This is a genomic window from Saccharopolyspora kobensis (assembly GCF_900108315.1).
GTDB classification, from domain to species: domain Bacteria; phylum Actinomycetota; class Actinomycetes; order Mycobacteriales; family Pseudonocardiaceae; genus Saccharopolyspora; species Saccharopolyspora kobensis.
The window spans coordinates 1-56549 of sequence record NZ_FNVB01000018.1 but is presented as its reverse complement, the minus strand read 5'-3'; the positions used below and the strand labels follow the sequence as shown (position 1 = coordinate 56549).

The 56549-nt window shown below is 69.3% G+C and carries 58 protein-coding genes and 1 tRNA gene; 40 read left to right on the top strand and 19 right to left on the bottom strand.

Going from position 1 to position 56549, the window contains the following annotated elements; all coding sequences use genetic code 11:
* Positions 1–28 precede the first annotated feature (28 nt).
* Positions 29–463, top strand: coding sequence for an alternative ribosome rescue aminoacyl-tRNA hydrolase ArfB (gene arfB, locus C4T78_RS35010; RefSeq protein WP_093357184.1), 435 nt, complete (start codon positions 29–31; stop codon positions 461–463).
* 62 nt (positions 464–525) lie between these two features.
* Positions 526–1470 carry a patatin-like phospholipase family protein gene (locus C4T78_RS35005; protein WP_093357047.1) on the top strand — a complete coding sequence of 315 codons (945 nt, stop codon included), beginning with the start codon at positions 526–528 and terminating at the stop codon, positions 1468–1470.
* 57 nt (positions 1471–1527) lie between these two features.
* Here the strand turns inward: C4T78_RS35005 and C4T78_RS35000 are convergent, their stop codons facing one another.
* From C4T78_RS35000 to C4T78_RS36230, 3 genes are all read right to left on the bottom strand, one after another.
* Positions 1528–2976 (bottom strand): sodium:solute symporter family protein, encoded by a 1449-nt coding sequence (locus C4T78_RS35000; RefSeq protein ID WP_258958400.1) that lies wholly within the window; start codon positions 2974–2976, stop codon positions 1528–1530.
* A gap of 26 nt (positions 2977–3002) precedes the next feature.
* The gene (locus C4T78_RS34995; protein WP_093357108.1) at positions 3003–3230 is read right to left on the bottom strand and encodes a DUF3311 domain-containing protein; all 228 of its coding nucleotides are present in this window, start codon (positions 3228–3230) and stop codon (positions 3003–3005) included.
* A gap of 369 nt (positions 3231–3599) precedes the next feature.
* Positions 3600–4256, bottom strand: a complete 657-nt coding sequence (locus C4T78_RS36230; RefSeq protein WP_143186006.1) for a hypothetical protein — start codon at positions 4254–4256, stop codon at positions 3600–3602.
* A 426-nt stretch (positions 4257–4682) separates the two neighbouring features.
* Between C4T78_RS36230 and C4T78_RS34990 the strand changes: the two genes are divergently transcribed.
* Positions 4683–5789 carry a S1C family serine protease gene (locus tag C4T78_RS34990; RefSeq protein WP_235863790.1) on the top strand — a complete coding sequence of 369 codons (1107 nt, stop codon included), beginning with the start codon at positions 4683–4685 and terminating at the stop codon, positions 5787–5789.
* A 61-nt stretch (positions 5790–5850) separates the two neighbouring features.
* Here the strand turns inward: C4T78_RS34990 and C4T78_RS34985 are convergent, their stop codons facing one another.
* From C4T78_RS34985 to C4T78_RS34970, 4 genes are all read right to left on the bottom strand, one after another.
* Positions 5851–6456, bottom strand: coding sequence for a GTP-binding protein (locus C4T78_RS34985; RefSeq protein ID WP_093357111.1), 606 nt, complete (start codon positions 6454–6456; stop codon positions 5851–5853).
* A 69-nt stretch (positions 6457–6525) separates the two neighbouring features.
* Positions 6526–7107: a DUF742 domain-containing protein gene (locus C4T78_RS37480; RefSeq protein ID WP_093357112.1), complete on the bottom strand. Its 582-nt coding sequence runs from the start codon at positions 7105–7107 to the stop codon at positions 6526–6528.
* Positions 7108–7114: 7 nt separating this feature from the next.
* On the bottom strand, positions 7115–7555 hold the full coding sequence (locus C4T78_RS34975; protein WP_093160007.1) for a roadblock/LC7 domain-containing protein: 441 nt from the start codon (positions 7553–7555) through the stop codon (positions 7115–7117).
* Between the two features lie 34 nt (positions 7556–7589).
* Positions 7590–10499, bottom strand: a complete 2910-nt coding sequence (locus C4T78_RS34970) for a sensor histidine kinase (RefSeq protein ID WP_093357113.1) — start codon at positions 10497–10499, stop codon at positions 7590–7592.
* 793 nt (positions 10500–11292) lie between these two features.
* On the opposite strand from C4T78_RS34970, the gene C4T78_RS34965 reads away from it, so the two are divergent.
* The 4 genes from C4T78_RS34965 to C4T78_RS34950 all read left to right on the top strand — a co-directional run bounded on the left by C4T78_RS34965 (position 11293) and on the right by C4T78_RS34950 (position 14782).
* Positions 11293–11703, top strand: coding sequence for a DUF485 domain-containing protein (locus tag C4T78_RS34965; protein ID WP_093357115.1), 411 nt, complete (start codon positions 11293–11295; stop codon positions 11701–11703).
* Entirely contained in the window at positions 11700–13268 is a 1569-nt protein-coding gene (locus tag C4T78_RS34960) for a monocarboxylic acid transporter (protein WP_093357116.1), read from the top strand. Before C4T78_RS34965 ends, C4T78_RS34960 begins: the two co-directional genes overlap by 4 nt.
* A 179-nt stretch (positions 13269–13447) precedes the next feature.
* Positions 13448–14071, top strand: a complete 624-nt coding sequence (locus C4T78_RS34955) for a TetR/AcrR family transcriptional regulator (RefSeq protein ID WP_235863792.1) — start codon at positions 13448–13450, stop codon at positions 14069–14071.
* Between the two features lie 78 nt (positions 14072–14149).
* The gene (locus tag C4T78_RS34950; RefSeq protein WP_235863793.1) at positions 14150–14782 is read left to right on the top strand and encodes a hypothetical protein; all 633 of its coding nucleotides are present in this window, start codon (positions 14150–14152) and stop codon (positions 14780–14782) included.
* Here the strand turns inward: C4T78_RS34950 and C4T78_RS34945 are convergent.
* A complete protein-coding gene (locus tag C4T78_RS34945; RefSeq protein ID WP_093357120.1) occupies positions 14779–15321 on the bottom strand; it encodes a MarR family winged helix-turn-helix transcriptional regulator in 543 nt (180 codons plus the stop codon). The two genes, C4T78_RS34950 and C4T78_RS34945, sit on opposite strands and share 4 nt — an antisense overlap.
* Before the next feature lie 57 nt (positions 15322–15378).
* On the opposite strand from C4T78_RS34945, the gene C4T78_RS34940 reads away from it, so the two are divergent.
* On the top strand, positions 15379–16098 hold the full coding sequence (locus C4T78_RS34940) for an SDR family NAD(P)-dependent oxidoreductase (RefSeq protein WP_093357121.1): 720 nt from the start codon (positions 15379–15381) through the stop codon (positions 16096–16098).
* A 64-nt stretch (positions 16099–16162) separates the two neighbouring features.
* Here C4T78_RS34940 and C4T78_RS34935 read toward each other — a convergent pair.
* Positions 16163–16235 (bottom strand) — tRNA-Arg (locus C4T78_RS34935).
* A 201-nt stretch (positions 16236–16436) separates the two neighbouring features.
* Here C4T78_RS34935 and C4T78_RS34930 point away from each other — a divergent pair.
* The gene (locus tag C4T78_RS34930) at positions 16437–17354 is read left to right on the top strand and encodes a cation diffusion facilitator family transporter (protein ID WP_093357123.1); all 918 of its coding nucleotides are present in this window, start codon (positions 16437–16439) and stop codon (positions 17352–17354) included.
* Between the two features lie 39 nt (positions 17355–17393).
* Here C4T78_RS34930 and C4T78_RS34925 read toward each other — a convergent pair whose 3' ends face one another.
* Together C4T78_RS34925 and C4T78_RS34920 are read right to left on the bottom strand one after the other, a co-directional pair.
* The gene (locus C4T78_RS34925) at positions 17394–18047 is read right to left on the bottom strand and encodes a DUF305 domain-containing protein (RefSeq protein WP_093357125.1); all 654 of its coding nucleotides are present in this window, start codon (positions 18045–18047) and stop codon (positions 17394–17396) included.
* Positions 18044–18832, bottom strand: a complete 789-nt coding sequence (locus tag C4T78_RS34920) for a thioredoxin-like domain-containing protein (protein ID WP_093357127.1) — start codon at positions 18830–18832, stop codon at positions 18044–18046. Before C4T78_RS34920 ends, C4T78_RS34925 begins: the two co-directional genes overlap by 4 nt.
* Before the next feature lie 210 nt (positions 18833–19042).
* Between C4T78_RS34920 and argS the strand changes: the two genes are divergently transcribed.
* From argS to rho, 6 genes are all read left to right on the top strand, one after another.
* Complete coding sequence (argS, locus tag C4T78_RS34915) at positions 19043–20704, top strand: arginine--tRNA ligase (RefSeq protein ID WP_093357129.1); 1662 nt, start codon at positions 19043–19045, stop codon at positions 20702–20704.
* A 257-nt stretch (positions 20705–20961) separates the two neighbouring features.
* The gene (lysA, locus tag C4T78_RS34910) at positions 20962–22380 is read left to right on the top strand and encodes a diaminopimelate decarboxylase (protein ID WP_093357130.1); all 1419 of its coding nucleotides are present in this window, start codon (positions 20962–20964) and stop codon (positions 22378–22380) included.
* Positions 22381–23685 (top strand): homoserine dehydrogenase, encoded by a 1305-nt coding sequence (locus C4T78_RS34905; protein ID WP_093357132.1) that lies wholly within the window; start codon positions 22381–22383, stop codon positions 23683–23685.
* Positions 23682–24764, top strand: coding sequence for a threonine synthase (thrC, locus tag C4T78_RS34900; protein ID WP_177247756.1), 1083 nt, complete (start codon positions 23682–23684; stop codon positions 24762–24764). Before C4T78_RS34905 ends, thrC begins: the two co-directional genes overlap by 4 nt.
* On the top strand, positions 24761–25675 hold the full coding sequence (gene thrB / locus C4T78_RS34895; protein ID WP_093357133.1) for a homoserine kinase: 915 nt from the start codon (positions 24761–24763) through the stop codon (positions 25673–25675). The genes thrC and thrB overlap by 4 nt, the downstream gene beginning before the upstream one ends.
* A 733-nt stretch (positions 25676–26408) precedes the next feature.
* Positions 26409–28271, top strand: a complete 1863-nt coding sequence (gene rho / locus C4T78_RS34890) for a transcription termination factor Rho (protein WP_093357134.1) — start codon at positions 26409–26411, stop codon at positions 28269–28271.
* Positions 28272–28381: 110 nt separating this feature from the next.
* On the opposite strand, the gene C4T78_RS34885 is transcribed toward rho, so the two are convergent.
* Positions 28382–28783 (bottom strand): hypothetical protein, encoded by a 402-nt coding sequence (locus tag C4T78_RS34885; protein WP_093357136.1) that lies wholly within the window; start codon positions 28781–28783, stop codon positions 28382–28384.
* Between the two features lie 267 nt (positions 28784–29050).
* Here C4T78_RS34885 and rpmE point away from each other — a divergent pair, with 267 nt between their 5' ends.
* From rpmE to prmC, 3 genes are all read left to right on the top strand, one after another.
* The gene (gene rpmE / locus C4T78_RS34880; RefSeq protein ID WP_093159964.1) at positions 29051–29263 is read left to right on the top strand and encodes a 50S ribosomal protein L31; all 213 of its coding nucleotides are present in this window, start codon (positions 29051–29053) and stop codon (positions 29261–29263) included.
* A gap of 96 nt (positions 29264–29359) precedes the next feature.
* Entirely contained in the window at positions 29360–30427 is a 1068-nt protein-coding gene (prfA, locus tag C4T78_RS34875; RefSeq protein WP_093357137.1) for a peptide chain release factor 1, read from the top strand.
* A gap of 226 nt (positions 30428–30653) precedes the next feature.
* Entirely contained in the window at positions 30654–31526 is an 873-nt protein-coding gene (gene prmC / locus C4T78_RS34870; RefSeq protein WP_093357138.1) for a peptide chain release factor N(5)-glutamine methyltransferase, read from the top strand.
* 63 nt (positions 31527–31589) lie between these two features.
* Here prmC and C4T78_RS34865 read toward each other — a convergent pair whose 3' ends face one another.
* On the bottom strand, positions 31590–32459 hold the full coding sequence (locus C4T78_RS34865; protein ID WP_093357140.1) for an alpha/beta fold hydrolase: 870 nt from the start codon (positions 32457–32459) through the stop codon (positions 31590–31592).
* Between the two features lie 197 nt (positions 32460–32656).
* Between C4T78_RS34865 and C4T78_RS34860 the strand changes: the two genes are divergently transcribed.
* From C4T78_RS34860 to C4T78_RS34805, 12 genes are all read left to right on the top strand, one after another.
* Entirely contained in the window at positions 32657–33307 is a 651-nt protein-coding gene (locus C4T78_RS34860; protein ID WP_093357141.1) for an L-threonylcarbamoyladenylate synthase, read from the top strand.
* A 155-nt stretch (positions 33308–33462) separates the two neighbouring features.
* Entirely contained in the window at positions 33463–34632 is a 1170-nt protein-coding gene (locus C4T78_RS34855; protein WP_093159952.1) for a glycosyltransferase family 4 protein, read from the top strand.
* Entirely contained in the window at positions 34632–35066 is a 435-nt protein-coding gene (locus C4T78_RS34850; protein WP_093357143.1) for a Cg1360 family ATP-synthase-associated protein, read from the top strand. The genes C4T78_RS34855 and C4T78_RS34850 overlap by 1 nt, the downstream gene beginning before the upstream one ends.
* A 303-nt stretch (positions 35067–35369) precedes the next feature.
* On the top strand, positions 35370–36149 hold the full coding sequence (gene atpB, locus C4T78_RS34845; RefSeq protein ID WP_093357144.1) for a F0F1 ATP synthase subunit A: 780 nt from the start codon (positions 35370–35372) through the stop codon (positions 36147–36149).
* Between the two features lie 59 nt (positions 36150–36208).
* The gene (locus C4T78_RS34840) at positions 36209–36460 is read left to right on the top strand and encodes an ATP synthase subunit C-like protein (protein WP_093159944.1); all 252 of its coding nucleotides are present in this window, start codon (positions 36209–36211) and stop codon (positions 36458–36460) included.
* Between the two features lie 31 nt (positions 36461–36491).
* Complete coding sequence (locus C4T78_RS34835) at positions 36492–37046, top strand: F0F1 ATP synthase subunit B (RefSeq protein ID WP_093357191.1); 555 nt, start codon at positions 36492–36494, stop codon at positions 37044–37046.
* A gap of 21 nt (positions 37047–37067) precedes the next feature.
* Entirely contained in the window at positions 37068–37898 is an 831-nt protein-coding gene (locus C4T78_RS34830) for a F0F1 ATP synthase subunit delta (protein ID WP_093159941.1), read from the top strand.
* 72 nt (positions 37899–37970) lie between these two features.
* Entirely contained in the window at positions 37971–39617 is a 1647-nt protein-coding gene (gene atpA, locus C4T78_RS34825; protein ID WP_093357146.1) for a F0F1 ATP synthase subunit alpha, read from the top strand.
* Positions 39618–39621: 4 nt separating this feature from the next.
* The gene (locus tag C4T78_RS34820) at positions 39622–40551 is read left to right on the top strand and encodes a F0F1 ATP synthase subunit gamma (protein WP_093357147.1); all 930 of its coding nucleotides are present in this window, start codon (positions 39622–39624) and stop codon (positions 40549–40551) included.
* A gap of 1 nt (position 40552) precedes the next feature.
* Positions 40553–41983 carry a F0F1 ATP synthase subunit beta gene (gene atpD / locus C4T78_RS34815; protein ID WP_093159933.1) on the top strand — a complete coding sequence of 477 codons (1431 nt, stop codon included), beginning with the start codon at positions 40553–40555 and terminating at the stop codon, positions 41981–41983.
* Positions 41984–42144: 161 nt separating this feature from the next.
* A complete protein-coding gene (locus C4T78_RS34810) occupies positions 42145–42510 on the top strand; it encodes a F0F1 ATP synthase subunit epsilon (RefSeq protein WP_093159932.1) in 366 nt (121 codons plus the stop codon).
* A gap of 12 nt (positions 42511–42522) precedes the next feature.
* The gene (locus C4T78_RS34805; RefSeq protein WP_093357148.1) at positions 42523–42957 is read left to right on the top strand and encodes a DUF2550 domain-containing protein; all 435 of its coding nucleotides are present in this window, start codon (positions 42523–42525) and stop codon (positions 42955–42957) included.
* A gap of 91 nt (positions 42958–43048) precedes the next feature.
* Here C4T78_RS34805 and C4T78_RS34800 read toward each other — a convergent pair whose 3' ends face one another.
* Positions 43049–43948, bottom strand: coding sequence for a LysR family transcriptional regulator (locus C4T78_RS34800; protein ID WP_093357150.1), 900 nt, complete (start codon positions 43946–43948; stop codon positions 43049–43051).
* 71 nt (positions 43949–44019) lie between these two features.
* Between C4T78_RS34800 and C4T78_RS34795 the strand changes: the two genes are divergently transcribed.
* Positions 44020–44496 (top strand): GNAT family N-acetyltransferase, encoded by a 477-nt coding sequence (locus C4T78_RS34795; RefSeq protein WP_093357151.1) that lies wholly within the window; start codon positions 44020–44022, stop codon positions 44494–44496.
* A gap of 29 nt (positions 44497–44525) precedes the next feature.
* Positions 44526–44996, top strand: a complete 471-nt coding sequence (locus tag C4T78_RS34790; protein WP_093357193.1) for a GNAT family N-acetyltransferase — start codon at positions 44526–44528, stop codon at positions 44994–44996.
* A 100-nt stretch (positions 44997–45096) separates the two neighbouring features.
* Here the strand turns inward: C4T78_RS34790 and C4T78_RS34785 are convergent, their stop codons facing one another.
* Entirely contained in the window at positions 45097–45669 is a 573-nt protein-coding gene (locus tag C4T78_RS34785; protein WP_093357152.1) for a cob(I)yrinic acid a,c-diamide adenosyltransferase, read from the bottom strand.
* A gap of 127 nt (positions 45670–45796) precedes the next feature.
* Here C4T78_RS34785 and murA point away from each other — a divergent pair, with 127 nt between their 5' ends.
* The 5 genes from murA (at position 45797) to ehuA (ending at position 50203) form a co-directional block, all read left to right on the top strand.
* A complete protein-coding gene (murA, locus tag C4T78_RS34780; RefSeq protein ID WP_093357194.1) occupies positions 45797–47053 on the top strand; it encodes a UDP-N-acetylglucosamine 1-carboxyvinyltransferase in 1257 nt (418 codons plus the stop codon).
* 107 nt (positions 47054–47160) lie between these two features.
* On the top strand, positions 47161–48060 hold the full coding sequence (ehuB, locus tag C4T78_RS34775) for an ectoine/hydroxyectoine ABC transporter substrate-binding protein EhuB (protein ID WP_093357195.1): 900 nt from the start codon (positions 47161–47163) through the stop codon (positions 48058–48060).
* 12 nt (positions 48061–48072) lie between these two features.
* Entirely contained in the window at positions 48073–48783 is a 711-nt protein-coding gene (gene ehuC, locus C4T78_RS34770) for an ectoine/hydroxyectoine ABC transporter permease subunit EhuC (protein WP_093357154.1), read from the top strand.
* Positions 48784–49434 (top strand): ectoine/hydroxyectoine ABC transporter permease subunit EhuD, encoded by a 651-nt coding sequence (ehuD, locus tag C4T78_RS34765; protein WP_093357155.1) that lies wholly within the window; start codon positions 48784–48786, stop codon positions 49432–49434.
* Between the two features lie 4 nt (positions 49435–49438).
* Positions 49439–50203, top strand: a complete 765-nt coding sequence (gene ehuA, locus C4T78_RS34760) for an ectoine/hydroxyectoine ABC transporter ATP-binding protein EhuA (RefSeq protein WP_093357156.1) — start codon at positions 49439–49441, stop codon at positions 50201–50203.
* 10 nt (positions 50204–50213) lie between these two features.
* Here ehuA and C4T78_RS34755 read toward each other — a convergent pair whose 3' ends face one another.
* The gene (locus C4T78_RS34755) at positions 50214–50753 is read right to left on the bottom strand and encodes an NUDIX domain-containing protein (protein WP_093159916.1); all 540 of its coding nucleotides are present in this window, start codon (positions 50751–50753) and stop codon (positions 50214–50216) included.
* A gap of 342 nt (positions 50754–51095) precedes the next feature.
* Positions 51096–52505 carry an amino acid permease gene (locus C4T78_RS34750; RefSeq protein WP_093357197.1) on the bottom strand — a complete coding sequence of 470 codons (1410 nt, stop codon included), beginning with the start codon at positions 52503–52505 and terminating at the stop codon, positions 51096–51098.
* Positions 52506–52616: 111 nt separating this feature from the next.
* Between C4T78_RS34750 and nucS the strand changes: the two genes are divergently transcribed.
* Together nucS and C4T78_RS34740 are read left to right on the top strand one after the other, a co-directional pair.
* Positions 52617–53276: an endonuclease NucS gene (nucS, locus tag C4T78_RS34745; protein WP_093357198.1), complete on the top strand. Its 660-nt coding sequence runs from the start codon at positions 52617–52619 to the stop codon at positions 53274–53276.
* A gap of 90 nt (positions 53277–53366) precedes the next feature.
* Positions 53367–54413, top strand: coding sequence for an alpha/beta hydrolase family protein (locus tag C4T78_RS34740; RefSeq protein ID WP_093357158.1), 1047 nt, complete (start codon positions 53367–53369; stop codon positions 54411–54413).
* A gap of 92 nt (positions 54414–54505) precedes the next feature.
* Here the strand turns inward: C4T78_RS34740 and C4T78_RS34735 are convergent, their stop codons facing one another.
* On the bottom strand, positions 54506–55288 hold the full coding sequence (locus tag C4T78_RS34735; RefSeq protein ID WP_093357159.1) for an SDR family NAD(P)-dependent oxidoreductase: 783 nt from the start codon (positions 55286–55288) through the stop codon (positions 54506–54508).
* Positions 55289–55393: 105 nt separating this feature from the next.
* Between C4T78_RS34735 and C4T78_RS34730 the strand changes: the two genes are divergently transcribed.
* Positions 55394–55945 (top strand): TetR/AcrR family transcriptional regulator, encoded by a 552-nt coding sequence (locus tag C4T78_RS34730; protein WP_309599299.1) that lies wholly within the window; start codon positions 55394–55396, stop codon positions 55943–55945.
* Positions 55946–55948: 3 nt separating this feature from the next.
* On the opposite strand, the gene C4T78_RS34725 is transcribed toward C4T78_RS34730, so the two are convergent.
* A complete protein-coding gene (locus C4T78_RS34725) occupies positions 55949–56137 on the bottom strand; it encodes a hypothetical protein (RefSeq protein ID WP_093357162.1) in 189 nt (62 codons plus the stop codon).
* Positions 56138–56549 lie beyond the last annotated feature (412 nt).

Below are 56549 nucleotides of genomic sequence, written 5' to 3'. Positions count from 1 at the left end.
GGCTGCGGTGTGAGGCATGCTGTTTGGTATGTCCGGAGACCTCCCCGTCACCAGCCGCTGGCACATTCCTGCGGCCGAGCTCTCCGAGCGCTTTTCGCGATCATCAGGGCCCGGTGGGCAGGGCGTGAACACAACCGACTCGCGGGTCGAACTGTCCTTCGATCTCGCTAGGTCGACGTCAATGCCCGAATTCCTCCGACAGCGCGCCGCGGACCGACTTGCGAAGCGGCTCGTCGATGGTGTGATCACAGTCGTGGCGTCGGAGAACCGTGCGCAGCTGGCCAATCGTCAGGCAGCCCGGCAGAGGCTGGCCGCATTGCTGGCGGACGCGGTCGCTCCGCCTGGGCCCAAACGGCGACGCACGAAGCCGACGAAGGGATCCCAGCAGCGGCGGCTGACCAGCAAGAAGCAGCGTTCCGAGGTGAAGCGCCAGCGTCGTCGGGGTGATCCAGGCGACGGATGAGCTGCCGACGCGCCACTAACGACTAGCCTCAACAGCAGAACGAGAGCGGAAGGGCACTGCTGATGCGCACAGCGTGGGTTTTGCCGGGTGGTTCCACTTTCGGAGCGATCCAGGCCGGACTGGTCTCCGCGCTTTTCGAAGCAGGCGTTGAACCAGACCTGCTCGTCGGCACGTCGGCGGGTTCGCTCAACGCTGCCTGGCTGGCGGGCAACCCCACGCTGAACGGTGCGGAGAAGCTGCGCGAAATATGGACTTCGATGCGGCGAACGGATGTGTTCCCCATCCAGCCGTCGCGCATCCTCGCGGGGAAGCTCGGCTTGTCCAACCATGTGATGGGCAATCACGGTCTGGCCCGCTGGCTGCACAACAACCTCCCATTCCGGCGGTTGGAGGACGCGCAGATCCCGGTGACCGTCACGGCGACCGACATCGACAGCGGTGACCCCGTGTACTACGAGTCGGGCCCTGCGCTGCCTCCACTGGTCGCGTCGTGCTCGATCCCGGGGATGTTCCCGCCGGTCAAGATCGGTGATCGTTGGCTGGTCGATGGTGGCCCGGCGGTTTTCATGCCGATCAGCCGCGCCGTGGAGCGAGGAGCGGAGCGCGTCTTCGTGCTGCCTTGCGGTGGGACGGAGCGCTTCGAGTACAACCAGTCCAAGCGCGGTATCGGTGCGATAGCGACCTGGCCGACGCCGAGGGTCCCACCGCGATCGGTGGGTGGAGTGAACGGTGCCGCACTGGGCGCGGCGATGCTGTCCGCGGCGAGGCTGGACATGCAGTTGAACGCAACGCGCTGCGAGCTCTACATCGTCCCCGCTCCGTCCGTGGTTGGTCTTTCGCCATACTCGTTCGCGCACGCCAGCGCGCTGATCGAGGCAGCTTGGGAGATCGCCCGCCGGTGGTACCCGTCCGCGAAGCCAGTTCCGGAAGGGCCAGTCGACATCGGCGGGCATCCGCTCGAGAGCGGTCAGTTCGGGGTCTCCGACGTCGCCCCGGCAATGCCGTGACCTGATGCGAGCATGGGAACCTTCCTGTCATCTGTCTGACCGGAAGGTTCCCGTGCTTCAGCTTCTGCTGGCCCGCACCTCGGCGAGTTCGTCCACGGCCAGCCGGTCGGCAGGAGCCGTTGCCGGGCGAGCCAGGCTGACCAGCACGTTCACCGCGATGTTCACCGCGAGCCCGATCAAGCCGGCGTTGATGCCGAGCAGTGGATCGTTCCCGGTGCTGACGAGCACCGCCACGACGACCACGCCCACCGCGAGTCCGCTCGCTGCTCCTGCGACCGTCATGCGCTTCCACAGCAGGCTGATCAGCACCACCGGCAGCAGCTGAGCCAATCCCTGGTAGGAGAGCACCGACAGCTGCACCAGTGTGCTCGGCGAGACGAAGGTGAACAGCAAGGCGACCAACCCGACGAGGAAGGTGACCAGCTGTGAGAGTCGCTTCTGGTGAGGTGCTGTCCGCGGGTGCACTCCCAGCACCGAGCGCCCCCACATCGTGCCGATTACGAGCATGAAGACAGCCATCGGGACGATCGATGAGAGAGCCCCGGCAACACCGACGAGCCCGACCATCCACGCCGGCATGGAATCGACGACGAGCTCGAACATGGCGAGATTCGAATCGCTCAATCCCGGAACCACGAACACCGCGGCAAGCCCCAGGAGGATGGGGACGAACAGCAAGACCTGGTAGAAGGGCATGATGATGGCGTTGCGCCTCAGCACGCCGGGATTCTTCGCGCCGAGGTAGCCGGCGACGGTGGTTGGGAAGATCGTGTAGACGACGCCGTTGAGCAGCCCTGTGGTGGCGAACCACAGCATTCCCAGGGATTCCTTGCCCTGTCCCGGCAGAACGAGCCATTGTGGACGCTCAGCGACCAGGCGGTCCAGCATCGGGCCGATCCCGCCGAAGTAGTGCACGGGCACGTAGACGAAGACCGCCAGCAGCGTGATGATCACCAGGCTGTCCTTGAGGATCGACACCCATGCGCTGCCACGCAGCCCGGAGAAGATGATGAACGCTTCGGTCACCACGAACGCGATGAGGTAGCCGGTGCCCAGGTTGATCGTTCCGTAGCTGATCGTGGAAACGACTACGCCCATCCCAGTGATCTGGAGCTGGATGTACGGCAGCAGGAAGACGGTGGTCAGGATCGCCACAGCTGCGCCGAACCACGGTGAATCGAAGCGGAAGGAAGTGATGTCGGTGATGTTGTGCAGGTTGTTTCGATGGGCGTAGTGCCACAGGACCGGGCCGATGATGTAGCCGACGGCGAAGCCGATCGCCAGGTAGGCGGGCAAGTAGAAGACCGGCATGCCGTAGTCGTATGACCAACCCGCCGCGCCGAGGTAGCTGAAACTCGTGTAGGTCTCACCGGCCATGAGCACGAAGATCAGCACCACGCCGAGGCTCCGGCCACCGACCGACCATTCGGCCAGATTCGCCCGGTCCCGCCCGCGCAGCGAGAGAAGACCCAGAACGATCGTGCCGATCATGAACACGCCGAACATGCCGATGGAGACCGCAGCGTTCGAGCTCATTCGGAATCACCCCGTTCGCGCTCCCGGTCAGCCCGCCACAGCGGGTCTTTACGAGCTGCGAGCCAGATGCAGGCAGGGGTGAGCAAGGTTGCGACCAGCATCCAGAACATGAAGAAGGGCAGGCCGAGAACTACCGGGTCGACCCGGTTGTACAGCGGAAGGGCCACCAGGTAGAGCAGTACCGGCCCGGTGAGCCACCACAGCGATTTGCGTTTCTTCAGCACTAGTCCCTCCGAGGGCCGCACCCAACACGGCAAGGAAGCTTCGACGGGTGACAGGAAGGTTCCCTTGCGCGCACCGCCTCACGCCAGGGCGTTGGACGTCGGGTTCGTCACGGAGTCTGCAACTCCGCTGATCAGCGGCGAAGCCGGTCAAACCTGTTTTGGGCATGCGGCGGCTGAGGTCACCGACGTCGACCATGCCCGTGACCTGAGCAGCTGGGGCAGATCGTGGGTGATCGGCCAGCGTCCGCCCAGCTGTGACCGGCAAGGGCCATTGTCTGGTGGTATCCACGGCACCTCCAGCGACTGCTGTCGATGCATGGCATCGTGCCTGCTGCTACCGCCGGGCACCAGACCGTGGAGCTCGGACCCTCAAGCAGCAGTGCGTTGGGCTGTGCTGGCTGGTCGTGCTGGGCTGGCTGCGAGCCCACGCAGCGGTGTCGTGCCGCCCTGGAAGGAGCGCAGGATCGCGCGTGGCACTGCTGTGCCTCGCCGGCTGCCGAGCTCCATTTCAGTGATCAGGTCGTTGAGCTTGCAGCGAGTCTCCTTGTGGATCGCGTCGTGGAGCAGTCGTTGGGTGAACGCCCAGGTGCGGAACGTCCGGGCACCATCCATCACTGCCCGGACTGGCGGTGCCGTCGGAATACCGTTCACGTAGGTGGGTTCGGGAAGTCTGATGGTGCGTTCGAATCGCGTGCCGGTGTAGCTATGGATCTTCCGACTGTGCGGGATCAGCACGTGCACTTCCACGTCGTCGAGTGACGTTGGGATCCCATGCAGATGGGCAGCCACGATGCCGGTGACCACGGCACCTGGACCGGCGCGGAGCAGTGCGGCTTGGATGCGATCGTGAACCGTCGGTGGCCCAGGCGCGACCAGCACCACACCGGGTGCAAGGCGTGTCCAAGGGCCATCAGCGCGGGCGCGTCGGTAGGTCGTCGACTGGGAGATCCCGAGCTTCTCGATTTCCGCGACGCGGTACACACGTCGCTGGAAGCGCGATTCAATTGCGTTGATCGTTTTCTGCATGCCCTGCAATATCCGGTCTCCGCGGCTCAGGCCTCGGGAGGTTTCTCGGTTCCGGTCGCGTGTCGGGCACCTGAATCCTCGATCGGTGGGATACGCGGCGAACATGGGAACTTTCCTCTCAGCCGCCTGATAGCAAGGTTCCCATGCTCGCCGCCACGGCACGCGTGGCCTCGGTTTGGGTGGTAATCAACAGCTTGAGCCAAGGTGACTCTCAGGTTCGCGGGGCACGCTCGGTGCATGACGACGAGCAGAGGCCCCGGCGACCTGCCGGAACACGGTGGTGCTGAGCGCGACTTCACTCCCGGAGGGGGGTTCGCGGGCGGGCATGAGGCCGCCGCTGCGACTCACCCGATTCCCGGAGTTCCTCCTGGGCAGCCGCATGCGGCTGAACGTCGGCGGTGGGGAGCTCTGGTCGCGGTCGCACTCGTGGCCGGTGCCATCGGAGGCGGCATCGGCTTGGGCGGTGGAATGCTGCTCGCGGAATCGGGTAGCTCATCGTCAGTGTTGTCCCAGCACGATCCTGTGACCGGAACTCAGGTGAATGCGGAGACCGGCACGGTGCAGTTCGCGGCGAGCAAGACATCTGCGAGCACAGTGGACATCGCCGTTCGCTCGGGCCGGAGCGGTGCTGAGGGAACCGGTGTCATTCTGACCCCAGACGGGTATGTGCTGACCAATAATCACGTGGTCGGCGGGGGTGGTCAGATCGCTGTCACACTGCCCGACGGGACGGTCAAGAGCGCGCAGGTCGTCGGCACGTCACCGTCGTACGACCTCGCTGTGATCAAACTTGATGGAGCTAGCGGCCTCACCCCCGCTGAGCTCGGCAAGTCTTCGTCCCTGACCGTCGGGCAGCAGGTGGTCGCCATCGGATCTCCGCTCGGGCTCGAGGGGACCGTCACCTCCGGCATCGTCAGCGCCATGAACCGCACGGTGGAAGCCAAGGGCGACGACGGCCAGCCCGTCATCTACAACGGAATCCAGACAGATGCATCGATCAACTCGGGCAACTCGGGCGGGCCGCTGGTCAACCTGGACGGCCAAGTGATCGGGATCAACTCGGCGATCCTCTCCAGCGGGCAGAACTCGGGCAACATCGGCTTGGGATTCGCGATCCCGATCGACACCGCCAGCCGGGTGGCCAACGAACTCATCAAGAGCGGTGTGGCGACCAAACCCCAACTGGGAGTCACCGGGACCGACAGCGACACTGGGGCAGCGTCCGTCAGCTCTGTCGTACCGGGATCAGCAGCGGAGCAAGCCGGTATCAAGGCCGGTGAAACGGTCACCAAGGTCAACGGACGAAACGTCAGCAGCTTCGCCGATCTCGTCGCGCAGATCAGCGCGAACGCACCCGGGGCGAAAATCACCCTCACCGTGACCGATGGCCAGGGCAACAACCCGCGCGATGTCGAGGTCACGTTGGGCAGTCAGCAGGACAAGTCTCCGCAGACCACTGGTCAAACCGACTCCGGCTACGAACAGCAGGACCCCTACGGCTCGCCTTATGGCTCGGTTCCTGGTGGGCGCTGAGCGTGCGCGAGCATGGGAACCTTCCTCGCGGTGACAGGAAGGTTCCCATGCTTTCAGCCGTTCAAGCGGTGCGTTGGAGCCACCACTTCATGGCGTACTCGACGAGGGTGATGAGCGCCTGCTGGGTGGAGCCGCGGTTGCGGGCGTCGCACGTCACGATCGGCACGTCGGCCGGGATCGCGATCGCTTCGCGGACTTCTTCGACGCGGTGGCGCAGCATGCCGTCGAAGCAGTTCAGGCCGACGATGTAGGGCAGCCGACGGTCTTCGAAGAAGTCGATGGCCGAGAAGCAGTCCGCCAGCCGCCGGGTGTCCACGAGCACCACGGCGCCGATCGCGCCGCGCACCAGGTCGTCCCACATGAACCAGAACCGCTGCTGGCCGGGCGTTCCGAACAGGTAGAGGATCAGGTCGGTGTCCAAGGACAGCCGGCCGAAATCCATCGCCACCGTGGTGGTGTTCTTGTTCGGGGTGGCGTGCAGATCGTCGATGCCGCTGCTCGCCTCGGTCATCACTGCTTCGGTCGTCAGGGGCACGATTTCCGACACCGACCCGACGAACGTCGTCTTGCCGACGCCGAAGCCGCCTGCGACGACGATCTTCGCCGAGGTCGCGGTTGTGGGCCTGGTGGTGGGGTGCCCAGGTCGAGATCGCGTTTCGGGGGTCATTTCTGCCAACCTCAGTTGTCGTGTCGAGCTGGTGTCCTGCGCTGCGCCACGAGGCCCGCGCCGGAGGAGTCAGAGCCGGCGGAGACCGCTCAGAACCCTCTCCATCAACATGAAGTGCGATGTGGTGCCGGATTCGCTGACCGTTTGGTGCACCGTGACCAGTCCCAGGTCGGCCATGTCGCCGACCAGGACTTTCGCCACGCCCAGCGGAACACCGAGCAGCGCCCCGACCTCTGCCACCGATCGGGGGTGGCGGCAGATCTCGGCGATCGAGTGGTGCTCGATCCGCTGCAACCGGCTCGGGTGGCAGAACTCGCTGGTCGAGACGAGAGTTTCCAGTTCCAGGCGGTAGTTGGAACGAGTCCGCCCACCGGTCCAGGCGTATGGCCGGATGTAGGTGGCCGAGCTTTCCTCCTGCACTGGTTCAGCTGGCTGTGGTGCTTCGTCGGCTTCCCGGGGCCACGGCGGTTCCGGCACGGGGGGCTGTGCCGGGGCTTGCTGCTCCACCTGTTCTGGCGCGCGTTTGCGCCGGCGGCCGCGTCGTCCGCTGTCGAGGGTGAACCGGTTGAAGACCTCGGCGAAGGCGTCCGCCTGGGGCGACTCGCGGTCGTCCCAATGGTGTCGCCCGGATGATTCCGGACCTGTGCTCATGCCGTCCTCACACTGACTGGCCGGTCATCACCCGACTCGATCCTTGCAGCTGGGAGCGCAGTTCAGGGGTCAGGATCTGTCCGACTCGTTCGACCAGCAACGCCATCTCGTAGGCGATGAGGCCCATGTCGCAGTGGGGCGCGGCGAGCACCGTGAGACATGAGCCGTCGCTGATCGCCATCTGCAGCATGAGGCCGCGTTCCATCTCGACCACGGTTTCGCTCACCGTGCCGGCTTCGAAGCACCTCGCCGCTCCTTGAGTGAGGCTGAGCAGCCCGGATGCGACCGCGGCGAGCTGATCGGCGCGGTCGGTCGGAAGTTTCGCCGACGCTGTCAGCAGCAGGCCGTCCGCCGAGACCACCACGGCGTGCGCCACGCCGGGGACTCGCTCGGTGAAGTCGGTGACCAGCCATCCGAACTGGCTCGGTTGGGAGTTGTTCGCGTTCATCGGTGTTTCCTGTCCTCCTCACTGACGCGGGTTGTCACAGCCGTTCGTCGGCCGAACGCTGCGGGTCGCGGAGGCTGTGCTTTCCCTCGCGGACCCCGCGTTGGAAGCTGGCCAGCCGGCCGCGCATCATGTCCGCGTCGCGGCGGGGCTGGGCCACCTCGGTGACTGTTCCCGGTAGCAGTTGGGTTTTGGGGATCCGTCGGGGGAGCCCGGCGGAGGTGTGGTCTGGAACCTCCTGATCGCACGTGGGGGCAGGGGGTTCGGCATCGCTTGCCGCTGCGGCGGCCTGCTCGGTGGCCGGGGCGGAGTTCACCGCTTCCGCTCGCTGGCGGTGCCGACCGCGGCGGAGCCCGGCCTGGAAGCTGCTCAGCCGGCCGCGTGCGACGTCCGGGTTCCGCTGCGGGCGGGGCTGTTCCGTCCCGGGCGACTCAGCACTGCCGGCGACCAGGTTCGCCAGCGGAATGCGCTGCGGCAGCCCAGCGGAGGTGTGGTTGGTCGGCTCCGCCGCCGCGACCTCCTGAGCGCGCTGCCGCGCCTCGTCGCTGGCGAAAGCCCACACCCGGCCGTTGCTGCCGTTGTGCGTCGGCTGAGGGGAAGGGAACTTTCCTGTCGGGCCGGATGACAGGAAGGTTCCCTTGCTCGCATCCCCGGGCGGGGGCCAGTGCGGGGTGGTGTGGTCGGTGGCGGGGGTCGTCTGGAACCAGGCCGAAGCGAGGTTGTCGAAGATGGGGGTGGGCGCGCCGTTGGTGGCGCCGTCGGACGGGGCCTTCTCCTGGGCGTTCGCCACGTCGCGCTGCTCTGGCACCGGCTCTGCGTCGCGCGGTGGGCGGAGCAGGTGGTAGCCGTTGCGGATGGGGCTCGCCGCATCCTGTTCCGCGGCTTCCCAGTCGAACTCCTCGACGAGGGCATCGCTGGTGTGCTCGTGGTGGGTGGCGGCTCCGTTCGTCCGCGGCTGGGGCAGGTTCACCGCGTCCGCGAGCAGTTCCGGGCCGATGGTCACCGATGCGCGCAGGCCCCTTCCCTCGGCACCCGGGTGCAGTTCCACGTGGATGCCGTGGCGGGCCGCGAGGCGGCCGACCACGAACAGGCCCATGCGCCGGGACGTGGACAGCGTGAGTTCGCCGTCGGAGGCCAGCCGGATGTTGGTCTCCGCGCGGTCGGTTTCGCTCATGCCGATGCCCTGGTCGACGATGTCGACGACCAGGGCTCCGTCTCCGCGCCGGTGTCCGGAGACCGTCACCTGCGTGTTGGGGGCGGAGAAGTTGGCCGCGTTGTCCATGAGCTCGGCGAGCAGTCGCACCAGGTCGCTGGCCGCGTAGCCGACGATCTTGACGTCGGGCAGCGGCTGGACGATCACGCGCGGGTAGTGCTCGATCTCGGAGACCGCGGCGCGGACCAGGTCGGCCGGGCTGGTCGGTTGGGTGAAGCGCCGGGCCAGGTCGGTGCCGGAGAGCACCATCAGGTTCTCGTTGTTGCGGCGCATCCGGGTGGCCAGGTGGTCCAGCTGGAAGAGGGTGGCCAGCTGGTCGGGGTCTTCCTCGTCTCGTTCGAGCTGTTCGAACAGGCGCAGCTGCCGCTCCAGCAGGCTTTGGCTGCGGCGCGAGACGTTGACGAAGGAATCGCTGTAGCTGCGGCGCAGTTCGGCCTGCTCGGTGGCGAGGTTGACCGCCTGGGTGTGCACGTCGTCGAAGGCGCGCGCCAGGTCGCCGACCTCGTCGGCGGTGTTCACCGGCACCTGCTCGACGGGCGATCGCGGGGCGTGCCCGGCGCGGATGTCGGCCACCGCGCTCGGCAGCTGGTGGTTGGCGGTGTCAAGCGCGCTGCGTCGCAGCAGGTCCAGGGAGCCGAGCAGGTGCCGGGCGACGGCCACCACGATGGCGCCTGCGATCAGCAGCGCGGACAGCAGGATCACGGATTCGAAGCCGGCCAGGTTGCTGGCCCTGTCCTGCAGGTTGAACGCGGTCTCGTGCAGCTGCTGGTCCAGTTGGCCGCCCAGGGCGCCGAGCGCGGCCAGGGCGTTCAGCGACTGCTCGTGCCAGATCGCGGGTGAGACGAGGGCGGAGGAGAGCTGGGCTCGGGAGTTGTTGCGCTCGGCCATCGCCAGCTGCACCGAGGTCTCCCGGGCCGGGAACCGGGGGTCGGCGTAGAGCTGGTCGTAGGAGATGCGGTTCGGCAGGGAGGCTGCGGCGCGGAACTCCTTTGCCGCGGCGCTGCGGCGGGATTCGCTGGCGTCCAGCTGCGTCAGGTTGTCCTCGGTGAACTTGCCGCGAGTCAGCCCGGTGAGCAGGAGCGCCTGCTGGAGCTGGACCTCTTCCCTGATCTTGGCGAGTTCGTGCGCGCTGGTCGCCGGCGAGACCAGTTGCGCGGACGAGATCTGGCTGAGCAGGGTGCGGTCGAGGCCGAGCAGGTCGCCGATGACCTCGGTGTAGGACTGGATCGCGTCGTCGGGGTCGAGCTTGCCGCTGAGCACACGGTTGCGCGTCGGGGCGAGTTCGGCGATCTGCCGGTTCGTCTCCTGCCGGGCGAATCGCACCGCATCGTTGTCGGGCGCGGCGCCGAGGGCTCCGCGAGCGGCGTCGAGTGCGCGGTCGGTGGTCGCGATGCGGTCCCTGACCTGCTGTTCGGAAGTTCGCCCGCGGATCAGGAAGTCGGTGGATTCAGTGCGTTCCCACTGCAGATCCTGCACCGCGGTGCGCACCGCGGTGCCTGCGGTGACGATCCGGTCCATGGCGCTGTACTCGTCGGCCTGGGAGATCTGGCTGCGGATCTGCAGCACTCCCAGCACCAGTGCGAAGATCACCGGTACGAGCACGACGGCGCCGATCTTGACCGGGAGCTTCCAGTCGCGCCATCCGGTGATCCGTGCGACGACCTTCGTGGTGGCGCGCGGCCACGTGGACGCCCGTGACACGTGCGTGGGCGTGTCCTCGAGTCCGCTGCTCACGACGCAGTCCTTTCCCGCGCCTGCCGGATGTCTCGTCAACCGACTGCGCGTTCGTGTGGTGGGCAGGCTGCGCCGTTCGGTTGGGGCGTGCGGCGGTTTCTCGATGGCTGGCGGCGCTGCCTGCGTTCGGGGTTTTCGCGGGTGGCCGGGTGCGGTCTTCGACGTCGGCGTCCGGGCAGCCTGCGATGTTCGGGGGTCGCAGCTGGTTTCGGGTGTTGTTGTGCGCCGGTTCGTCGGTGGCAGAACACTACCGCATTCGGACGATCTTCCGTTTTGCGCGATTTTGGTGCCCTGACCAGCGAATATGTCCGGACCAAGATCGTTTTTCAGGCGTGGCGCGGGTTGTGAACACTGATCGTGTCCACTTCTGTGGTGCGCTCAAGTGCTTTAGTCACCCGATAGGGAGATGTTGCAGGTCGCGCGGCCCGTGACGCCGCTCGAAGCCGCCTGGTTTTGGCTGCATTCTCGGAAAACCGCCTCTGTGCTGCTGAAATGTCGCACCGCAAGCAGGTTTTCGTGCGGGGGCCACTTCAGGAAGAGGCTGTGGATCTTCAGGGGATCCGAAATTTTGACCACATTCCGTGACTGAAGAGTTCATCAATGTGTGTGCTGTGTCGTTGTGGGGCTCGGTGGTCGTCGATTCGCTGGCTAGACTTCCGGCCCGGTTGGCATTGCGGGCAGTGCGGTCGTCGGCTCGGCTTCGCGAATTCGCGGAACCGGTCGGCGGACGTGGGGGGACTTCGACACGTCGGTGGAAATCCGTGCCCACGCGAAGATCTGCTTGGAAGGACGAATGCCCAACGCACCCCACCTGCCGCAGGTGCCGCCCGCCGCACCGGCGGCGACCTTCGGTCAGATCGACAAGTCCGCTGCCCGGTCCGCCGGGCACCCACCCCCCGATTACGCCGAGATCGCGCAGCGCCCCGAGTTCCACGAGCTTCGATCCCGGCTGCGCCGCTTCGTCTTCCCGATGAGCGCGGCCTTCCTCATCTGGTACCTCGGCTACGTCGTGCTGGCGGCCTACCTGCCGGAATTCATGAGCATCCGGTTGATCGGCGAGATCAACGTCGGGCTGGTGATGGGCGTCGGCCAGTTCGCCACCACGATCCTGATCATCGTCCTCTACCTGCGCTACGCCGCGCGGCACGTCGACCCCCGGGTGCGCGCGCTGCACCTGGACGTGACCGGGGAGGACCCGCGATGATCGGCGCCAACCCGGTGCTCAACATGAGCATCTTCGGCGTGTTCGTGCTGATCACGCTGTACGTGGTGTACCGCGTGAGCAGCAGCGGCACCGCCTCCGACTACTTCGCCGCCGGTGGCCGGTTCACCGGTGCGCAGAACGGCATCGCGCTGTCCGGCGACTACCTGTCCGCAGCATCGTTCCTGGGCATCGCCGGCGCCATCGCCATCTACGGATACGACGGATTCCTGTACTCCATCGGCTTCCTGGTGGGCTGGTTGGTGAACCTGCTGCTGGTCGCCGAACTCCTGCGCAACACCGGCCGGTTCACCATGGGCGACGTGCTCAGCTTCCGGATGAAGCAGCGTCCGGTGCGCGCCGCGGCCGCGGTGTCCACGCTGATGATCTCGTTCGTCTACATGATCGCCCAGATGGCCGGGGCGGGCAGCCTCGTCGCGCTGCTGCTGGACGTGCACAGCGCAGGCGGGCAAGCGCTGGTGATCGCCTCCGTCGGGCTGGTCATGGTGGTGTACGTGCTGGTCGGCGGGATGAAGGGCACCACCTGGGTGCAGATCATCAAGGCGGGCATGCTGATCCTCTGCGCCGCGATGCTGACCCTGTTCCTGATGGGCAAGTTCGGCTTCAGCATGACCTCGTTGATGCAGCACGCCGCCGAGCGGAACCCGCTGGGCGACCAGATCTTCGCCCCGGGCGCGAAGTACGGCGAGAACGAACTGACCAAACTGGACTTCGTCTCGCTGTCGCTGGCCCTGGTGCTGGGCACCGCAGGACTGCCGCACGTGCTGATGCGCTTCTACACGGTGCCGAACTCGCTGCAAGCGCGGCGTTCGGTGGTGTGGGCGACCGTGACCATGGCCGGCTTCTACCTGTGCACGCTGGTGATCGGGTTCGGCGCGGGAGCGGTCAACGGCACCGAGGCGATCCTCGCGGCACCAGGCGGGGAGAACTCCGCCGCGCCGTTGCTTGCCTTCCGCGTCGGCGGGACGGTGCTGCTGGGGATCGTCGCGGCGGTCGCGTTCGCCACCATCCTCGCCGTGGTCGCGGGGCTGACGCTGACGGCGTCCGCTTCGTTCGCGCACGACGTGTACGCCAACGTGCTGAAGCGCGGTGCCGCTGACCCGGATTCGGAGGTCCGCGTGGCCCGGTGGACCGCGCTGGTGATCGGTGCGGCATCGATCGTCGGCGGGATCCTCGTCAACGGCCAGAACATCGCGTTCCTGGTGGGCCTGGCGTTCGCCTTCGCGGCCTCAGCGAACCTGTCCACGCTGCTGTTCTCGCTGTTCTGGAAGCGCTTCAACACCCGCGGCACGCTGTGGGGCATCTACGGCGGGCTGAGCTCCTGCCTGGTGCTGGTGATCTTCTCGCCGGTGCTGTCGGGCACGCCCGGCTCGATCCTGCCGGACGTGGACTTCGCGTGGTTCCCGCTGAGCAATCCGGGCATCGTGTCGATCCCGATCTCGTTCCTGTGCGGCGTCATCGGCACGCTGCTCGGCGGACCGCAGAGCGATCCGCGGCGCACCGCGGAGATGGAGGTCCGTTCCCTCACCGGCATCGGATCGTCCTGACCTGCGGTTTCGTGGGTGGGTGACAGGAAGGTTCCCATGTTCGCAACCGCTCTCGCCGACCTGTGGCGGTGCGGACAGGGCTGAGCGCAGGGCCCGGAGGCGTCGTGCTTCCGGGCCCTTTCGCTGTGTTGCGAAAAAAGTGTGGACCGGGTGGTCCACACTTGGCTAGAGTGTGTGACGTGGAAAAGCGGAGCATGCCTGCGCAGCGGTGGCGTGAACTGGTGGCGACTGCGGCCGCGGAGTTCGCCGACGCCGGTTACGAACGCGCCTCGCTGAATCGGGTGATCCGTTCCTGCGGCATGAGTAAGAGTTCCTTCTACCACTACTTCGACTCCAAGCAGCAGCTGTTCGAGGCGGTCGTCGCGCACGTCGCGGCGACGGTGGCCGCTGATCTGGAGGTGCCTGAGCCGGCGGACTTCCGGCCCGACTTCTGGGGACTGGCCGAGCGATTCCTGCAGCGTCTGGTGTTCGCCGCCGAGCGTGATCCGCTGTTCGTGGACTTCGGCCGGATTTGCTATCTGCCGGATGTGCCAGCTGGTCAGGATGGTGTTTCGGGCGCAACGGCGGCGATCGATGACTGGTTGCGGCGGACCCTCGCGGTCGGCCGGTCCGCTGGTGCGGTGCGATGCGACATCCCGCCCGGGCTCCAAGCGCACACCGCCATCGCGGTCCTCCGCGCGTTCGACGAGTGGGCCCTGCACAACCGGTCGGCGTTGGGCCCGGGGGAGCTGCCACGTCTCGTGCAGGCGCAATTCGAGGCGTTGAAAAGACTCTTGGAACCCGTTCAGCAGGGGTCCGCGTAGAACTGAAATCGCATTGATCGGGCTTGAGGGTGCTCGATCGATTTTGTGCTATCCGAAAAGAGGCGTGCTGTGCCGTCGATGCCAGCTGAATCGCAAATGCCGGTGGATGCGGTCGTCGAATGGCGGATTCCGCCGACTCCTCGTGGCGTCGGGGGAGTGCTGAAGCGGTTCCTCGGGCCGGGGCGGACTCGGCTGGAGAACGTCGTGGAGGCCGTCGGCCAACTGCTGAACATGGCTCTGCTGGCGCTGTGCATCGGGTGGTTCGGCGGCTGGGGCGGGTCCGTGCTGCAGGACGTGGTCCTCGCGGTGATGGTGTTCGACCTGGTCGGCGGAGTGCTGACCAACGCGACCAATGCGGCCAAGCGCTGGTATCACCGCCCAGCGCCGGGAATGCGGGGCAAGCGGCTCCTCTTCATCGCCTCGCATCTGCTCTACCTGGTCGCGGTGGTCTTCGTGCTCGACGCGGGCGGGTGGCGGTGGTTGCTGATCAACGCTGGCCTGCTGCTCGCCGCCGCGGTGCTCGTCGAGGTGGCGCCTCTGGAGGTCAAACGGCTGGCAGCGGTGGGCCTGTACCTGGCTGCGGTGCTGGTGAACCTGACCTGGTTGCCGCTGCCTGCCGCGCTCGCCTGGTTCCCGGTGCTTTTCTTCCTGAAGCTGCTCGTCTGCTTCATGGTTCCGGAGGCGCCGATGTACCGGCGGGCAACGACCTAAGTGGACTCCGGGTTACGCGCGCTGAGCGAGGTTTCCAGCTTGGTGAGGACGCGGGAGAGGTATGCGTGGTCTTCTTCCGCGAGCGTTTCGATCAGCTCGGCTTCGTGGTCGAGCAGCTGTCGCACGGTCGACTCGACCAGGTCGTGCCCGGCGTCGGTCAGCCGGACGGCGACCGCGCGGCGGGACGCCGACGACGGTGACCGCTCGACGAGTCCGGCCTGTTCGGCTCGGGCGATGCGCTGGGAGACGGCCCCGGCGGTGACCAGCGTTCGGCGGGTGATCTCGCGCGTGGTCAGCTCGTAGGGCGGGCCTGCGCGGCGGATCACGCTGAGCAGGTCCAGCGTCGACGGGTCGATGCCGAGCCGGGCCAGGGTGCGCCGGCGTTCGTCGGCGAGGAGCTTCGCGATGCGCCAGATCGGCGTGATGATCTCGATGGATTCGGTGCGCGAACCAGGCAGCTCGCGGCGCCAAGCCGCGGCTATGTCGGCCGAGGGCCAGGTCGAGGTCGAACTGAGCGGATAGCTCTCGGAGTTGGACACCGCGCACCTCCCAGCGTTACGTTTAGCGCTAAACGTATCAGATCTCAGGAGTGCACAGTGAACCGAATCGTGCTCGTGACCGGCGGCAGCAGCGGTATCGGCAAGGCCGTGGCGAGTCGCTTCCGCGCCTCCGGTGACACCGTGATCATCACTGGTCGCGGCGCTGAGCGGCTGGCATCCGCAGCCGCTGAGATCGACGCCTGGCCGATCCCCTGCGACGCGTCGGACCCGCGGCAGGTGGCGGCGCTGGCGGCGGAACTCGGCGACCACCTCGATGTGCTCGTCAACATGGCGGGCGGCAACACCGATCTGCTGCGCGACGATCCGGCGAACCTGGAGCAGCTCGCGGAGGCGTGGCACGCGAACCTGGATGCCAACCTGCTCAGCGCGGTGCTCACGACGGCCGCCGTGCTCGACAAGCTGCGTCCGGGCGGCACCATCGTCAACGTCGGGTCCATCGGTGCCGAATACGCCTCGACGTCCTACGGTGCGTCGAAAGCCGCTCTCGCCGCTTGGAGTGCGGGTCTGTCCTCAGAGGTCGGTCCGAAGGGGCTGACCGCGAACCTGATCTCGCCCGGCTACATCGAGGAGACGGAGTTCTTCCACGGCAAGCTCAGCGATCAGCGCCGGGCCGCGCTGATCGACGCGACTCACAACGGCCGCCCGGGACGTCCTGGTGACATCGCCGAGCTCGCGCACTTCCTGGCCTCCGAGGGGGCTCGCCACCTCACCGGCCAGACCATCCACGTGAACGGCGGTGCGCACACCACGCGATGACGCTGGTGCGCAAAAAGATCCGCCCCTGGTGGCGATTGCCGAACCAGGGGCGGATCTTCTCGGGCGCCCTCGGCAGGACTCGAACCTGCGACACCTGCCTCCGGAGGGCAGTGCTCTATCCGCTGAGCTACGAGGGCTTGTCGCTGCGGACGATCGTTAGCTTAGCGCACCCGCAGGGCAGTCCTCTGCGGGGGGTGTCGAACGCGGGGCGGCGGGAGGACTGGATGCGAGCATGGGAACCTTCCTGTCATCCTCCCCGGCGTCGGCGCTGGTCACCTTGACACGTGAAATCATGCGTACTTCACTATATGTGAGGTGATGCTGTCGTAGGAGGGTCGATGGGTCAGGGCCACGGGCACGGTTCCGCAGCCGACGCGGTCAGCGCATCCGGGCGCTACGTGCGGCGGTTGGCCATCTCGTTCGCGATCCTGCTCGCGTTCCTCGTGCTGGAAGCGGTCGTCGGGTTCATGACGTCCTCGCTGGCGCTGCTGTCCGATGCCGGGCACATGCTCACCGACGTGCTCGGCGTGGGCATGGCGCTCGCCGCCATCACCGCCGCTCGGCGGCCGGTGGGGGACAAGCGGACCTTCGGGCTCTACCGCATGGAGGTGCTGGCCGCGCTCGCCAACGCCGTGCTGCTGTTCGGCGTCGCCGCCTACATCCTCTACGAATCGGTATCCCGGTTCCAGGATCCGCCCGAGGTCGCCGGGGTGCCGATGATGCTCACCGCGGCCGCCGGGCTCGGCGCCAACCTCGTGGTGTTCGCGCTGCTGCGCCAGGGGGCCAGCGAGAGCCTCAACGTGCGCGGGGCCTACCTGGAGGTGCTCGCCGACACACTCGGCTCGGTCGGCGTGCTGATCGGCGGCCTGCTCACCTGGCTGTTCGGCTGGTACCTGGCGGACCCGATCGTCGCCGTCGCGGTCGGCCTGTTCGTGCTGCCGCGCACCTGGAAGCTGGCCCGCCACGCGCTGCGGATCCTCGTCCAGCAGGCCCCCGATGGCATCGACGTGCGCGAGCTGCGCGCGGACCTGACCTCCCTGCCGTCGGTCACCGAGGTCCACGACGTGCACGTGTGGACGCTCACCTCCGGCATGGAGGTCGCCTCGGCGCACCTGACCACCGGGCCCGACGCGGACCACGGCGGGGTGCTGATCGCCGCGCAGCGGATGCTGGCCGAGCGCTACCGGATCGAGCACGCGACGCTGCAGGTCGAGCCCGCCGAGTGCGCCAAGCGCTGCCAGGCGCTGACCTGGTGATCTCAGGCACCGCGTGACAGGAAGGTTCCCATCCTCACGTCAGAGCGGGCGGGCGCCGCGCTCGGCGAGCATGGAGCGCATGAGCTGGCTCTCGTTGCTCTGCGAGCCCAGCATGTTCTTCGCCAGCTCGCGCACCGCCGGGATGGTGGCGTGGCGGGCGCCGTAGTCGGCCATCGGGGCGCCGCCCTCGTGGTGGCGCAGCATCAGCTGCAGGAAGTAGACGTCGAACTCCGGGCCGCGCAGGGCCTGCAGGTGCGCCATCTCCGCGCTGCTGGCCATGCCGGGCATCAGGCCGCCGGAGGAGGGGCCGGTCGAGGCGGTGCCGTGGTCGTGGCCCTCCGCCGACATCCACTCCATCAGCGGGCCGACGGCCTGGGCCGGCTGGTGCCACAGGCTCAGCCAGCCCTGCATGCGGCCGATCTGGTCGCGCTGGTTGGTCTCGATGTCGAAGGCCAGCTGCCGCACCGCGACGTCGGCGGCGTGCTGGCGGGCCAGCGTGGCCATGGTCACCGCTTGCTGGTGGTGCACGGACATGTCCTGCGCGAAGCCGATGTCGACCGGGGTCGGCTCAGGTTCGGCGCGGTCGAAGGACGGCACCCGGATCAGCAGTCCGAGCGCCGCCCCCAGCAGCAGCAGTGCCAGCGCCGCCGCGACGGCCACGAAGACGCGCGTGGCCAGCGGGCGTTCCGTCACGGCTGGCCCATCTCGCCGGCGTCCTGGGTCGCGCCGCGGCCGTCCATCGGGACCGCGTCCGGGCCGGGCGGGGTGCCGTCGAACTTCGGCGGGTTGTTGGTGTCGAACGCGCCCGGGTAGGCCTGGCAGGAGCCGCCGATCTCCGGGTAGACGCCGTTGTTGTTCAGGCGCAGCGCGGTGATGAACTGGTCGATGCGCGGGTCGTCGGCGCTGTCCAGCTTGAGCTGGTGCCCCCACGACTGCAGCGAGATCGGGCTGTCCAGTCCCGGGTACGGCGACATCATCGTGTAGGGCTTGCCGTCGGCGCGGACCTTGAGCCGCTCGACACCGGCCTCGTCGACCTTCTCCGGGTTGTAGGCGATCCACACCGCGCCGTGCTCCAGCGAGTGGACCATGTTCTCGGTGCGCACCGCCTCCGGGTACACCACGCCGGTGCAGTCGGCCCAGATGCCGTCGTGCGGGCCGCCGAACGGCGGGGAGTGGTCGTAGGCCACCCGCTGGTCCGGCCGGACGTGGATCTGGCCCGGGTAGTCCACGACGGTGACGCCGGGGATCTTCTTGGACGGGTCGGGGTTCTCCGGGGACGGCTTGAACGGCTCGGCGGCCTTCTCCGCCGCCTCCTGCGCCGCGCGGACGTCGGCGGTTTCCGAGTACCTCATGAACGCGAAGCCGAAGACCACCGCCGCGAACACCGCTACGACGGTGACGCCCGAGATCAGCATCCAGGGGATTTGCCGCTGGTGCACCACGGCGCCGCGCACCGCTTTGCTCTTCCTGTTCGCCATGCTGTTCGCAAACCTCGTCTCAAGAACCACCGGGGGATCCGGCCCGCCAGTGTAGAGATTGCCGACGCCGCGAGAAGCCTTCCGGCCAATGCTCGCCACCACACGTTCTCACACCGCTGTGACCGGGTGATCACGCGGCGTGGTCTTGCCTGCTGGGACGTGGCCAACCCGTTGGCTGAGCAGCGCGGACGCTTCCTTAGACTGCATAAGGTGACTCCCGCCGCGCTCGCAGAACTGGTCCGCAACACCGCCGTCGAGGTGCTTTCCGGCAAGCAGCTGGACACCTCCGTGCTTCCCGAGGTGGTGACGGTGGAGCGACCCCGGAACCCGGAGCACGGCGACTACGCCACCAACCTCGCGATGCAGGTGGCCAAGAAGGCCGGTGTCAAGCCGCGCGACCTGGCGACCTGGCTGGCCGAGGCACTGACCGGCAAGGACGGCATCGACTCGGTCGACGTCGCCGGCCCCGGCTTCCTGAACCTGCGGCTGGCCGCCGACGCGCAGGGCCAGATCGTGCGCGAGGTGCTCACCCGCGCCGCCGACTACGGCGACGGCGACGGCTTCGCCGGGCTGAAGGTCAACCTGGAGTTCGTCTCGGCGAACCCGACCGGCCCGATCCACCTGGGCGGCACCCGGTGGGCGGCGGTCGGCGACGCGCTCGGCCGGGTGCTGGCCGCGCAGGGCGCCGAGGTGACCCGCGAGTACTACTTCAACGACGCCGGCGCGCAGATCGACCGGTTCGTGCGGTCGCTGATCGCCGCGGCCAAGGGCGAGCCCACCCCGGAGGACGGCTACGGCGGCGCCTACATCGCCGACATCGCCGCCGAGGTGCTCAAGACCGAACCGGCGGCGCTGGAGCAGCCCGCCGAGGAGCAGCACGAGACCTTCCGCCGCATCGGCGTCGGCTTGATGTTCGACGAGATCAAGCAGAGCCTGCACGAGTTCGGCACCGACTTCGACGTGTTCTTCCACGAGGACTCGCTGCACACCTCGGGTGCGGTGGAGCAGGCGCTGGAGACGCTGAAGAAGTCCGGTCACGTGTACTTCGCCGACGGCGCCTGGTGGCTGCGCTCCACCGAGTTCGGCGACGACAAGGACCGGGTGGTCATCAAGAGCGACGGCGCGCCCGCCTACATCGCCGGTGACGTCGCCTACCTGCTGGACAAGCGCAACCGCGGCTTCGAGCTGTGCATCTACATGCTGGGCGCCGACCACCACGGCTACATCGCCCGGCTCAAGGCCGCCGCCGCGGCCCTGGGCGACGACCCGGCCGTGGTCGAGGTGCTCATCGGGCAGCTGGTGAACCTGGTGCGCGACGGCAAACCGGTGCGGATGAGCAAGCGCGCGGGCACCGTGGTCACCCTGGAGGACCTGGTGGAGGCGGTCGGCGTGGACGCCGCCCGCTACTCGCTGATCCGCTCCTCGGCGGACTCCGCGCTGGACATCGACCTGGACCTGATCACCAAGCGCACCAACGAGAACCCGGTGTTCTACGTCCAGTACGCGCACGCCCGGCTGTCGTCGTTGCAGCGCAACGCGGCCTCGCTGGGCATCGAGCGCGGTCCGGTGGACGACGCCGACCTGTCGCTGCTCACCCACGAACGCGAGGGCGACCTGATCCGCACCCTCGGCGAGTTCCCGCGCGTGGTGAACTCGGCCGCCCAGCTGCGCGAACCGCACCGGGTGGCCCGCTACCTGGAGGACGTGGCCAGCGCGTACCACAAGTTCTACGACGCGTGCCGCGTGCTCTACCCCGGTGACGACCAGGCGAGCCCGCTGACCATCGCCCGGCTGCAGCTGTGCGAGGCGACGCGCCAGGTCATCGCCAACGGCTTGGGGCTGCTGGGCGTCAGCGCACCCGAGCAGATGTGAGAACCTGTCTTCGAACTCGTTTTGCGTGGTGGTGCGGGTGGCGGGACCTCAGCGCCCGCCTGGACTCCGGTCTCATGCACGATCCGGCAGCCTGGCGAGCGGGCTGCCCTCGCCAGGCGAGGGCTGAGTACCCGCGGCGGTGCGAGTTGCGAGGGTGGGCCAAGCGGCTGCGCCGCTTAAAGACGAAGAACCGAATGCGGCCGCACGTGCCGTGACGAATCGCCTGTCCAGCGGCAGGCTGCGCGAAGGAGCTCTAGATGCGCGCCCATCCCGCCGGGCCCCGGCACGCCGATGTCGTGCCGCCCGGCAACACCGCGGGACCGGTTCCGGCCACCGCTGAAGACGTCGACCACCTGCACCCGCAGGTGTGGCCGCGCAACACCGAGCGCGGCGCCGACGGCGTCGTCCGCTTCGCCGGCATCGACGTCCGAGACCTGGCGGAGCGCTTCGGCACCCCGCTGTTCGTGCTGGACGAGGACGACTTCCGGTCCCGCTGCCGCGACTACGCCGAGGCGTTCGGCGACCCGGCCGCGGTGCACTACGCCTCGAAGGCGTTCCTGTGCACCGAGGTCGCGCGCTGGGTGGCCGAGGAGGGCCTGAGCCTGGACGTGTGCAGCGGCGGCGAGCTGGCCGTGGCGCTGCGCGCCGGGTTCCCAGCCGAGCGGATCACCTTCCACGGCAACAACAAGTCCGTCGCCGAGCTGACCGCGGCCGTGGAGGCCGGAGTCGGTTCGGTGGTGCTGGACTCGTTCCACGAGATCGCCAGGCTGGAGCACATCGCCGCCGAGCGCGGCGTCCAGCAGCACGTGCTGGTGCGCGTCACGGTGGGCGTGGAGGCGCACACCCACGAGTTCATCGCCACCGCGCACGAGGACCAGAAGTTCGGGTTCTCGCTGGCCGGCGGGCAGGCGGCCGAGGCCGTGCACCGGGTGCTGAAGGCCGGTTCGCTGGTGCTGGCCGGGCTGCACAGCCACATCGGTTCGCAGATCTTCGACGTCGACGGCTTCGAGCTGGCCGCGCACCGGGTGGTGCGGCTGCTGGCCGAGCTGCGCGCCGAGCACGGCGCCGACGCGCTGGCCAGCGCCACCACCGTGGACCTCGGCGGCGGGCTGGGCATCGCCTACACCGGTGACGACGACCCGCTGCCGCCCGACCAGCTGGCCACCCGGCTGCGCGAGATCGTCGGCAAGGAGGCCGAGAACGCGGGCATCCCGGTGCCCAAGATCGCGGTGGAGCCCGGTCGCGCCATCGTCGGTCCCGGCATGGTCACCGTCTACGAGGTCGGCACCATCAAGGACGTCGCGCTGGGCGCGGAGGTGCACCGCAAGTACGTCAGCGTCGACGGCGGCATGAGCGACAACATCCGCACCTCGCTCTACGACGCCGTCTACGACTCCCGGTTGGTGTCGCGCGGCGCCGAAGCACCCGCCGCGCTGTCCCGCATCGTGGGCAAACACTGTGAGTCCGGTGACGTAGTGGTGCGCGACTGCTGGCTTCCGGAGGACATTGCTCCGGGAGACCTGCTCGCAGTGGCCGCCACCGGCGCCTACTGCTACGTGATGGCGAGCAACTACAACCGCCTGCCCAAGCCGCCCGTGGTGGCGGTGCGCGATGGTCAGGCGCGGTTGCTGCTGCGCAGGGAGACCGAGGACGACCTGCTCCGGCTGGAGGTGTGAGTGAACCAGGACCGTGAACCGATCCGGGTCGCGCTGTTGGGGTGCGGCACGGTCGGTACCGAGGTGCTGCGCCTGCTGCACGACCAACCCGACGAGTTCGCTGCCCGGACTGGCGCCCCGATGCTGGTCACCGGCGTCGCGGTGCGCCGGCCGCACAAGCACCCCGAGGTGCCGCAGCACCTGCTCACCACCGACGCGCACGCGCTGGTGGAGGGCGACGTCGACGTCGTGGTGGAGCTGATCGGCGGCATCGAGCCGGCCCGGTCGCTGCTGCTGACCGCGCTGCGGTCCGGCAAGTCGGTGGTGACCGCGAACAAGGCGCTGCTGGCCGAGCACGGCTCCGAGCTCTACGCCGCCGCGGACGCCTCCGGCGCCGACATCTACTTCGAGGCGGCGGTCGCCGGGGCCATCCCGCTGCTGCGGCCGCTGCGCGAGTCGCTGGCCGGGGACCGGATCAACCGGGTCATGGGCATCGTCAACGGCACCACCAACTTCATCCTGTCGGCGATGGACTCCACCGGTGCGGGTTACGCCGAGACGCTGGACGAGGCCGGCCGCCTGGGTTACGCCGAGGCGGACCCGACCGCCGACGTGGACGGCTTCGACGCCGCCGCGAAGGCCGCCATCCTCGCCTCGCTGGCGTTCCACACCCGGGTCACCGCCAGCGACGTGCACCGCGAGGGCATCTCGGCGGTCACGCCCGGCGACATCGCCGCGGCGCGCACCCTGGACCGCACGGTGAAGCTGCTGGCGATCTGCGAGCGGGTGGTCGACGAGGACGGCACCGAGTCGGTGTCGGCCCGCGTGCACCCGGCGATGATCCCGCGCAGCCACCCGCTGGCCGGTGTCGGCGACGCCTTCAACGCGGTGTTCGTGGAGGCCGAGGCCGCCGGGCAGCTGATGTTCTACGGCCAGGGCGCCGGGGGAGCGCCGACCGCGAGCGCGGTGCTGGGCGACCTCGTCGCGGTGGCGCGCAACCTGGTGGTGGCGGGCAAGGGGCCCCGGGAGTCGGCGCACGCGCAGCTGCCGATGCGCCCGATGGGCAAGACCCCGACCCGCTACCACATCAGCCTCGACGTGGCCGACAAGCCGGGCGTGCTCTCGCAGGTCGCGGCCATGTTCAACGACAACGACGTCAGCATCTCGGTCGTGCGACAGCAGGGCCGGGGTGCCGAAGCCAGCCTCGTGGTGGTCACCCACACCGCCGCCGATGCGGCATTGAAGTCCACTGTGGACAAGATCGCGCAACTGCCGGTGGTGCGCGAGGTGGTCAGCGTGATGCGTGTGGAAGGTGAACCGTCTTGACGAACATCCAGGGTGCTGCGGTGCGGGCCGGCTGGCCCGGTCTGATCGAGGCCTACCGGGACCGGGTGCCGGTGCCGGACGGGGCGCGCGTCGTGACCCTGCAGGAGGGCAACACCCCGCTGGTGCCCGCGCACCACCTGTCCGAGCTGACCGGCAGCACCGTCTACCTGAAGGTGGAGGGCGCCAACCCGACCGGCTCGTTCAAGGACCGCGGCATGACCGTGGCCATCACGCACGCGCTCGCCGCGGGCAGCAAGGCCGTCATCTGCGCCTCCACCGGCAACACGTCGGCATCGGCCGCCGCCTACGCGGCGCGTGCCGGGCTGACCTCGGCGGTGCTGGTGCCGCAGGGCAAGATCGCGCTGGGCAAGCTCGCCCAGGCCGTGGTGCACGGCGCGAAGATCCTGCAGGTCCAGGGCAACTTCGACGACTGCCTGGAGCTGGCTCGCAAGACCTCGGCCGAACACCCGGTGACCCTGGTCAACTCGGTCAACCCGGTGCGCCTGGAGGGGCAGAAGACCGCGGCGTTCGAGATCTGCGACGTGCTCGGCCGCGCGCCCGACGTGCACTGCCTGCCGGTCGGCAACGCCGGCAACATCACCGCCTACTGGAAGGGCTACACCGAGTACGCGGGCGACGGCATCATCGAGCGCACCCCGCGGATGTTCGGCTTCCAGGCGGCCGGGGCGGCGCCGCTGGTGCACGGCCAGCCGGTGGCGAACCCGGAGACCATCGCCACCGCGATCCGTGTCGGCAGCCCCGCCTCCTGGCGCGGCGCCACCGACGCCAAGGACGCCTCCGGCGGGCTGTTCGCCGCGGTGACCGACGAGCAGATCCTGGCCGCCTACCGGCTGCTGGCCTCCCGCGAGGGCGTCTTCGTCGAGCCCGCTTCGGCATCCAGCGTCGCCGGGCTGCTGGCCACCGCCGCCGACGGCCGGCTGCCCGCCGGTTCGGTCGTGGTCTGCACGGTCACCGGGCACGGTCTCAAGGATCCGGACACCGCGCTGTCCGGCATGGTCGAGGTCGAGCCGCTGCCGGTCGACCCGGGGGCGGTCGCCACCGCGCTGGAACTGGCATGACCGGCCTTCCGGTTTCGGCCGTCCGGGTGAAAGTTCCGGGCTCGACGGCGAACCTCGGGTCGGGTTTCGACGCGCTGGGCATGGCGTTGTCCTTGTACGACAACGTTTCCGCGCGGGTGGTGGACGGGCCACCGGGGTCGGCGAGCGTGCGGGTAGAGGGCGAGGGTGCCGACTCGGTTCCCACCGACGAGCGTCACTTGGTGGTGCGAGTCGTCCACAAGACGTTGGCGGAACTCGGTTTCCCCGCTCCGGCGCTGCGGTTGCACTGCGAGAACAGCATTCCGCACGCGCGCGGCCTGGGGTCCTCGTCGGCGGCCATCGTCGCCGGGATCGCCGCGGGCTTCGCGCTCGCCGGAATCGACTTGCGGGACAACGACAACGCCGAGCTGGCGCTGCACCTGGCCGCGTCCCAGGAGGGGCACGCGGACAACGCGGCGGCGAGCCTGCTCGGCGGTTTCGTGGTGGCGTGGCAGGAATCCGGCCGGTTCCGCGCGGTCCGGATGCAACCGCACCCGGACGTGTCACCGATCGCCTTCGTGCCGCAGGTGCGGTCCGCCACCGACGCCACCCGCGGTCTGCTGCCGGAGCGGGTTCCGCACGCCGACGCCGCGTTCGCGGCCGGTCGGGCGGCGCTCGCCGTGCACGCGATGACCTCCGCGCCGGAGCTGCTGCTGGCGGCGACCGCGGACCGGTTGCACCAGGACTACCGCGAATCGGCGTGGCCGGACACCATCGCACTGGTCCGCCGGTTGCGCGAGGCGGGCGTGGCGGCCGCGGTCTCCGGCGCGGGACCGACCGTGCTCGCGCTGCCGACCGGTGGGCGGCTGCCCGCGGAAATTGCACCGAACGGCTTCCAGGTGTTGCGCCTTCCGGTCGACGACGCCGGCGTGCGGATCGTCGAGCAGGCCTGACCCGGGGTGGTGAACGGGGCGGGAAAGCCCAGTTCACCGCCCCGCAGCAGGGGTCTGGGCGCGGAAGTGGTACAAAGGAGGTGTCGCCGGTGGCGAGCAGCGGATTCGCCGGCTGGTCGTCGACGACACGATCTGAACGGGCGTGCCACACGCCCGGGGGGTTGTTGCACCTGAACTACTGGGCGTCTACCCTCAAGGTCAATCAGTCACCGCGCCCAGGGTGCCGGTGCCGTATCCGGAACATCGTTTTCCGGAGCGCATCTCCCGCCGTGAATTGAACTCCACCCGCCACGGGTGAAGATCAACTTAGGCGGGTTCGGCGATCGCGGTGACCGAGGCAGGAGTTGTCAACTCAATTGAGTTCGCTTCGGGGCGATCGACGGTGCGCGTCGTTGCCGTTGTCGGGGTGGGGGCCTTAAGTTCCAGGATGTGGTCCCCGAGCAAGCATCCGGGGCGCCAACATGAGTCGGGGATTCCTGGGATGAGGCGGCAGGGCGTGCATCGGCACGTGTGGATCGGAGTGGATGCGTCGCACATGGACCACGCGAGCCGGGTGCCTCCCACTGCCCGGTGCTGCTGGTTCCCGAGCCAACGCCGAATTCGGTCGCGCCACGCGCGGAGGGAAGCCGATCGGCGAGAGAGCTGGTAGCACACACCGGCCGCCCGCACTCCAGAGCGGGCGGGCAATCCGCTGGGTCGCGTAGGAGGCGCGGTCCGGTCAGGAAGGACATTCGTGAGCAACACCGAACTGTTGAGCAGCGAGGCGGCCAACGGCGCCTCTCCCGCTGGCCAGCAGGATTCCGAGGCCAACGGCACCCCGCGTCGACGTGGTGGGCTTTCCGGCATGGTTCTCGCCGAACTGCGCCAACTCGCGGGGGAACTGGGGATCGAGACCGGCGGTCTGCGCAAGGGCGACCTGATCGCCGCCATCAAGGAGAAGCAGGGCGGCACGACCGCGCCCCGCACCCGCTCCGCCAAGAAGGCGCCGGCCCGCGCCGAGGAGGCCCCCGCCGCCAAGGCGCACCAGCCTGCCCTCGACGAGGCCGAATCCGCGCCGGCGGCGCGCGAGGCCAGCACCGAGCAGAGCACCAACGGTGCCGCTCCGGCCCGCACCCGCTCCCGGCGCCAGCAGGCCGCCGAGGCCAGCGGTGAGGGCGAGGACAACCGGCGCGGCGGCAACCGCAGGCGCCGCTCGTCCAGCCGTTCCGGCGCCGAGTCGGGTGGTGCCGAGGAGCAGCAGCGCGGCGAGCGCAAGCAGGACAACCGGCCGGAGCGCGAGAGCCGCCAGGAGCGGGACGGCAACCGGCAGGAGCGCGGCAACCGGCAGGACCGGGACAACCGGCCGCAGGACGACGAGGACGACGAGGGCGGTCGTCGGGGTCGTGGCCGCCGCTTCCGGGACCGCCGCCGCAACCGCGGCCGCGGCGAGGGCGGCGAGCCCGAGGTCCGCGAGGACGACGTGCTGCTGCCCGTCGCGGGCATCCTGGACGTGCTGGAGAACTACGCGTTCGTGCGCACCTCCGGCTACCTGGCGGGCCCGAACGACGTCTACGTGTCGCTGTCGCTGGTCCGCAAGTACAACCTGCGGCGCGGTGACGCGATCAAGGGCGTCATCCGGCAGCCGCGGGAGGGCGAGCAGCAGCGGCAGAAGTTCAACCCGCTGGTGCGGGTGGACTCGATCAACGGCCTGGAGCCGGACGCGGCCAAGAACCGCCCCGAGTTCCACAAGCTGACCCCGCTGTACCCGAACGAGCGACTGCGCCTCGAGACCGAGCCGCAGAACCTCACCGGGCGGATCATCGACCTGGTGATGCCGGTCGGCAAGGGGCAGCGCGCGCTGATCGTCTCGCCGCCCAAGGCCGGTAAGACGATGGTGCTGCAGGCGATCGCCAACGCGATCACCACCAACAACCCCGAGTGCCACCTGATGGTCGTCCTCGCCGACGAGCGTCCGGAAGAGGTCACCGACATGCAGCGCTCGGTGAAGGGCGAGGTCATCGCCTCGACCTTCGACCGGCCGCCGTCGGACCACACCACGGTCGCCGAGCTGTCCATCGAGCGGGCCAAGCGGCTCGTCGAGATGGGCCACGACGTGGTCGTCCTGCTGGACTCGATCACCCGGTTGGGCCGCGCCTACAACCTGGCGGCCCCGGCGTCCGGGCGAATCCTCTCCGGTGGTGTCGACTCGACCGCGCTGTACCCGCCGAAGCGGTTCCTCGGCGCGGCCCGCAACATCGAGAACGGCGGCTCGCTGACCATCTTCGCCACCGCTCTGGTGGAGACCGGTTCCACGATGGACACCGTGATCTTCGAGGAGTTCAAGGGCACCGGCAACGCCGAGCTCAAGCTGGACCGCAAGCTGGCCGACAAGCGCCTGTTCCCGGCGGTCGACGTGGACTCCTCCAGCACCCGCAAGGACGAGATCCTGCTCTCGCCCGACGAGCTGGCGGTCACCCACAAGCTGCGCCGAGTGCTCGCCGCGCTCGACTCGCAGCAGGCGCTGGAACTCCTGCAGGACCGGCTGCGCAAGTCGCGCACCAACATCGAGTTCCTGATGCAGGTCGCCAAGACCACGCCGGGCAAGGACGACGACTGACCGCAGTCGCCATCCCGCTCGACAGCAGGGCCCGCACCCACCCGGTGCGGGCCCTGCCGCGTTTCCGGGGACCGGGTGTGACAGGAAGGTTCCCATGCTCGCACCCGGGCTCAGGCGTGCGAGCACTCCGCGTGGTCGCGGTGGGCGCGCAGCAGCACGGCGACGAGCAGCGCGACGGAGATCGGGCCCACCACGAGCGCGGCCACGACCGGCAGCGGCACCTCGTCGATGGCCAGTGCGCAGGCCACCAGCAGCAGCGGGTACGCCAACCGCAGGACGCGCCGCTGCCAGCGGGACCGCCAGCGGACGTGGCCCGCGGTGCCCGCGGCCAGCGCGGCGGCGAAGCCGAACAGCAGCGGCGCGGACAGGCCCACGTTCTGGTCCAGCGTCGGGTTCGGCTGCAGCAGCAGGCTCAGCAGCGCCGCCACCAGGCCGGCGCTGCCGAGGAAGAGCAGCGGGAGCAGCATCCACGAGCGGAACGCGAGCTTGCCCAACACCGAACACAGCAGCACGCGTAGAGGATGAACGCCCGTCGCCGCTGCGGGCACCCCGGCGGCTGGTCGGCGCGCCGGGCGGTGCGTTTCGTGCGTTGGGCGGTTGCGGAGACCGGCGTCCGGTGCTCGGAATACCTCGGCGACCGGTCGTGTTGAACGGGCCGGACCGCCCTGCGGTGCAGGTCACGAGCTGCGGTCTGGCAGAATGCAAGGCTGATTCCGGCTCCGGTTCACCGCGCGGCAGCGGCTGCGCGGACCCGGCGGCCAAGTAGAGAGGACGAGCCGTTGAAGAGTGGCATTCACCCCGAGTACGTGGTGACGCAGGTCAACTGCGGTTGCGGCAACAGCTTCACCACCCACAGCACGCGCCGCAGCGGCCAGATCACCGTTGAGGTCTGCTCCAACTGCCACCCGTTCTACACGGGCAAGCAGAAGATCCTGGACACCGGCGGTCGCGTGGCCCGCTTCGAGGCCCGCTACGGCAAGCGCAAGAAGTAGCTGCGACGACGGCGCCCGCCCCGCGGACCACGCGGGGCGGGCGCCGTCGCTTGTTTTCCGGCCGCGTCCTTTCGTCCGCACAGTGAAGAGGGTCCAGTGGAGACGTCGAAGCTCGAATCGCTGCTCGCCGAGTACCGGGAGCTGGAGCAGCGGCTGGCCGATCCCGGCGTGCACGCGGACCAGGCGAAGGCCCGCAAGCTCGGCCGCCGCTACGCCGAGCTGACCCCGATCGTGCGCACCGCGCGGGAGCTCGACCAGGTGCGCTCCGACCTGGAGGCCGCCCGCGAGTTCGCCGCGGAGGACGCCGCGTTCGCCGAGGAGGCCGAGCGGCTGACCGAGCAGGTCCCGGTGCTGGAGGCCAAGCTCACCGAGCTGCTGCTGCCGCGCGACCCGCACGACGGCTCCGACGTGCTGCTGGAGGTCAAGTCCGGGGAGGGCGGCGAGGAGTCCGCGCTGTTCGCCGGTGACCTGCTGCGCATGTACCTGCGGTTCGCCGAGCGCCAGGGCTGGCGGGCCGAGGTGCTGGACGCCACCGAGTCCGACCTCGGCGGCTACAAGGACGCCACGGTCGCGATCAAGGCCAAGTCGGGCGACACCAGCCCGGACGGGGTGTGGTCGCAGCTGAAGTTCGAGGGCGGCGTGCACCGCGTGCAGCGGGTGCCGGTGACCGAGTCCCAGGGCCGGGTGCACACCTCGGCGGCCGGGGTGCTGGTGTACCCGGAGCCGGAGGAGGTCGAGGTGGAGCTCGACGAGAAGGACCTGCGCATCGACGTCTACCGCTCCTCCGGGCCCGGCGGGCAGAGCGTGAACACCACCGACTCGGCGGTGCGCGTCACCCACCTGCCGACCGGCATCGTGGTGTCCTGCCAGAACGAGAAGTCGCAGCTGCAGAACAAGCAGCGCGCCATCCTGGTGCTCAAGGCCCGCCTGCAGGCGCTCGCCGAGGAGGAAGCCGAGCGGGAGGCCTCCGAGACGCGCCGCAGCCAGGTGCGCACGGTGGACCGCTCGGAGCGGATCCGCACCTACAACTTCCCGGAGAACCGGATCTCCGACCACCGGGTCAACTACAAGGCCTACAACCTGGACCACGTCCTCGACGGCGACCTGGACGCGGTGATCGCCGCCCTGCTCGCCGCCGACCGGCAGGAACGCCTCGCGCTCTGAGACCGTCTGGCGAACTCGTTCTGCGTGGCGGTGCGGGTGGCGGAACCTCAGCGCCCGCCTGGACTCCGGGATCCCGGACGTCCGATACACGGCGCTCGGGCTGTCCTCGCCAGGCGAGGGCTGAGAACCCGCGGCGGTGCGAGTTGCGAGGGTGGGCCGAGCGGCTCCGCCGCTTCAAGGCAAAGACTGAAAACCAGGACCAAATGCAGCATCTAAGCTTGCCGACGTGACCCGACAGCCCCTGCGCCTGGCCATCCTCGAAGCGGAGCGCATGCTCGCCGCAGCGGGCGTGGCGAGCCCGCGCACCGATGCCGAGCTGCTGGCCGCGCACCTGCTCGGGGTGGAGCGGACCAAGCTGATGATGGTGCCGCTGGTGGACCCACCGGTGGTCCAGGCGTTGCACGACCTCGTGCGCCGCCGGGCGACACGCGTTCCGCTGCAGCACCTGACCGGCAGCGCCTCGCTCGGCGCCGTGACGCTGGCGGTGGGGCCGGGCGTGTTCGTGCCCCGCCCGGAGACCGAGCTGCTGCTGGCCTGGGGCGAGAGCGTTCTCGACGGCGTGGAGGAGCCGGTCGTGGTCGACCTGTGCACCGGCTCCGGTGCGCTGGCCCTGGCGATGGCCAGCGCGCGACCGGACGCCGCCGTGCACGCCGTCGAGAAGGATCCCGCCGCGCTGTCCTGGGCCCGCCGCAACGCCGACCAGCAGGCGCAGGACGGCGCCACCCCGATCCGGCTGTACTCCGGCGACGTCACCGACCCGATGCTGTTCATGGAGCTGGAAGGCCTGGTCGACCTGGTCCTGTGCAATCCGCCGTACGTCCCGGAGGGCACCCCGGTGCCGCCGGAGGTGCGCGACCACGATCCGCACGACGCGGTCTTCGGCGGCCGCGACGGACTGGACGTGGTGCGCCACGTGGTCGGCTGCGCGGCCCGCCTGCTCCGCCCCGGCGGCGGGGTGGCGATCGAGCACGACGACACCCACGGCGGCTCCGTGCCCGCACTGCTGCGGGCACGCCGCGTCCTCACCGACGTTCAGGACCACACCGACCTGGCCGGTCGTCCGCGCTTCGCCACCGCCCGCCGCACCCTCCCGGAGTGACAGGAAGGTTCCCATCCTCGCGCCAGCGCGGCCGCGGGTGACAGGAAAGTTCCCATCCTCGCATCACCGGTGGGTGTTGACGAACTCCCGGAGCAGGGCGTTGAACTCCGTCGGGCGCTCCCGGTTCGGCCAGTGGCCGGCGTCGGGGAGCACCCGCAGCATCGAGCCGGGGATCGCGCCTGCCGCGTCGCGGGCCGCCTGGACCGGCACGATGGCGTCGCGCTCGCCGTGGATCACCATCACCGGGCACTGCAGCTGGGCGAGGTCGGGCAGGTGGTTGATGCGCATCGACCTGCGGCCGACGGCGTCGGCGTGCCAGTCGGCGAACACCGATCCGCGGGCGCCTGCTTCGGCGCGCACCTCGTCCACGATGGACTCCAGGTCGGGCACCGGCTGGCCGCCGGTGAAGAACAGCTTGGTCAGCGCGCGGCGGACCAGGGAGCGGTTGAGCCGCAACAGCTTCGCCGCCAGCGGCCCGGCGAACCGGGTGCGCAGCGCCAGGTGGGCCAGCGGGTGCAGGCGCAGCCGGTGTTGCAGCCCGGTGCTGTCCACAAGCACCAGTCCGCGCACCCGCTGCGGGTTGCGCAGCGCGAAGCCGACGGCGATGCTGCCGCCCATCGACAGGCCGACCAGCACCGCCTGCGGCACCTGCCAGGCGTCCAGCAGCCAGCGCAGCACCTCTTCGAAGGTGCGCTGGTTGGCGCGTCCGCGCCACGGCATGCTGCCGCCCTGACCGGGCAGGTCGGGCACGAAGACCCGGTGGTCCTCGGCCAGCACCCCGATGGCGTGGCGCCAGCTGATCAGCGCGTTGTCCGGGCCACCACCGTGCAGCAGGACGATCGCCGGGCCGCTGGTGCCCGCCCGGAAGAACCGGATCCGGCCGGCCGGGAACTCGATGTGGTCGACCTCGACACCCTGGGGTGGGGCGGTCATCTTCTGCTCTCCTCGCGCTCGATCTGAATGCTGCCCGCTCCGGCAGACGTGCGGGTGCCGCCCGCGTTGCCGTGTTCGCGAGCACACTGGACGGATCTCGGTCCGGAGCCGCGGCGTTACTCGCTGCGCATCGTCCCGGACGGTGATCTGCTGCACCACTCGAACGGGCTGCGGGCGGGCGTGCCAGGATCAGGGGCGTGAGCACCGTCTACGACTGCACTGTCCCGGACAGCCGCGAGCAGGGCCTGGCCGCCGCGGCGAACATCGTTCGCGCCGGTGGGCTCGCCGTGCTGCCCACCGACACCGTCTACGGCATCGGCGCGGACGCGTTCGACGCCAACGCGGTCCGTGCGCTGCTGGCCGCCAAGGGCCGCGGACCGGACATGCCGGTCCCGGTGCTGGTCGGTTCCTGGTCCACTGTGGATGGCCTGGTGATGTCGGTGCCGCAGCAGGCGCGGGCGCTGATCGAGGCGTTCTGGCCGGGCGGCCTGTCGCTGGTGCTGCCGCAGGCCCCGTCGCTGAACTGGGACCTGGGGGAGACCCGGGGCACGGTGAACCTGCGGATGCCGCTGCACCCGGTCGCCCTGGACCTGTTGCGCGAGGTCGGCCCGATGGCGGTGTCCAGCGCGAACCGCACCGGCCAGCCGCCGGCTTCCAGCGCCGCCGAGGCGCGCGAGCAGCTGGGCGATTCCGTGCAGGTCTACCTCGACGGCGGGCCGTCCGGCGATCCGGTGGCCTCCACGATCGTCGATCTGACGCAGGGCGCGCCGCGCGTGCTGCGCGAGGGCGCGGTGAGCCTGGCGCAGCTGTCCGAGGTGCTCGGGGTGGATCTGGAAGCGGACCGCTGACGCTCGACGAGGACCGGTGGTCGGCCGCGTGGCGGTGGCCGATAGCGTAAGAACCCGGATCCGCCATGTGGAAGCGATGAGGAGCGCTGGGCTTGAAAACTCCGTTCTGGGGGCTGGACGTCGGCGACCCGCGACAGGGTGCGTGAGCCACCGGTATGGACAGCGAAGCTTGGGCTCCGAACGGGCTTCCCGCCCGTGAATACCTGCTGGTCCTGCTCACCGCGGCGGCCACCACGTTCCTGCTGACCGGGTTGGTGCGGCTGCTGGCGATCCGCGTCGGCGCGGTGGCCTACCCGCGGCAGCGCGACGTGCACGTCCAGCCGATGCCGCGGATGGGCGGCGTGGCGATGTACGGCGGGGTGGTCGCGGCGATCTTCCTCGCCTCGAACCTGCCGGTGCTCTCCCGCGGCTTCACCTACTCCAACGACGCCTGGGCCGCGCTCGCGGCCGGCGGGCTGATCGTGCTGGTGGGGGCGCTGGACGACCGCTTCGAGCTGGATTCGCTGACGAAGCTGGCCGGGCAGGTCACCGCCGCCGGGATCCTGGTGATCGCCGGGGTGCAGTGGTTCGTGCTGTGGGTGCCGTGGGGCGGCACCGAGGACTCGGTGGGCCAGGTGCTGATCTTCAGCAGCAACCAGGGCCAGCTGCTGACCGTGCTGCTCACCGTGGCGATGATCAACGCGATGAACTTCGTCGACGGGCTCGACGGGCTGGCCTCCGGGATCGGGCTGATCTCGGCGACCGCGACGTTCGTGTTCTGCCTGAGCCTGCTGGACCGGCAGAACGGCGACGTCAACGCCTACCCGCCCGCGCTGATCGCGGCCGCCATCGCGGGCGCCTGCCTGGGCTTCCTGCCCTACAACTTCCAGCCCGCCCGGCTGTTCATGGGCGACTCCGGATCCATGCTGATCGGCCTGATGCTGGCCACCGCCAGCACCTCGGCGTCCGGCCGGGTGCTCAACTACCCGGACGTGGACCCGACCGACACCATCGGTCTGCTGTCCCCGCTGCTGGTGGTCGCCGCGGTGCTGTTCGTGCCGCTGCTGGACCTGATCATGGCGGTGGTGCGGCGCACCAAGGCGGGCAAGAGCCCGTTCCACGCCGACAAGATGCACCTGCACCACCGGCTGCTGGAGATCGGGCACTCGCAGCGCCGGGCGGTGCTGCTCATCTACCTGTGGGCGGCGGTCATCGCCTTCGGCGCGGTGTCGTTGACGCTGTTCAACGTCGTGGTTGTGGCGTGGGTCGTAGGCCTCGGGGTGCTCCTGGCGGCTATCATTTCGGTGATTCCGCGTCTGAGAGCCCGAGCCGAACGAGAGTCCTGATGAGCAATTCCGCCGATCCGCACGGCGCGTCCGTGCGCAAGCTCGCGAACGCGATGCTGCGCACCGCGGTGGTGCCCGGTGCGGTGACGGTGGTGCTGGGGATGCTCGTGGCGGCCGTGCTCGCCGGGACGAGCGGCCTGGTCAGCGCGCTCATCGGCGGTGCGGTGGCGTTCGGGTCCTCGCTGCTGACGATCTGGATGATGCACGCCGCCAGCAGGTTGCCGGTGAAGATGGAGATGGCCCTGGTGCTCGGCAGCTACAACGTCAAGGTGTTCTTGCTGCTGGCCGTGATGATGACGCTCGGCGGGGTCGAGGGCATCCACCGGATGTCGCTGGCGCTGACCATGCTCGCGTCGTTCGTGGTGTGGGCGAGCGCCGAGGCGTTCGCCTTCAAGCGGGCGAAGATCCCGACCATCATCGTGTCGGGCAGCTGACGCGCCGGGCTGAGCTGTATCGTTTCGATCGCCGTCGCCAGGCGTGACGAGAGCGGGCCCGGCGTTGGGCCGGACGGGTGTGGCGACCGGCATGTCGGGTGGCTACTTACCCGCTGGTATCGTCCCGGTCCAGAAGCCTTCCCCGCACGGCGCTGGTCCGGAGTTCCGCAGGAGTTCCCGCGATCACACTTGGTGGGGAGGGCCCCTCCGCGTGCCAGATCGCGTATCGGGTACGTTAAGTGCAAAACGTGACGATTCCCCCGGTGGAGTGAAGCGCCGCCGGGAGAACCGGAAGGAGCCCAGTTGGGCGCGCTGATGCTGGCTGAGGGCGGAACGTTCCAACCGCCGGGTGCCGATAGCTTTGTCCTTCCGCCGATCTTCGGCGGAGTCACCAAGCCGATGGTCCTCGTCGTGCTCTCGGCGATCATCGTGGGCGCCTACTTCGTGATCGCCACTCGGAACCTGAAGCTGGTTCCGAGCAAGGGTCAGTTCGTGGCGGAATTCTTCTACGAGTTCAGCCGCAACAAGATCGCCCGCGAGCAGATCGGTGCGAAGGACTTCAAGCCGTTCGTGCCGCTGATCTTCACCTTGTTCACGTTCGTGCTCGTGAACAACCTCTTCGGGCTCATCCCGGTCGTTCAGTTCCCCACGATGTCGCGCATCGGATTCCCGCTGGCGCTGGCGGCCGTGGTGTACCTGGTCTTCCACGGGGCGGGCTTCGCCCGGCACGGTTTCCTCGGCTACTTCAAGCACATCATGTTCCCCCCCGGCGTGCCGAAGCCGATCTACCTGCTGCTGGCGCCGATCGAGTTCCTGCAGAAGTTCCTCTTCCAACCCGCTGCGCTGGCGGTCCGGGTGTTCGCGGCCATGTTCGCCGGGCACCTGATGCTGCTGGTGTTCATCCTCGGTGGCGAGTTCCTCCTGCTGGAGGCCAGCGCGCTGATGAAGCCGGTCTCGGTGGTCGGTTTCCTCTTCGCCATCGCCATCACGTTCATCGAAGCCCTGATCCAGGTGCTCCAGGCGTACATCTTCGCGCTGTTGGCCGCCAACTTCATCGGCGCGGCGTTGTCGGAAGGGCACTGAGAAAGACCACGACCTCCGATCCGCAATTCCCCTGCGGACCGAGTTGAAAGGTAATCAAAGTGAGCAACATCGTTCTTGCGCAGGCCGCCGAAGCCGCCAACATCAACGCTGGTCTGGCCGCCATCGGCTACGGCCTGGGTGCCATCGGTGCTGCCATCGGTGTGGGCATGATCTGGGCCGCGGTCATCAGCGGCACCGCCCGCCAGCCGGAGGCCGAGGGCCAGCTCCGTGGCATCGCCTACGTCTCCTTCGTCCTGGTCGAGGTGCTGGCGCTGATCGGTCTGGTCGTCTTCTTCATCGCCATGGGTTGATATTGACTCTGACGCGTTGGGAGACGTTGTGGTGAAGACGCAGATTCTGGCAGCAGCCGGTGAGCACAACCCGATCATCCCGGAGATCTCCGAGGTGATCGTCGGTGGCATCGCGTTCCTGCTGCTGCTGTTCGTGCTCTGGAAGTTCGCGGTTCCGCAGTTCGAGAAGACCTACGCCGAGCGCAGCGAGCGGATCGAAGGCGGGATCGCCCGGGCGGAGGCCGCGCAGGCCGAGGCCCAGCGGACTCTGGAGCAGTACAAGGCACAGCTGGCCGAGGCCCGTGCGGAGGCGGCTCGGATCCGCGACGACGCCCGCGCTGAAGGCCAGCAGATCCTGGAAGAAATGCGTGCCCAGGCACAGGCCGAGTCCGAGCGGATCGTCAGCCAGGGCCAGGCCCAGCTGGCGCACCAGAAGGCGCAGATCGTCGCCGAGCTGCGGTCGGACCTCGGCCGCCACGCGGTCGAGCTGGCCGGTCGGGTGGTCGGCGAGTCCCTGGAGGACGAGGCCCGTCGGCGGGGCACCGTCGACCGGTTCCTGGACGAGCTGGAGGCCGCTTCGGCTCCGGCTGAATCTTCCAAGGCCTAACCGAGTGAAAGGCGCTGAGAGTTGAGCACCCTCGTGAACGCCGCGAGCCGAGAAGCGCTGGCAGCCGCTGAGCTGCAGTTGCTGCAGGCCACGGACGGGGCCTCGGCCGCGGAGATCACCGGGCTCGCCGACGAGCTGTTCGGCGTGGCCGCTCTGCTGGGCCGGGAGTCCACGCTGCGGCGGGCGCTCGCCGACGCCTCCGTCGACCCGCGGTCCAGGGAAGACCTGGTCCGCGGGCTGCTGGCGGACAAGCTCGGTGCGCGGTCGCTGCCCGTGGTCGTCGAGGCCGCCCGGTCCCGCTGGTCGGGGCCGAAGGACCTGGTCGACGGGCTGGAGCGGTTGGCCCGCACCGCGCTGCTGGTGCAGGCCGAGCGGGCCGGCCGCCTCGATGCCGTCGAGGACGAGCTGTTCCGCCTCGGCCGGATCATCGGCTCCCAGGTGGACCTGGAACGGCTGCTGTCGGACCCCACCGGGGACGAGGCGGGCAAGCACGCGGTCCTCGACCAGCTCGTCGCGGGCAAGGTCGAGCCGGTCACCCTGACCCTCGTCCGCCAGCTGGTGGCCCGGCCCCGCGGCCGGCGGGTCAGCGAGGGGCTGGAAGAGCTGGCCGAGCTGTCGGCGAAGCGCCGCGAGCGCTCGGTGGCGCACGTCCGCTCCGCGATCCCGCTGAGCGACGAGCAGCAGCAGCGGTTGTCGCGCGCCCTGCAGCGGATCTACGCGCGGCCCATCGCCCTGCACATCGAGGTTGACCCCGGGGTCGAGGGCGGGCTGCTGATCCAGATCGGTGATGAGGTCATCGACGGCAGCATCACGGGACGCCTGCAGTCCCTGCGGCGCGACCTGGCCAACTAGCCGAGTGCGCGTGTCGACCAGGCGTCGAACACCCACACCCTTCCAAGAACGAACCGAGGGCAGGAACGAGACATGGCGGAGCTGACGATCTCGTCGGACGAGATCCGCAGTGCGATCGAGAAGTACGTCTCCAGCTACTCCCCGGAGGTCAGCCGCGAGGAGGTCGGGGTCGTCACCGATACCGGTGACGGCATCGCCCATGTCGAGGGTCTGCCTTCGGCGATGACCGAGGAACTGCTGGAGTTCCCCGGCGGCATCTACGGTGTCGCGATGAACCTGGAAGCTCAGGAGATCGGTGCGGTCATCCTGGGCGAGTCCGAGAAGATCGAGGAGGGCCAGGAGGTCAAGCGGACCGGCAAGGTCCTCTCGATCCCGGTCGGCGACGGCTTCCTGGGCCGCGTCGTCAACCCGCTCGGCGACCCGATCGACGGGCTCGGCGAGATCGCTGCCGAGGGGCAGCGCCCGCTGGAGCTGCAGGCGGCCACGGTCGTGGAGCGCAAGGGCGTGCACGAGCCCATGCAGACCGGCATCAAGGCCATCGACTCGATGACCCCGATCGGTCGCGGCCAGCGCCAGCTGATCATCGGTGACCGCAAGACCGGCAAGACCACGGTCGCGGTCGACACGATCATCAACCAGAAGCAGGCCTGGGCCAGCGGTGACCCGGACAAGCAGGTCCGCTGCATCTACGTCGCGATCGGCCAGAAGGGCTCCACGATCGCCGGCGTGAAGCGGTCCCTGGAGGACGCCGGGGCGATGGAGTACACCACCATCGTCGCCGCGCCGGCCTCCGACTCGCCGGGTCTGAAGTGGCTGGCGCCCTACGCGGGCTCGGCCATCGGCCAGCACTGGATGTACCAGGGCAAGCACGTCCTGATCATCTTCGACGACCTGACCAAGCAGGCCGAGGCGTACCGCGCGATCTCGCTGCTGCTGCGTCGTCCGCCGGGCCGCGAGGCGTACCCCGGTGACGTGTTCTACCTGCACTCGCGCCTGCTGGAGCGCTGCGCGAAGCTCTCCGACGAGATGGGCAAGGGTTCGATGACGGGTCTGCCGATCATCGAGACCAAGGCCAACGACGTGTCGGCCTACATCCCGACCAACGTCATCTCGATCACCGACGGCCAGTGCTTCCTGCAGTCCGACCTGTTCAACTCGGGTCAGCGCCCGGCCATCGACGTCGGTATCTCGGTGTCGCGAGTCGGTGGTTCCGCGCAGATCAAGGCGATGAAGAACATCACCGGTTCGCTGCGTCTGGACCTGGCCCAGTACCGCGAGCTGGAGGCCTTCTCGGCCTTCGCCTCCGACCTGGACGCCGCGTCGAAGGCCCAGCTGGACCGCGGTGCCCGGCTGATGGAGGTCCTCAAGCAGGGCCAGGGCGAGCCGCTGCCGGTCGAGGAAGAGGTCGTGTCCCTCTACATCGGCACCAAGGGTCACCTGGACTCGGTCCCGGTCGGCGACGTGCGCCGCTTCGAGTCGGAGTTCCTGGCGCACATGCGGCGCAGCCACGCGACCACGCTCAAGGACATCGTCGAGACCGGCAAGCTGTCCGACGACGGCGAGAAGGTCATCGTGGACGCGGTCGAGGACTTCAAGAAGCAGTTCACCGCCTCGGGCGGCGGCTCGGTCGTGCCGAGCGAGCCCGACGCCGAGGCGCTGGCCGCCGACGAGGTGGGGCAGGAGACCGTGAAGGTCAACCGCCCCGCGCCGAAGAAGTGACGTTATGGCTCAACTTCGGGAACTCCGGAACCGGATCCGGTCGGTCAAATCGACCCGGAAGATCACCAAGGCGCAGGAGCTGATCGCTACCTCGCGCATCATGAAGGCGCAGGCCAGGGTGGAGGCTTCGCGGCCCTACGCCACGGAGATCACCAACGTCCTGACCGCGCTGGCCGACGTGAGCACGTTGGACCACCCGCTGCTGACCGAGCGCTCGAACCCGAAGCGCGCCGGCGTGCTGGTCGTGACCAGCGACCGGGGTTTCTGCGGTGGCTACAACGCCAACGTGATCAAGGCGGCCGAGGAGCTGCAGTCGCTGCTGCGCGAGCAGGGCAAGGAACCGGTGCTCTACGTCGTCGGCCGAAAGGGCGAGGCGTACTACCGGTTCCGGCAGCGCGAGGTCGAGGCGAGCTGGACCGGGTTCAGCGACCGCCCCGATTACTCCGATGCGGCCGAGATCGGCGAAACGCTGGTCAAGGCCTTCCTGGCGGGTGCTGACGACTACCTCGACGACGGTGGTGCGGACGGTAAGCTGGGTGTGGACGAGCTGCACCTGGTGCACACCGAGTTCGTCTCGATGCTCACCCAGCGTCCGACGGTCCGGCGGATCGCTCCGCTCGAGGTCGAGTACTCCGACGAGCCGGAGAAGAAGACGCTCAAGTCGGCCTACGAGTTCGAGCCGGACGCCGAGACGCTGTTCGCGGCGCTCCTGCCGAAGTACATCAAGACCCGGCTCTACTCGGGTCTGCTGGACTCGGCAGCGGCGGAGCACGCGGCGCGGCGCACGGCGATGAAGTCGGCGACCGACAACGCGGACGAGTTGATCCGCAACCTCAGCCGCGAGGCCAACGCGGCCCGCCAGGCCCAGATCACCCAGGAAATCAGCGAGATCGTCGGCGGTGTCGAGGCGCTCTCGTCCGCAGGAAGTGAGTGACATGACTGCTGCTACTGCCACCAGCACTGGCACCGGCCGCGTCGTCCGGGTGCTCGGCCCGGTCGTGGACGTCGAGTTCCCGCGCGACCAGGTGCCGGACCTGCTCAACGCCCTCACGGTGGAGATCACCGCCGAGGGCATGGCCAAGACGCTGACGCTGGAGGTCGCCCAGCACCTGGGCGACAGCGTCGTGCGGACGATCTCGATGCAGCCCACCCAGGGCCTGGTGCGCGGCGTGACCGTGACCGACTCCGGCGCGGGCATCTCGGTGCCGGTCGGTGACGTGGTCAAGGGTCACGTGTTCAACGCGCTGGGCCACTGCCTGGACGAGCCGGGCTACGCCGCCGACGCCGAGCGGTGGTCCATCCACCGCAAGGCGCCGAGCTTCGACCAGCTCGAGGGCAAGACCGAGATGCTGGAGACCGGCATCAAGGTCATCGACCTGCTCACCCCGTACGTGCAGGGCGGCAAGATCGGCCTGTTCGGCGGCGCCGGTGTGGGCAAGACGGTGCTCATCCAGGAGATGATCCGCCGAGTCGCCAAGAACTTCGGTGGCACCTCGGTGTTCGCCGGTGTCGGCGAGCGCACCCGTGAGGGCAACGACCTCTGGGTGGAGATGGACGAGTCCGGCGTGCTGGCCGACACCGCGCTGGTGTTCGGTCAGATGGACGAGCCGCCGGGCACCCGCATGCGGGTGGCGCTGTCCGCGCTGACGATGGCGGAGTACTTCCGCGACGTGCAGAACCAGGACGTGCTGCTGTTCATCGACAACATCTTCCGGTTCACCCAGGCGGGCCAGGAGGTGTCGACCCTGCTGGGCCGCATGCCGTCCGCGGTGGGTTACCAGCCGACGCTGGCCGACGAGATGGGTGAGCTGCAGGAGCGCATCACCTCGACGCGCGGTCGCTCGATCACCTCGATGCAGGCGATCTACGTGCCGGCGGACGACTACACCGACCCGGCGCCGGCGACCACCTTCGCCCACCTGGACGCGACCACGGAGCTCTCCCGTGCGATCTCGCAGAAGGGCATCTACCCGGCGGTGGACCCGCTGTCCTCCACCTCCACCATCCTCGACCCGGCGATCGTCGGCGACGAGCACTACCGGGTGGCGCAGGAGGTCAAGCGGATCCTGCAGAAGTACAAGGAGCTGCAGGACATCATCGCCATCCTCGGTATGGACGAGCTGTCCGAAGAGGACAAGGTGACGGTGCAGCGGGCGCGTCGCATCGAGCGCTACCTGTCGCAGAACTTCTTCGTGGCCAAGCAGTTCACCGGCCAGGAGGGCTCCTTCGTGCCGCTGAAGGAGACCATCGAGGCGTTCGACAAGCTGTGCAAGGGCGACTTCGACCACTACCCGGAGCAGGCCTTCCTGTCCATCGGTGGTCTGGACGACCTGGAAGCGGCTTACAAGAAGCTCACCGAGAAGTGAGCGACGGCCCCCGCTGGGGGTCGCCGCGTTCCGGCGACGGGGTCGAGGTCCGAGAAGACCTCGGCCCCGTTTGCCAGCAAGGCATTCCCTGCCCGGCCAGTCACGATCGCCCTGGTGGCACCGGATAGACTGCGGGCACACACCCGACAAAGGAGACGCGCGTGGCCAACATGTCCGTCCAACTGGTCGCCGTCGAGCGCCGCCTGTGGTCCGGGGAAGCGACCGCCGTGGTCGCGCAGACCACCGAGGGAGAGATCGGCGTTCTCCCGGGGCACGAGCCGCTGCTCGGTGAGCTGATCGAGGGCGGTGTGGTGCGCATCACCACCGCCGCGAAGGAGACCGTGACCGCCGCGGTCCACGGCGGGTTCCTGTCGGTCACCTCGGGTGGGGTGAGCGTGCTGGCGGAGTCCGCGGAGCTGGCCGACGAGATCGACGTGGCGCAGGCCCGCGAGGACGTCAAGAGCGCGGATGAACAGGCCCGAGCGCGGGCGTTGAGCCGATTGCGAGCCGCCGGCCACTCGGCCTGATCCGGGCCTCGCATGGGCTCCCCGGTCGTGTGGTTCGTGGTGGCGTTGGGGCTGCTGCTGCTGGCAGCCCTGATCGTTGCGGGACTGGCCTGGCGGCGGCTGCGGGAACTGCGCGTCGGGGGCATCGACGTGGCGCTGCGCGCCAGCAAGGACGGTGGCCGGGGTTGGCACCTCGGGGTCGCGCACTACCGGGGTGAGGAGTTCACCTGGTACCGCGTGCTGAGCCTGCGGTCGGGGCCGAACTGGGTGATCAACCGCCGGGACGTGGAGATCGCCCGCCGCCGCGAGCCGACGGTGTCCGAGGCGTACGCGATGCCCGCCGGTTCGACGGTGCTGGACCTGACCGGCCCGGACCTGGAGCTGGCGATGGGCCGCGACGCGCTGACCGGGTTCCTGTCCTGGCTGGAGTCGGCGCCGCCGGGCCGCTCGGTGCCGTGGGCGTCCTGACCGAGGTCGAATCGAAGAGCGTTGCAGCGGGGTCCGGTGCCGGGCCCCGCTTTTTCGTGCGCGGGGTGACAGGAAGGTTCCCATCCTCGCATCAGCGGCGCAGGTCCCGGCTGATGTCGTGGAGCAGCTGGAGGAACACCTCGATCAGCGGTGCGTGCCTGGTGCTGGTCGGCACGGCGGCGTGGATGCGCCGGTGCAGTCCTGACGCCAGCGGGTGGTGGGTGGTGCCGGGAGCGCCGGTGATGGCCAGGCACGGGATGAAGGAGACGGCCACTCCGGCGGAGACCACGGCTTCGGCCACCGCGTAGGACTCGAATTCGAAGGCCACTCGCGGCGCGAAGTCCTCGGCGCGTGCGGCGGCTTCCAGCTGCCTGCGGTTCGGGAGGTCGGTCGGGGCGCAGGCCCAGGTGTCGTCGCGGAAGTCGGCGAGCCGCGGTGCAGTGTTCCCGGCGCGCGGGTGGCCGGTGGGCAGCACGGCGTGGACGGGGTCGTCCAGCAGGTGCACGAGGCGGACGCCGGGTGGTGCTTCGAGCGCCTCGCGGTACTCGCCGACGAGCGCGAGGTCCAGGCGGTGCGCGGCGACCCGCTCGATGCCTTCGTCCGGGCCCAGGTCGACGACGGACAGCTCGGCGCCGGGGTGGCGGTGGCGCATCGCGGCCAGTGCTTCCGGTAGCAGGGCGAGGCCGGCGGTGGGGAAGGCGCCGAGGCGCAGGCGGTTGCGGTGTTCGTCGCGGAAGCGCTGGGCGTCGCTCGTGGCGTCGTGCAGGGCGGCGGCGATGCGTTCCGCGCTTTCGGCCATGCGGGCGCCCAGCGGGGTCAGGCGGACGCCGTGGGGGAGCCGTTCGGCCAGCTGTGCGCCGACTTCGTCCTCCAGGCGGATCAACTGCTGCGACACCGCTGGTGGGGTCCGGCCGAGCTGTTCGGCGGCGCGGGTCACGCTGCCCTGTTCGCGCAGCGCCAGCAGGATCAGCAGCCGGGACGGGTCGAGCATGAAGGTTCACTTTACGCGTCCCAAGAATCCGTAACTGGATGTGAACGGGTTGTCGGGGAAAGACTGGAGGCGTGATCGAGCAGGCCAGTTACACCATCGAACCCGAACCCATCGACAGCCCGCACGCGCAGCAGGCGCTCCGCGAGTACGTCGCTGAGCTGGACCGCCGCTTCCCGAGCGGGTTCGACACCTCCCGCGCCGCCCCGCCGGCCAAGACCGACTTCGTGCCGCCAGCCGGGGTGTTCCTCGTGGTGCGGGTGGGGGAGCAGGTTCTCGGCTGCGGGGCGCTGCGCACCGGGCCGGGCGGGATCGGGGAGATCAGGCGCATGTGGATCGCCCCGGAGCTGCGCGGGCGGGGTGCCGGGCGTGCGCTGCTCACCGAGCTAGAGCAGGAGGCGCGGCGGCTGGGGTGCGACCGGATCCGGCTGGACACCGCGGCCGAGCTCCGCGAGGCGCGTGCCCTTTACGATTCGGCGGGCTACCAGGAGATCCCGGCCTACAACGACAACGAGTACGCGCGGCACTGGTACGAGAAAACCCTGAGCTGATCGGCTCGACGCCGAACTACTCTGCGGTGGTGCGCATCGAGATCGTCGGCTACGACCACCCGGATTCCGCGCGGCTGATCGACGTCCTCCAGCGGGAGTACGTCGAGCGCTACGGCGAGGAGGACGACACGCCGGTCGAACCGGCCGAGTTCCGGCCGCCGCAGGGGCTGTTCCTGCTCGGCTACGTGGACGATCGTCCGGTCGGTTCGGGTGGCTGGCGAGCCCGCGAGGGCGACGAGCCGGGGCTGCAGGACGGCGACGCCGAGATGAAGCGGCTGTTCGTCGTGCCCGATGCGCGCGGCCGCGGCCTGTCGCGGCGGCTGCTCGCCGAGCTGGAGCACACCGCCGCGATGGCAGGCCGCAAGCGGATGGTGCTGGAGACCGGTACGCAGCAGCCCGAGGCGATCGGTCTCTACACCTCCGCCGGGTACACCGCGGTCGACACCTTCGGCCTGCACCGGGACGATCCGTTGATCCGCTGCTTCGCCAAGGAGCTCTGAACTCCTGCTGGTGAACGCACGGCGGAGGGGCCGCCGCCAGGAACCCGCCGGTGGCCTCCTGCGTGCCTTGCACGAGCGCGGGCGGCTCCGGCGGCAGGTCTCAGGCGTTCCCGCCCGGCTTCCAGAGCACGTCGCCGTCCGGGTTGGCGACTCGGGCCAGGATGAACAGCAGGTCCGACAGCCGGTTCAGGTACTTCGCGGGCAGCGGTGACGTGCGCTGCCCGTCGGCTTCCTGCAGCGCCCAAGCCGAGCGCTCGGCCCGGCGGGCCACGCACCGCGCTTGGTGCAGCAGCGCACCGCCCGGTGTGCCGCCGGGCAGGATGAACGAATCCAGCTTGCCCAGCCGGGAGTTGAACTCGTCGCACCAGCCCTCGAGCCGGTCGACGTAGCCCTGGGTGATCCGCAGTGGCGGGTACTTCGGGTTCTCCGCGATCGGCGTGGACAGGTCCGCGCCCACGTCGAACAGGTCGTTCTGCACCGCTCGCAGCACCGCGACGACGTCCTCGCCGAGCTCGGCGGTGGCCAGCGCCACACCGAGCACCGAGTTCGTCTCGTCGACGTCGGCGTAGGCGACCAGCCGCGGATCGGTCTTGTGCACCACGGAGTTGTCCGACAGCCGGGTCGTGCCCGAATCCCCGGCCCGCGTGTAGATCTTCGTCAGGTGGACGGCCATGCGGACAGCCTATGCGGATGTGACAGGAAGGTTCCCATGCTCGCACCGCGGTGACAGGAAGGTTCCCATGCTCGCGTCCCGCACCCGCCCCGATGGCGGTGGTGGGCGGGCCGTAACCTCGATGCTCGTGAGTGAGCACTTCCGGGTACACGGCGGAGCGCGTCTCGTCGGCGAGGTCGACGTGGTCGGGGCTAAGAACAGCGTGTTGAAGCTGATGGCTGCCGCGCTGCTGGCGGAGGGCACGACGACGATCGTCAACTGCCCGGAGATCCTCGACGTTCCGCTGATGGCCGACGTGCTGCGCAGCCTCGGTTGTGAGGTGACGATCGACGGCGGCACGGTGCGCATCACGACTCCCGCGGAGATCAGCCACGAGGCGGTGTCGCCGTCGATGGGCAAGCTGCGCGCCTCGGTGTGCGTGCTGGGGCCGCTGGTGGCCCGCTGCCGTCGTGCGGTCGTGACGCTGCCCGGTGGTGACGCGATCGGTTCCCGGCCGCTGGACATGCACCAGAACGGTCTGCGGCAGCTCGGCGCCACCAGCCACATCGAGCACGGCGCGGTGGTGGCCGAGGCGGAGAACCTGCGCGGCGCCCAGATCTGGCTGGACTTCCCGAGCGTGGGCGCGACGGAGAACATCCTGATGGCCGCGGTGCTGGCCGAGGGCACCACCGTGATCGACAACGCGGCGCGCGAGCCGGAGATCGTCGACCTGTGCGTGATGCTGCAGCAGATGGGCGCCAAGATCGAGGGCGCGGGCACCTCCACGCTGACGGTGCACGGGGTGTCCTCGCTCAAGGCGGTCGAGCACCGCGTGATCGGCGACCGCATCGTCGGCGCGACCTGGGCTTTCGCCGCTGCGGCCACCCGTGGTGACATCACGGTGCGCGGTGTCGACCCGCGGCACGTCAACCTGGTGCTGGAGAAGCTGCGCAGCGCCGGTGCGGAGGTGACCACCTCGGAGGAGAGCTTCCGGGTGGTGATGCGCGGGCGTCCGAACGCGGTCGACTTCGTCACGCTGCCCTACCCGGGTTTCCCGACGGACCTGCAGCCGATGGCGCTGGCGCTGTCCGCAGTCGCCGACGGCACCTCGATGATCACCGAGAACCTGTTCGAGTCCCGGTTCCGGTTCATCGAGGAACTGGTGCGGATGGGGGCCGACGGGCGCACCGACGGCCACCACGCGGTCGTGCGCGGTCTGGACCGGCTGTCGAGCGCACCGGTGTGGGCGACCGACATCCGCGCGGGCGTCGGCCTGGTGCTCGCCGGCCTGTGCGCCGACGGGGTCACCGAGGTGTGGGACGTCTTCCACATCGACCGCGGCTACCCGAACTTCGTGGAGAACCTGCGCGGCCTGGGCGCGGACATCGAGCGCGTGACCGACTGACCTCGTTCCGGCCCGGCAGCACCACCGGCTCGCCATGTGATGCAAACCACAGCGGATGGCCCGACCATGGGCGGTGACCCTGCTCCCGGTTCGAAGGGGCGATGGTCATGGCGAGCAGTGGGTGGACGCGTCGCGAGTTCCTGAAGGGCTCCGGTGTCGCCGCGGGTGCACTGGTGCTGGGTGCGCTCGGTGGGTGCGCCCGGACCGGCGGCGGCGCGGGAGGTGATCCGCTCGAAGAGGCGCGCCGGTCGGGCGCGGTTCAGGTCGGCATCGCGGGGGAAGCGCCTTACGGCTTCACCGACCAGACCGGCCGGGTCACCGGTGAGGCGCCCGAGGTCGCCCGCGCCGTGTTCGGCAACCTGGGCGTCGGCACGGTCAACGCTTCGCAGGTCGACTTCAACCAGCTGATCCCGGCGCTGAACGCGAACAAGTTCAGCGTGGTCGCCGCGGGCATGTTCATCACTCCCGAGCGCTGCAAGAACGCGGCGTTCTCCATCCCCGACTACATCGCGCCAACGGCGTTCCTGGTGCCGCGCGGAAACCCGGAACGCATCGCCACTTTCGAGGACGTCGTGCGCCAGAAGCTCAACGTCGCCGTCCTCAGCGGCGCCGTGGAGAAGGACTACGCCCAGCGGCTGGGCGTGCCGGACTCGCAGGTGCAGCCCTACGACTCCCAGAACTCGCTGCTGCAGGCCGTGGTCAACCGGCGCGTCAGCTGCGCTGCGCTGACCAACATCTCGCTCAACGACCTGGTGCGGAAGAACCCCGGTGCCCAGGTCGAGGTCACCAGGGGCTTCACCCCGGTGATCGCCGGGAAACCGGAGGTGCAGGCGGGCGCGTTCGTGTTCCGCTCGGCCGACACCGGGCTGCGCGACGCGTTCAACGCCGAGCTGAAGAAGCTCCAGGACAGCGGCGAGTGGGTGCGCATCGCAAGTCCGTTCGGGTTCACCCGGGAGAACCTGCCGCCGCCCGGAGTCACCACGGAGGCGTTGTGCGCCGGTAGCTGACCGGGAGTCGGCATGTTCGAGAACTTCTCGCACTTCCTCCAGGTGCTGGGGCAGGGCGTCCCGGCGACGTTGATCGCGACGCTGGGCGGGATAGCCCTGTGCATCGTGCTGTCGTTGATCGCCGGGCTCGGGATGCTCTCGCGGCGGCGGTGGGTTCGGGTCGTCGCGCGCAGCTACGTCGAGGTCTGGCGCGGCACCTCGGAAGTGGTGCAGCTGTTCTGGATCTTCTTCGCGCTGCCGCTGCTGGTCGGCTTCGAGCTGCTGCCGATGTGGGCGGGGATCTTGGTGCTCGGCCTCAACCACGGCGCGTACGGCGGCGAGATCGTGCGGGGCGCGGTGCAGGCGGTACCGCGGGAGCAGCACGAGTGCGCGGTCGCGTTGAGCTTCACCCGGTCGCAGCGGATGTGGCGGGTGATCCTGCCGCAAGCGGCGGTGGAGATGATCCCGCCGTTCAACAACCTGTTCATCCAGCTGCTGAAGAGCAGCGCTCTGCTGTCGCTGATCTTCGTGCACGACATCACCTACCAGGGCCGCGATGTCCTCGAACCCAACTTCACCGGCCAGACCGCGCTGATCTACTCGCTGATGCTGGCGCTGTACCTCGTGCTGGCGGTGCTGATCACGGCGGTGATGCGAGCGCTGGAGCGGCGCGCGGCGGCAGGAGTGGGCCGCCAGCCCGTCGGGCCGGGGAAAGCGCTCGGCCGGGGCGCGGGGGCGATGTAGGTGATCTGGGACTGGGAGTTCACCGGCCGGGTCGTCCCGGACGTCCTGCGCGGGCTGCTGGTGACCTTCGAGGCCACCGTGCTCGGTTCGGTCGTGGCGTTCGCGCTGGGCCTGCTGCTCGCGCTGCTGCGGCGGTCGCGGATCCGGGCGGTCAGCCGCGCGACCTGGCTGTTCATCGAGTTCGTGCGCAGCACCCCGCTGCTGGTGCAGCTGTACTTCCTGTTCAACGTGCTGCCGGGGATCGGCCTGCGGTTCTCGTCGCTGACCACCGGTGTGATCGGTCTCGGTGTGCACTACGCCTGCTACGCGGCCGAGGTCTACCGCGCGGGGATCGACGGGGTGCCGCGCGGGCAGTGGGAGGCGGCGACGGCGCTGAGCCTGCCGACCTACCGGGTGTGGACGAGCGTGGTGCTCCCGCAGGCGATTCCGCGGGTGCTCCCCGCGCTGGGCAACTACACCATCTCGATGTTCAAGGAAACGCCGTTGCTGCTGGCGATCGGTGTGCTCGATCTGGTGGGTGCGGCGCAGGAGGCGGGATCCGACGCCTACCGCTACGTCGAACCGCTGACCCTGGCCGGCATCTGCTTCCTGCTGTTGAGCTACCCGGCGTCGCTGCTGGTGCGGAGGTTGGAACGCCGTGTCGGGAGCTGAGGAGATGATCCGCTTCGACCGGGTCGTGAAGCGGTTCGGTGACAACGTGGTGCTCGACGAGCTCGACTTCGCCGTTCGGCCCGGGGAGCGCGTGACCCTGATCGGGCCGAGCGGATCGGGCAAGACGACGATCCTGCGGCTGCTGATGACGCTGGAGCGGGTCGACGGCGGCACCATCCACGTCGGTGACGAATGCCTGACGCACGTGCGCCGGGGCGAACGCCTGGTGCCCGCTGACGAGAAGCACCTGCGTGAGGTGCGCAAGCACATCGGCATGGTGTTCCAGCAGTTCAACCTCTTCCCCAACATGCGGGTGCTGCGCAACGTCACCGAAGCGCCGGTGCGCGTGCTGGGCCTGCCGGTGGCGGAAGCGCAGCGGCGGGCGCGGGAGCTGCTGGAGGTGGTGGGCCTGGCGGACAAGCTGGACGCCTACCCGACGCAGCTGTCCGGCGGCCAGCAGCAGCGGGTGGCGATCGCCCGCGCGTTGGCGATGCACCCGGACGTGCTGCTGCTGGACGAGATCACCTCCGCGCTGGACCCGGAGCTGGCCGCCGAGGTCCTCGACGTGCTGCGCGATCTGGCGCGCACCAGCGACATCACCATGCTGTGCGTGACGCATGCGATGAAGTTCGCGCGCGACGTCTCGCACCGGGTGCTGATGTTCGACCAGGGGCGGATCCTGGAGGACAAGCCACCGCAGGAGCTGTTCGAGCGCCCGGAGCACGAGCGGACCCGCCGGTTCCTGCGGTCGGTGCTGGAAGAGGCCTGACCGCGGTCGTTCAGGCCGGATTCCGGCGTTCGTGCAGCAGCAGGAGCGCGTAGGCGGCTATCGACTGGGCGTCGGTGATCTCGTCGGCGGCGACCATCTTCTCGAACTCCTCGCGAGAGAACCAGGCAGCGCGCATGTCCTGCTCCTCGTGCTCGCGCTCGTGCGCGCCGGAGGACAGCCCGGTCGCCAGGAACACGCGCCCGCGCTGGCTGGACATGCCCGGTGCGACGTCCAAGGTGCCCAGGTCGACCAGGTTCGCCGCCCGCAGGCCCGTTTCCTCCCGCAGTTCGCGGGCGGCGAGCTCGGCCGGTGGGACGTCGAGCCGGTCCGGTGCGGTGCCCTGCGGGAACTCCCAGCGGCGCAGGCCCAGCGGGTAGCGGTACTGCTCGACCAGGTGGAGGCGGTCCCCGTCGAGCGGGATCACCAGCGCGTAGCCGGGCTTGTCGACCACTCCGTAGATTCCCTCGGACCCGTCGGCGCGGCGCACTCCGTCCTCGCGCACCGACATCCACGGATTCGCGTACACCTCGCGGCTGCTCGTCTGCTCCATGCGGCCATGGTGCCGGACGGCGGGCGTGCGAGACCGACGAGCTCACTCGGCTCGCGATCCACTGTGGATTGCGGGGATGAAGGCGGGAAGCCCGTCCCGCGGGGTGCGTCCTCGGCTGCATCGCGGAGATCAGTGGTGTCATGCGTCCATGATCCCGAATCGAACATCCGTTCGCACGTTCTTTGTTGTCGCCTGACCAGGTGGAAGTCGGCGATGGAACGTGAAAATCGTTGCGCGATAAGGCTGAGCTCGTGAGCGGGAACCGGGCGTGGGCGGCGCGCGAGGATGGGAACCTTCCTGTCACCTCCGGCGCGCGGGCGTGACAGGAAGGTTCCCATCCTCTCAACCGGCGGCGGGCCCGCTGCCGTTCAGCTTGGACTTGCGGCGGCCGTAGCCGAAGTACACCGCCAGCCCGATCGCGGTCCAGATCGCGAAGGTCACCCAGGTGACGACGTCCAGCCCGAAGATCAGGTACACGCACAGCGCCAGGCCCAGCAGCGGGATCCACGGCATCAGCGGCGTCCGGAAGCTGCGCGAGAGCTCCGGGCGGGTCCGGCGCAGGACCAGGACGCCGATGTTGACCAGGCTGAACGCGACCAGCGTGCCGATGCTGGTCGCCTCGGCGAGCTGGTTGAGCGGCACGACCGCGGCCAGCAGCGCCACTACGACACCGACGACGATGGTGTTGCGCGCCGGCACCGCGCGCTGGTTGACCTTCGACAGCATGCTCGGCATCAGGCCGTCGCGGGACATCGAGACCAGGATTCGGGTCTGGCCGTACAGGACGGTCAGCACCACCGAGGCGATGGCGATCACCGCGCCGAAGGCGAGCACCACCGACGCCCAGCCCTGGCCGGTCACGATGCGCAGCGCGGTGGCCAGCGAGGCGTTGGAGCCGGAGAGCACGTCGACGCCGACCGCACCCACCGCGGCGAAGGCGACCAGCACGTAGATCGCGGTGACGATGGCCAGCGACAGGATGATCGCGCGGGGCAGGTCCCGCTTCGGGTTGCGGGCCTCCTCGCCGGCGGTGGAGGCGGCGTCGAAGCCGATGAAGGAGAAGAAGACGGCCGACGCGCCCACCGAGATCCCGGCGAACCCGTACGGGGCGAAGGGCGTCATGTTGTCCGAGTTGAACGCGGTGATCGCCACGGCGACGAAGAACACCAGCACCGCGATCTTGAGCAGGGTGGTGATGGTGGTGACCCGCGCGCTCTCCCGCACGCCCCGCAGCAGCACGAACATGGCCAGCAGCACGATCAGCGCGGCCGGGATGTTGACCACGCCGCCTTCGCCGGGCGGTGCGGCGAGGATGTCCGGGATGGTGACCCCGATGGTGCCCTGCAGGAACTCGTTCAGGTAACCGCCCCAGCCGACCGCGACCGCCGCGACCGACACGCCGTACTCCAGCAGCAGGCACCAGCCGCAGATCCAGGCGACCAGCTCACCGAGCGTGGCGTAGGTGTAGGAGTAGGCCGAGCCGGACACCGGGACGCTGCCGGCGAGTTCGGCGTAGGACAGGGCGGAGCACAGCGCTGCCAGCCCGGCCAGCACGAACGACACGACCACCGCGGGACCGGCGGCCGGAGCGGCCTCGGCCAGCACCACGAAGATCCCGGTTCCGAGCGTCGCGCCGACCGAGAGCGCCACCAGTGGGACCAGACCGAGGGTGCGGCGCAGCTGGGTGTGCGAGCCGTCGTCGGCGAGTTGCTCAGCGGGTTTGACGCGCAGCAGGGTTCGGGCGAATGACACGAGGCGTAACGGTATCTCGCCCAGCGGGAACATCGAGGTCCGACCTCGCCCTACCGGCTGGTTGCCCCGGGGGTGCTCGACTTCTGGATCGACGCCCGTACGCTGTGCCGGGTGCGACTCGTCATTGCCCGCTGCCAGGTGGACTACGTCGGCCGACTCACCGCGCATCTGCCCATGGCGCAGCGCCTGCTGCTGGTGAAGGCCGATGGTTCGGTGTCGGTGCACTCCGATGACCGGGCCTACAAGCCGTTGAACTGGATGAGCCCGCCGTGCTGGCTGATCGAGGACCCCGGCGTGTGGACGGTGCAGAACAAGGCTGGCGAGAAGCTGGTGATCACCCTCGACGAGATCATGCACGACTCCAAGCACGAGCTGGGCGTCGAGCCGGGGCTGGTCAAGGACGGTGTCGAAGCGCACCTGCAGGAGCTGCTGGCCGAGCACGTGACGACGCTGGGCGAGGGGTGGTCGCTGGTCCGCCGCGAGTTCCCGACCGCGATCGGCCCGGTGGACCTGATGTGCCGGAACGCCGACGGCGCGAGCGTGGCGGTGGAGATCAAGCGGCGCGGCGAGATCGACGGCGTCGAGCAGTTGACCCGCTACCTGGAGCTGCTCAACCGGGACCCGCTGCTGGCCCCGGTCACCGGCGTGTTCGCCGCGCAGCAGATCAAGCCGCAGGCGCGCACGCTGGCCGAGGACCGCGGTATCCGCTGCGTCGTCCTGGACTACGACAAGCTGCGCGGCATCGAGCCGGACGAGTACCGGCTGTTCTGATCCGCCGCGAGCGGTCGGGGATATTCGATTGCGCCCCACCGCGGCCGCGCTGTTCGATCGTGATCATCAATTCGATCGGATCGGACGGACATGCCCAACTCCTCTGCGAGCTCGCTGCAGCTGCCGCCGCCCGGCGGTCCCCGTCCGGTGGGGACGCGGTCCTGGCACCTCGTCGACGCGGATCGGGCGGACCCCTGGGACACCGGTCGCAGCCGGGAGTTGATGGTGCAGCTGTGGTACCCGGCCGGGTCCGCGGGTGACCGCGCCCGCTACCTGCCGGTGCCGGTGGCGCGGCTGGTCATCGACAGCTGGGCCGAGGAGGGCGAGAACCTCGGCGCCGAGTCGGGTGAGGCGCTGGCCGCCGCGGGCGTAACCGCGCTCGACGGTGTGCCGCCGCTGATCGGTGCGCCCGCGCCGCTGGTGCTGTTGTCGCCCGGGCTGGGCGAGTACCGGACCGGGCTGAGCGCTCTCGCCGAGGAGCTGGCTTCGCGGGGGCTGTGGGTGGCCGGCGTGGACCACCCGTCCGACGCGGCGGGAGTGGCCTTCCCCGACGGGCGCGTGGTCGCCCACCACGAGCCGGACTTCGGCGAGGACGGAGACCTCGAGGACCGCTATCTCGCCACCCGGATCGCCGACCTGCGGTTCGTGCTGGACCGGCTGCTCGGATCCGAGTGGCGCGAGCTGGTCGATCCGGACCGGATCGCCGTCGCCGGGCACTCGCTGGGCGGCGCGGCGGCGCTGGAGGTCGCTCGGCTGGACGACCGGGTGGCCGCCGCGGCGGTGCTCGACGGGTCGCTGTACGGCGAAGTGCTCACCACCGGCCTGGACGTGCCGGTGCTGCTGTGCGCGCTGACTCCGCCCGACCCCGACGACCCGGACGTCCTGGCCGGCTGGGAGCAGGTGTGGCCGTTGCTTCGCGGTCCGCGCCAGTGGACGACGGTGCCCGACGCCGGGCACCTGTCGGCCACGGACTTCGACGTGTTCGCGGCTCCGCTGGGCCTGCGTGAACCGGGCGATCCGGACGACCTGCTGAGCTTCGGGACGCTGGCGCCCGGCGAGGGCGTGGCCGCAGTCCGCTCCGTGCTGGTCGGCTTCCTCGGAGCGCACCTGTCCGGCCACGTCGTCGCGGACGCCTGACCGGTACTCCGCCAGCCCTCTGATCAGCCGATTCGCCTGGGGCGGCGGGGAACCTCCCGGCCGTGGGTGACAGGAAGGTTCCCATGCTCGCATCAGGCCGTCTTGGTCGCGTTGCCGTCGACGAGGTGGTCGGCGCCCGCGGTGCTCGCCGCGTGCGGTGAGGCGAGGAAGGCCACCAGCGCGGCGACTTCGGCCGGGTCGACCAGGCGCCCCGTGGTCATGCCCGCTTCCGCCGGGAGCCGGGCGAGCAGCTCGTCCAGCGGGATGCCGAGGGACTGCGCCAGCTTCGCGCCGTGGCCGTCGGGGCTCTCCCAGAGCGCGGTGCGGGTCGGGCCGGGGGAGATGGTGTTGACCCGGACGCCGCGCGGTCCGACTTCGGTGGCGAGGGCTTTGCCGAAGGCGGTCAGCGCGGCTTTCGCCGTGGTGTAGGGCATCGGCCCGGCGTGCGGTTGCCGGGCGCCGTTCGACGAGATGTTGATGATGGTGCCTTCGCGGCTCAGCAGGCTCGGCAGCGCCGCGCGGGTGGTGCGGACGGCGCTGAAGAAGTTCAGCTCGAAGGTCTGCTGCCACTGCTCGTCGGTGAGCTCGGTGAATCCGGCGAGCAGGTCGCCGTCGCCGCCGCCGACGTTGTTGACGAGCAGGTCGAGCGGTCCCGCTTCGGCGATCGCCCGGTCGACCAGGTGCTGCGGGGCGTCGGGGCCGGACAGGTCGGCGGGGATCCCGATGGCGCCCGTCGCCGCCAGTTCCGGCGTGATGGTGCGCGCCGTCGCGATCACGCGCATGCCTTCGGCGATGAGCGCGGATGTGATGGCCAGGCCGATTCCGCGGCTGGCGCCGGTCACGAGGGCGGTCTTGCCGGAAAGTCGCAGGTCCACGCCTGCCTCCTCTGTCGCGTCTTGGGTGACGCATCAGACGATATAGACGCAACACAGATGTTGCAACTAAGGGGCGAGCTGGGACGCTGCTGTAGTGTTCGTCGGGTGACGCGAGCGATGCGGGCGGATTCGGAGCGGACGGTCCAGGTGATCCTGGAGGCCGCCGAGCGCGTGCTGCGCGCGGATCCGGCCGCGTCCATGGCGCAGATCGCCGAGGCCGCGGGGGTCGCGCGCACCACGGTGCACCGCCGGTTCGCCAGCCGGGAGGCGCTGGTGGAGGCGATGGCCGTCTGGGCCGCCGAGCAGTTCCGCGACGCGGTCGCGGCGGCGCGTCCCGACAGCGCTCCACCGCTGGTCGCGCTGCACCAGGTCACGGTCAACGTGCTGCGGGTGAAGGCCGACTGGGGGTTCGCGATGAGCCGGACCGCCGTCGGCGAGGGCGAGTGCATCCACGAAGAGGTGCGGCAGGCGTGCGTGCGGCTCTTCCAGCGCGCCAAGGACTCCGGCGCGCTGCGCTCCGACGTCGACGGGGAGTGGGCGCGGCGGGTCTACTACGCGCTGATCCACGAGGCGGTCGAGGTCGGGCAGGGCGGTGACGACGTCGACGAGCTGGCGGCGCGCGTGGTCGACACCCTGCTGACGGGCGTCGGCGCCTAGCGGTCAGGTGCGGTCGGGTCCGTTGTGGGCCCGGCAGGTGTCCAGGTGGAACGCCGACCACGGGACGATCAGGTCGGTCAGGTGCCGCAGGAATCCGGCCGGCCGCCCGGGCGCGGAGCCGGTCTCCTCGGCGTGATCGATCGAGTCCTCGGCGAGACTGGCGGCGATCGCCAGGTCGATTCGGGCGTTCACAGCTCCTCCCCCTCGGCCGCTGCGCGTGTGCCATTCGCGACGGTACCGGTCACAATCCGTTGTCCGGGTGTTGCGCTCCGCAATATCACTCGCATGGCCGTGCTCGGCGGCGCGGGTGATCGATTCAGTTGCGGGATCCAACGAATTGATATCGGTCCGATGTGAGCTGCGGCACTGTGCGGTACTGTCCGGCTTCGGTTGCCCGGTGGTGGTTGTCGTTGGACTTTGTTGGGTCTGGAGGTGGGGTGGCGGTGCTGCTAGCCCAGGGACGGCTGTTGGACGCGAATGCCGTTGATTATGTGTTGTTGGCGTTGTACTTCGTTTTTGTGCTGGGTATTGGTTATGTGGCGCGGCGTGCGGTGTCGACGAGTCTGGATTTTTTCTTGTCGGGTCGGGCGTTGCCTGCGTGGGT

Coding starts and splice junctions, on each gene's coding strand:
- arfB (WP_093357184.1), top strand. CDS start 29: ATGTCCGGAGACCTCCCCGTCACCAGCCGCTGGCACATTCCTGCGGCC.
- C4T78_RS35005 (WP_093357047.1), top strand. CDS start 526: ATGCGCACAGCGTGGGTTTTGCCGGGTGGTTCCACTTTCGGAGCGATC.
- C4T78_RS35000 (WP_258958400.1), bottom strand. CDS start 2,976: ATGTTCGGCGTGTTCATGATCGGCACGATCGTTCTGGGTCTTCTCTCG.
- C4T78_RS36230 (WP_143186006.1), bottom strand. CDS start 4,256: ATGCAGAAAACGATCAACGCAATTGAATCGCGCTTCCAGCGACGTGTG.
- C4T78_RS34985 (WP_093357111.1), bottom strand. CDS start 6,456: ATGACCCCCGAAACGCGATCTCGACCTGGGCACCCCACCACCAGGCCC.
- C4T78_RS37480 (WP_093357112.1), bottom strand. CDS start 7,107: ATGAGCACAGGTCCGGAATCATCCGGGCGACACCATTGGGACGACCGC.
- C4T78_RS34975 (WP_093160007.1), bottom strand. CDS start 7,555: ATGAACGCGAACAACTCCCAACCGAGCCAGTTCGGATGGCTGGTCACC.
- C4T78_RS34965 (WP_093357115.1), top strand. CDS start 11,293: ATGCCCAACGCACCCCACCTGCCGCAGGTGCCGCCCGCCGCACCGGCG.
- C4T78_RS34960 (WP_093357116.1), top strand. CDS start 11,700: ATGATCGGCGCCAACCCGGTGCTCAACATGAGCATCTTCGGCGTGTTC.
- C4T78_RS34950 (WP_235863793.1), top strand. CDS start 14,150: ATGCCAGCTGAATCGCAAATGCCGGTGGATGCGGTCGTCGAATGGCGG.
- C4T78_RS34930 (WP_093357123.1), top strand. CDS start 16,437: ATGGGTCAGGGCCACGGGCACGGTTCCGCAGCCGACGCGGTCAGCGCA.
- C4T78_RS34920 (WP_093357127.1), bottom strand. CDS start 18,832: ATGGCGAACAGGAAGAGCAAAGCGGTGCGCGGCGCCGTGGTGCACCAG.
- lysA (WP_093357130.1), top strand. CDS start 20,962: ATGCGCGCCCATCCCGCCGGGCCCCGGCACGCCGATGTCGTGCCGCCC.
- thrB (WP_093357133.1), top strand. CDS start 24,761: ATGACCGGCCTTCCGGTTTCGGCCGTCCGGGTGAAAGTTCCGGGCTCG.
- C4T78_RS34865 (WP_093357140.1), bottom strand. CDS start 32,459: ATGACCGCCCCACCCCAGGGTGTCGAGGTCGACCACATCGAGTTCCCG.
- C4T78_RS34855 (WP_093159952.1), top strand. CDS start 33,463: ATGGACAGCGAAGCTTGGGCTCCGAACGGGCTTCCCGCCCGTGAATAC.
- C4T78_RS34850 (WP_093357143.1), top strand. CDS start 34,632: ATGAGCAATTCCGCCGATCCGCACGGCGCGTCCGTGCGCAAGCTCGCG.
- atpA (WP_093357146.1), top strand. CDS start 37,971: ATGGCGGAGCTGACGATCTCGTCGGACGAGATCCGCAGTGCGATCGAG.
- C4T78_RS34820 (WP_093357147.1), top strand. CDS start 39,622: ATGGCTCAACTTCGGGAACTCCGGAACCGGATCCGGTCGGTCAAATCG.
- atpD (WP_093159933.1), top strand. CDS start 40,553: ATGACTGCTGCTACTGCCACCAGCACTGGCACCGGCCGCGTCGTCCGG.
- C4T78_RS34805 (WP_093357148.1), top strand. CDS start 42,523: ATGGGCTCCCCGGTCGTGTGGTTCGTGGTGGCGTTGGGGCTGCTGCTG.
- C4T78_RS34800 (WP_093357150.1), bottom strand. CDS start 43,948: ATGCTCGACCCGTCCCGGCTGCTGATCCTGCTGGCGCTGCGCGAACAG.
- C4T78_RS34785 (WP_093357152.1), bottom strand. CDS start 45,669: ATGGCCGTCCACCTGACGAAGATCTACACGCGGGCCGGGGATTCGGGC.
- ehuB (WP_093357195.1), top strand. CDS start 47,161: ATGGCGAGCAGTGGGTGGACGCGTCGCGAGTTCCTGAAGGGCTCCGGT.
- ehuC (WP_093357154.1), top strand. CDS start 48,073: ATGTTCGAGAACTTCTCGCACTTCCTCCAGGTGCTGGGGCAGGGCGTC.
- ehuA (WP_093357156.1), top strand. CDS start 49,439: ATGATCCGCTTCGACCGGGTCGTGAAGCGGTTCGGTGACAACGTGGTG.
- C4T78_RS34755 (WP_093159916.1), bottom strand. CDS start 50,753: ATGGAGCAGACGAGCAGCCGCGAGGTGTACGCGAATCCGTGGATGTCG.
- C4T78_RS34740 (WP_093357158.1), top strand. CDS start 53,367: ATGCCCAACTCCTCTGCGAGCTCGCTGCAGCTGCCGCCGCCCGGCGGT.